Source organism: Pseudomonas sp. ACM7, assembly GCF_004136015.1.
Taxonomy (GTDB): Bacteria; Pseudomonadota; Gammaproteobacteria; order Pseudomonadales; family Pseudomonadaceae; genus Aquipseudomonas; species Aquipseudomonas frigoris.
Genome location: NZ_CP024866.1, coordinates 803,461 through 861,131 on the forward strand (window position 1 = coordinate 803,461; position 57,671 = coordinate 861,131).

General features: G+C 58.6%; 49 protein-coding genes, 4 tRNA genes and 1 pseudogene (1 of these 54 running past the window's edge). 25 read left to right on the forward strand and 29 right to left on the reverse strand.

Going from position 1 to position 57,671, the window contains the following annotated elements; translation table 11 throughout:
* On the reverse strand, positions 1-209 hold a 209-nt coding region (tnpB, locus tag CUN63_RS03855), incomplete at its 3' end, for an IS66 family insertion sequence element accessory protein TnpB (protein ID WP_165353219.1).
* A gap of 87 nt (positions 210-296) precedes the next feature.
* Between tnpB and CUN63_RS03860 the strand changes: the two are divergent.
* A pseudogene (locus tag CUN63_RS03860) lies at positions 297-533 on the forward strand (Hpt domain-containing protein); the annotation flags it as partial.
* Positions 534-582: 49 nt separating this feature from the next.
* Entirely contained in the window at positions 583-3,531 is a 2,949-nt protein-coding gene (locus CUN63_RS03865; RefSeq protein WP_129437328.1) for an HD domain-containing phosphohydrolase, read from the forward strand.
* Here CUN63_RS03865 and CUN63_RS03870 read toward each other — a convergent pair whose 3' ends face one another.
* Together CUN63_RS03870 and CUN63_RS03875 are read right to left on the reverse strand one after the other, a co-directional pair.
* Complete coding sequence (locus tag CUN63_RS03870) at positions 3,532-4,014, reverse strand: GAF domain-containing protein (protein WP_129437330.1); 483 nt, start codon at positions 4,012-4,014, stop codon at positions 3,532-3,534.
* On the reverse strand, positions 4,011-4,901 hold the full coding sequence (locus tag CUN63_RS03875; protein WP_129437332.1) for an ATP-binding protein: 891 nt from the start codon (positions 4,899-4,901) through the stop codon (positions 4,011-4,013). The genes CUN63_RS03870 and CUN63_RS03875 overlap by 4 nt, the downstream gene beginning before the upstream one ends.
* Before the next feature lie 165 nt (positions 4,902-5,066).
* Between CUN63_RS03875 and CUN63_RS03880 the strand changes: the two genes are divergently transcribed.
* Positions 5,067-7,406, forward strand: a complete 2,340-nt coding sequence (locus CUN63_RS03880) for a response regulator (RefSeq protein WP_178082655.1) — start codon at positions 5,067-5,069, stop codon at positions 7,404-7,406.
* On the opposite strand, the gene CUN63_RS03885 is transcribed toward CUN63_RS03880, so the two are convergent.
* The 3 genes from CUN63_RS03885 to msrB all read right to left on the reverse strand — a co-directional run bounded on the left by CUN63_RS03885 (position 7,373) and on the right by msrB (position 8,905).
* Positions 7,373-7,834 (reverse strand): MarR family winged helix-turn-helix transcriptional regulator, encoded by a 462-nt coding sequence (locus CUN63_RS03885; RefSeq protein WP_008145868.1) that lies wholly within the window; start codon positions 7,832-7,834, stop codon positions 7,373-7,375. The two genes, CUN63_RS03880 and CUN63_RS03885, sit on opposite strands and share 34 nt — an antisense overlap.
* Positions 7,831-8,316 (reverse strand): glutathione peroxidase, encoded by a 486-nt coding sequence (locus CUN63_RS03890; protein ID WP_129437337.1) that lies wholly within the window; start codon positions 8,314-8,316, stop codon positions 7,831-7,833. The genes CUN63_RS03885 and CUN63_RS03890 overlap by 4 nt, the downstream gene beginning before the upstream one ends.
* 193 nt (positions 8,317-8,509) lie before the next feature.
* Entirely contained in the window at positions 8,510-8,905 is a 396-nt protein-coding gene (gene msrB, locus CUN63_RS03895; RefSeq protein ID WP_033059242.1) for a peptide-methionine (R)-S-oxide reductase MsrB, read from the reverse strand.
* 226 nt (positions 8,906-9,131) lie between these two features.
* On the opposite strand from msrB, the gene CUN63_RS03900 reads away from it, so the two are divergent.
* Both CUN63_RS03900 and htpX read left to right on the forward strand, forming a co-directional pair.
* Positions 9,132-10,343, forward strand: coding sequence for a pyridoxal phosphate-dependent aminotransferase (locus CUN63_RS03900; protein ID WP_046056560.1), 1,212 nt, complete (start codon positions 9,132-9,134; stop codon positions 10,341-10,343).
* Positions 10,344-10,659: 316 nt separating this feature from the next.
* Complete coding sequence (htpX, locus tag CUN63_RS03905) at positions 10,660-11,547, forward strand: protease HtpX (RefSeq protein ID WP_129437339.1); 888 nt, start codon at positions 10,660-10,662, stop codon at positions 11,545-11,547.
* A 51-nt stretch (positions 11,548-11,598) separates the two neighbouring features.
* Here htpX and CUN63_RS31640 read toward each other — a convergent pair whose 3' ends face one another.
* Together CUN63_RS31640 and CUN63_RS03910 are read right to left on the reverse strand one after the other, a co-directional pair.
* Positions 11,599-11,757: a hypothetical protein gene (locus tag CUN63_RS31640; RefSeq protein ID WP_165353227.1), complete on the reverse strand. Its 159-nt coding sequence runs from the start codon at positions 11,755-11,757 to the stop codon at positions 11,599-11,601.
* Positions 11,758-11,899: 142 nt separating this feature from the next.
* Positions 11,900-12,556 carry a thiopurine S-methyltransferase gene (locus CUN63_RS03910; protein ID WP_008145864.1) on the reverse strand — a complete coding sequence of 219 codons (657 nt, stop codon included), beginning with the start codon at positions 12,554-12,556 and terminating at the stop codon, positions 11,900-11,902.
* Positions 12,557-12,659: 103 nt separating this feature from the next.
* Here CUN63_RS03910 and CUN63_RS03915 point away from each other — a divergent pair, with 103 nt between their 5' ends.
* On the forward strand, positions 12,660-13,427 hold the full coding sequence (locus tag CUN63_RS03915; protein WP_129437341.1) for a class III extradiol ring-cleavage dioxygenase: 768 nt from the start codon (positions 12,660-12,662) through the stop codon (positions 13,425-13,427).
* A gap of 25 nt (positions 13,428-13,452) precedes the next feature.
* Here CUN63_RS03915 and CUN63_RS03920 read toward each other — a convergent pair whose 3' ends face one another.
* Positions 13,453-14,166, reverse strand: a complete 714-nt coding sequence (locus tag CUN63_RS03920; RefSeq protein ID WP_129437343.1) for a UTRA domain-containing protein — start codon at positions 14,164-14,166, stop codon at positions 13,453-13,455.
* 349 nt (positions 14,167-14,515) lie between these two features.
* Between CUN63_RS03920 and CUN63_RS03925 the strand changes: the two genes are divergently transcribed.
* From CUN63_RS03925 to CUN63_RS03950, 6 genes are all read left to right on the forward strand, one after another.
* Positions 14,516-15,586 (forward strand): ABC transporter substrate-binding protein, encoded by a 1,071-nt coding sequence (locus CUN63_RS03925; RefSeq protein ID WP_129437345.1) that lies wholly within the window; start codon positions 14,516-14,518, stop codon positions 15,584-15,586.
* 136 nt (positions 15,587-15,722) lie between these two features.
* Positions 15,723-16,529 carry an alkaline phosphatase family protein gene (locus CUN63_RS03930; protein ID WP_129437347.1) on the forward strand — a complete coding sequence of 269 codons (807 nt, stop codon included), beginning with the start codon at positions 15,723-15,725 and terminating at the stop codon, positions 16,527-16,529.
* A 5-nt stretch (positions 16,530-16,534) separates the two neighbouring features.
* Positions 16,535-17,371 carry an ABC transporter permease subunit gene (locus CUN63_RS03935; protein ID WP_165353307.1) on the forward strand — a complete coding sequence of 279 codons (837 nt, stop codon included), beginning with the start codon at positions 16,535-16,537 and terminating at the stop codon, positions 17,369-17,371.
* Positions 17,358-18,158, forward strand: a complete 801-nt coding sequence (locus CUN63_RS03940; protein ID WP_129437349.1) for an ABC transporter permease — start codon at positions 17,358-17,360, stop codon at positions 18,156-18,158. Before CUN63_RS03935 ends, CUN63_RS03940 begins: the two co-directional genes overlap by 14 nt.
* The gene (locus tag CUN63_RS03945) at positions 18,155-19,144 is read left to right on the forward strand and encodes an ABC transporter ATP-binding protein (RefSeq protein ID WP_129437351.1); all 990 of its coding nucleotides are present in this window, start codon (positions 18,155-18,157) and stop codon (positions 19,142-19,144) included. Before CUN63_RS03940 ends, CUN63_RS03945 begins: the two co-directional genes overlap by 4 nt.
* A gap of 34 nt (positions 19,145-19,178) precedes the next feature.
* The gene (locus CUN63_RS03950) at positions 19,179-19,832 is read left to right on the forward strand and encodes an HAD family phosphatase (protein WP_046056551.1); all 654 of its coding nucleotides are present in this window, start codon (positions 19,179-19,181) and stop codon (positions 19,830-19,832) included.
* 135 nt (positions 19,833-19,967) lie between these two features.
* Here CUN63_RS03950 and CUN63_RS03955 read toward each other — a convergent pair whose 3' ends face one another.
* A complete protein-coding gene (locus CUN63_RS03955; protein WP_129437353.1) occupies positions 19,968-20,930 on the reverse strand; it encodes a zinc-binding dehydrogenase in 963 nt (320 codons plus the stop codon).
* Between the two features lie 140 nt (positions 20,931-21,070).
* Between CUN63_RS03955 and CUN63_RS03960 the strand changes: the two genes are divergently transcribed.
* Both CUN63_RS03960 and CUN63_RS03965 read left to right on the forward strand, forming a co-directional pair.
* Positions 21,071-23,152: a carboxy terminal-processing peptidase gene (locus tag CUN63_RS03960; RefSeq protein ID WP_165353228.1), complete on the forward strand. Its 2,082-nt coding sequence runs from the start codon at positions 21,071-21,073 to the stop codon at positions 23,150-23,152.
* A 148-nt stretch (positions 23,153-23,300) separates the two neighbouring features.
* Complete coding sequence (locus tag CUN63_RS03965; protein WP_129437356.1) at positions 23,301-25,091, forward strand: bifunctional diguanylate cyclase/phosphodiesterase; 1,791 nt, start codon at positions 23,301-23,303, stop codon at positions 25,089-25,091.
* 34 nt (positions 25,092-25,125) lie between these two features.
* On the opposite strand, the gene CUN63_RS03970 is transcribed toward CUN63_RS03965, so the two are convergent.
* The 5 genes from CUN63_RS03970 to CUN63_RS03990 all read right to left on the reverse strand — a co-directional run bounded on the left by CUN63_RS03970 (position 25,126) and on the right by CUN63_RS03990 (position 27,835).
* A complete protein-coding gene (locus CUN63_RS03970) occupies positions 25,126-25,545 on the reverse strand; it encodes a sel1 repeat family protein (RefSeq protein ID WP_129437357.1) in 420 nt (139 codons plus the stop codon).
* On the reverse strand, positions 25,546-25,917 hold the full coding sequence (locus tag CUN63_RS03975; RefSeq protein ID WP_003223109.1) for a hypothetical protein: 372 nt from the start codon (positions 25,915-25,917) through the stop codon (positions 25,546-25,548).
* Positions 25,914-26,255 (reverse strand): helix-turn-helix transcriptional regulator, encoded by a 342-nt coding sequence (locus tag CUN63_RS03980; RefSeq protein WP_129437358.1) that lies wholly within the window; start codon positions 26,253-26,255, stop codon positions 25,914-25,916. The genes CUN63_RS03975 and CUN63_RS03980 overlap by 4 nt, the downstream gene beginning before the upstream one ends.
* Positions 26,256-26,368: 113 nt before the next feature.
* The gene (locus CUN63_RS03985) at positions 26,369-26,824 is read right to left on the reverse strand and encodes a YkvA family protein (protein ID WP_129437359.1); all 456 of its coding nucleotides are present in this window, start codon (positions 26,822-26,824) and stop codon (positions 26,369-26,371) included.
* A 294-nt stretch (positions 26,825-27,118) separates the two neighbouring features.
* Entirely contained in the window at positions 27,119-27,835 is a 717-nt protein-coding gene (locus CUN63_RS03990) for an FKBP-type peptidyl-prolyl cis-trans isomerase (protein WP_129437360.1), read from the reverse strand.
* A gap of 269 nt (positions 27,836-28,104) precedes the next feature.
* On the opposite strand from CUN63_RS03990, the gene CUN63_RS03995 reads away from it, so the two are divergent.
* Complete coding sequence (locus CUN63_RS03995) at positions 28,105-29,913, forward strand: di-heme-cytochrome C peroxidase (protein WP_129437361.1); 1,809 nt, start codon at positions 28,105-28,107, stop codon at positions 29,911-29,913.
* Positions 29,910-31,043: a catalase family protein gene (locus tag CUN63_RS04000; protein ID WP_129437362.1), complete on the forward strand. Its 1,134-nt coding sequence runs from the start codon at positions 29,910-29,912 to the stop codon at positions 31,041-31,043. The genes CUN63_RS03995 and CUN63_RS04000 overlap by 4 nt, the downstream gene beginning before the upstream one ends.
* A gap of 142 nt (positions 31,044-31,185) precedes the next feature.
* Here the strand turns inward: CUN63_RS04000 and CUN63_RS04005 are convergent.
* The 4 genes from CUN63_RS04005 to CUN63_RS04020 form a co-directional block, all read right to left on the reverse strand.
* Positions 31,186-31,262 (reverse strand) — tRNA-Asp (locus CUN63_RS04005).
* A 19-nt stretch (positions 31,263-31,281) separates the two neighbouring features.
* Positions 31,282-31,357: transfer RNA gene (locus CUN63_RS04010), tRNA-Val, on the reverse strand.
* Between the two features lie 199 nt (positions 31,358-31,556).
* A tRNA-Asp gene (locus tag CUN63_RS04015) sits at positions 31,557-31,633 on the reverse strand.
* Between the two features lie 19 nt (positions 31,634-31,652).
* Positions 31,653-31,728, reverse strand: a tRNA-Val gene (locus CUN63_RS04020).
* Positions 31,729-31,888: 160 nt separating this feature from the next.
* Between CUN63_RS04020 and rdgC the strand changes: the two genes are divergently transcribed.
* The 3 genes from rdgC to sugE all read left to right on the forward strand — a co-directional run bounded on the left by rdgC (position 31,889) and on the right by sugE (position 34,360).
* Positions 31,889-32,809, forward strand: a complete 921-nt coding sequence (gene rdgC, locus CUN63_RS04025) for a recombination-associated protein RdgC (RefSeq protein ID WP_046049133.1) — start codon at positions 31,889-31,891, stop codon at positions 32,807-32,809.
* Between the two features lie 151 nt (positions 32,810-32,960).
* Entirely contained in the window at positions 32,961-33,926 is a 966-nt protein-coding gene (locus CUN63_RS04030) for a bile acid:sodium symporter family protein (RefSeq protein ID WP_129437363.1), read from the forward strand.
* Between the two features lie 119 nt (positions 33,927-34,045).
* A complete protein-coding gene (sugE, locus tag CUN63_RS04035; protein WP_008151200.1) occupies positions 34,046-34,360 on the forward strand; it encodes a quaternary ammonium compound efflux SMR transporter SugE in 315 nt (104 codons plus the stop codon).
* 85 nt (positions 34,361-34,445) lie between these two features.
* On the opposite strand, the gene CUN63_RS04040 is transcribed toward sugE, so the two are convergent.
* Both CUN63_RS04040 and CUN63_RS04045 read right to left on the reverse strand, forming a co-directional pair.
* Positions 34,446-35,207, reverse strand: coding sequence for a TenA family transcriptional regulator (locus CUN63_RS04040; RefSeq protein WP_371928211.1), 762 nt, complete (start codon positions 35,205-35,207; stop codon positions 34,446-34,448).
* Between the two features lie 78 nt (positions 35,208-35,285).
* Complete coding sequence (locus CUN63_RS04045) at positions 35,286-37,745, reverse strand: EAL domain-containing protein (protein ID WP_129437365.1); 2,460 nt, start codon at positions 37,743-37,745, stop codon at positions 35,286-35,288.
* Positions 37,746-37,962: 217 nt separating this feature from the next.
* On the opposite strand from CUN63_RS04045, the gene CUN63_RS04050 reads away from it, so the two are divergent.
* Positions 37,963-42,117, forward strand: coding sequence for a deaminase domain-containing protein (locus CUN63_RS04050; protein ID WP_129437366.1), 4,155 nt, complete (start codon positions 37,963-37,965; stop codon positions 42,115-42,117).
* 1 nt (position 42,118) lies between these two features.
* Here CUN63_RS04050 and CUN63_RS04055 read toward each other — a convergent pair whose 3' ends face one another.
* From CUN63_RS04055 to CUN63_RS04075, 5 genes are all read right to left on the reverse strand, one after another.
* Entirely contained in the window at positions 42,119-43,936 is a 1,818-nt protein-coding gene (locus tag CUN63_RS04055; RefSeq protein ID WP_129437367.1) for an ABC transporter ATP-binding protein, read from the reverse strand.
* Complete coding sequence (locus tag CUN63_RS04060; protein WP_178082691.1) at positions 43,929-44,531, reverse strand: DsbA family protein; 603 nt, start codon at positions 44,529-44,531, stop codon at positions 43,929-43,931. The genes CUN63_RS04055 and CUN63_RS04060 overlap by 8 nt, the downstream gene beginning before the upstream one ends.
* Positions 44,532-44,570: 39 nt before the next feature.
* The gene (locus tag CUN63_RS04065; protein ID WP_129437369.1) at positions 44,571-45,512 is read right to left on the reverse strand and encodes a rhodanese-related sulfurtransferase; all 942 of its coding nucleotides are present in this window, start codon (positions 45,510-45,512) and stop codon (positions 44,571-44,573) included.
* 102 nt (positions 45,513-45,614) lie between these two features.
* Positions 45,615-45,914 (reverse strand): BolA family transcriptional regulator, encoded by a 300-nt coding sequence (locus CUN63_RS04070; RefSeq protein WP_008151216.1) that lies wholly within the window; start codon positions 45,912-45,914, stop codon positions 45,615-45,617.
* A gap of 12 nt (positions 45,915-45,926) precedes the next feature.
* Positions 45,927-46,451, reverse strand: a complete 525-nt coding sequence (locus CUN63_RS04075) for a DUF2059 domain-containing protein (protein WP_056742489.1) — start codon at positions 46,449-46,451, stop codon at positions 45,927-45,929.
* 192 nt (positions 46,452-46,643) lie between these two features.
* Here CUN63_RS04075 and CUN63_RS04080 point away from each other — a divergent pair, with 192 nt between their 5' ends.
* Positions 46,644-48,038, forward strand: a complete 1,395-nt coding sequence (locus CUN63_RS04080) for a class II fumarate hydratase (RefSeq protein WP_129445056.1) — start codon at positions 46,644-46,646, stop codon at positions 48,036-48,038.
* Positions 48,039-48,160: 122 nt separating this feature from the next.
* On the opposite strand, the gene CUN63_RS04085 is transcribed toward CUN63_RS04080, so the two are convergent.
* On the reverse strand, positions 48,161-49,120 hold the full coding sequence (locus tag CUN63_RS04085; RefSeq protein WP_129437370.1) for a DMT family transporter: 960 nt from the start codon (positions 49,118-49,120) through the stop codon (positions 48,161-48,163).
* Positions 49,121-49,331: 211 nt separating this feature from the next.
* On the opposite strand from CUN63_RS04085, the gene CUN63_RS04090 reads away from it, so the two are divergent.
* Positions 49,332-49,526 carry a DUF6316 family protein gene (locus CUN63_RS04090; protein WP_033055288.1) on the forward strand — a complete coding sequence of 65 codons (195 nt, stop codon included), beginning with the start codon at positions 49,332-49,334 and terminating at the stop codon, positions 49,524-49,526.
* A 122-nt stretch (positions 49,527-49,648) separates the two neighbouring features.
* Here CUN63_RS04090 and CUN63_RS04095 read toward each other — a convergent pair whose 3' ends face one another.
* Positions 49,649-50,833: a thiolase family protein gene (locus CUN63_RS04095; protein WP_129437371.1), complete on the reverse strand. Its 1,185-nt coding sequence runs from the start codon at positions 50,831-50,833 to the stop codon at positions 49,649-49,651.
* 101 nt (positions 50,834-50,934) lie between these two features.
* Positions 50,935-52,458, reverse strand: a complete 1,524-nt coding sequence (gene pap / locus CUN63_RS04100; RefSeq protein ID WP_129437372.1) for a polyphosphate:AMP phosphotransferase — start codon at positions 52,456-52,458, stop codon at positions 50,935-50,937.
* A gap of 319 nt (positions 52,459-52,777) precedes the next feature.
* Here pap and mnmC point away from each other — a divergent pair, with 319 nt between their 5' ends.
* The 3 genes from mnmC to ngg form a co-directional block, all read left to right on the forward strand.
* On the forward strand, positions 52,778-54,760 hold the full coding sequence (mnmC, locus tag CUN63_RS04105; protein ID WP_129437373.1) for a bifunctional tRNA (5-methylaminomethyl-2-thiouridine)(34)-methyltransferase MnmD/FAD-dependent 5-carboxymethylaminomethyl-2-thiouridine(34) oxidoreductase MnmC: 1,983 nt from the start codon (positions 52,778-52,780) through the stop codon (positions 54,758-54,760).
* 124 nt (positions 54,761-54,884) lie between these two features.
* Positions 54,885-56,657 carry an N-acetylglutaminylglutamine amidotransferase gene (locus CUN63_RS04110; protein ID WP_129437374.1) on the forward strand — a complete coding sequence of 591 codons (1,773 nt, stop codon included), beginning with the start codon at positions 54,885-54,887 and terminating at the stop codon, positions 56,655-56,657.
* A 3-nt stretch (positions 56,658-56,660) separates the two neighbouring features.
* On the forward strand, positions 56,661-57,671 hold the 5' portion of the coding sequence (gene ngg, locus CUN63_RS04115; protein WP_129437375.1) for an N-acetylglutaminylglutamine synthetase. Its footprint extends 738 nt past the window's final position; 1,011 of the gene's 1,749 nt are visible here — the first part of the coding sequence; the start codon lies at positions 56,661-56,663; its stop codon lies beyond the right edge, outside the window.

Here is a 57,671-nt window from a genome sequence, read left to right on the forward strand (position 1 = left end):
CGCTTGAGCCAAAGGCAGAAGCCGTTGCGCTCCCAGTACAACACTTTGACGCGGTTGCGGTGGCGATTTAGAAAGACGAAAAGCACAGGGTCGAACACCGCAACTTTGATGTCCAGTTCGACCAATGCAGCCAGGCCGTCGATGGACTTTCGAAAATCGACAGGCTTTGGGTAGAGGTACACTTTTTCAACGCTGGCATTGGGACGCATCATGGTGATGGGCTCCTGATGGAAATCGGGAGCACAGCATCAGCCGTCAGCTATCCGCTTGGAATGTGGAGTTCATGGAGCGGATACAAAGAACCTCAGTCATTTCTCGACGTCGCCCACAAAATCAAGGGCGCCGCCCGAATCGTCCAGGCTTCCCGGGTGATCGACAGCTGCGAGGCTCTGGAAAAGGCATGCCATGAAGTGTTCCATCACGACGAAGTGGCCGATTGCAGCAAGGCTATAGAGCGCGCCATGCTCGAATTGGAGCAAGCATTGCAGCAACAGATCGGCCAAAACGACAAAAGCAGAATGACAGAGCCTTAACTATGCTTGGACGCTGAGCAGTGCGTTAACCATCATGGAGAGACCTGCAATGCCCAGCCCACTGCGCCCGGATCAACGTCGGTTGCCCCTGCACGTCCATATCAGCGTGATGTTCACTTTCCTGCTGTTGCTGACTGGCGTGGTGCTGGGCCTTTTCAACTACCAGCAAACCACGCAGATCATTCTTTCCAGCAGTGAAAAGCTCTTCAACCGCATCGAGCAGGACGTCCGTCTCGACCTGCATGCCACTTATGAACCGATTCGCCATCTGCTGTCCCTGCTGGCGGAATATCCGGCGACCCAGGCAACTGACCTTGAGCAACGCCTGGCGCTACTCAAACCCTTCAGCCAGTCGCTCAAGGACAACCCCGACCTGGCCTCGTTGTATCTGGGCTACGGCAACGGTGACTTCTTCATGGTTCGGCCCTTGCGAACCCCCGACATGAAAACGCTCCTCAAGGCACCGGACACTGCGGCTTATCAGGTGTGGAGCATTGAGCGAACAGGCAACAGCGGTCAGGTCCGTTCCCAATCATTGTTTTTCGATCAGGATCTGGCCCTCATCAGCCGCCAGGAGAACCCCGACGAAACCTACGATCCACGAACCCGCACCTGGTATGCCAACGCCCGCAGCGACAGCGATCAGATCACCACCGAACCCTACATCTTTTTCTCCACCCACAATGTCGGCACTACCCTGGCCCGGCGCAGTGGCGAACAGGCTGTCATGGGTGCCGATCTGACCCTGGCGGAACTCTCCGCAACCCTGGACAAACATGTCGTGACCCCCAATACCGAAATCGTGCTGTTCGATGCCGAAGGGAATGCCATCGCCTATCCCGACAGCAGCAAATTGATCATCGACGATCAGACTGCCCGCCTGATCAAAGCCGCTGACCTCAGCCCCAGCCTCGACGCATTGCTCAACAATCCCCCCGAAGGTAACCGCCTGGATGTCGCCGGTCGTCAATGGATCGTTGCCCGCAGTCGCATGCAGGAAGGCGGCCCCCAGGGACTGCAACTGGCGCTGCTGGTACCGGAAGATGAGTTACTCGTCGATGCCTACCGCATGCGTTGGCAAGGCGCGCTGATTACTCTGGCCACGCTGTTGCTGTGCCTGCCGCTGGGCTGGCTGACCTCGCGGATACTGGTCAAACCCCTGCGCGCGCTGGTAAGGGAGGCCGATGCGGTTCGCAGTTTCGACTTCAACTTTCCGGCCTCACGTCGCTCTCCTGTGCTCGAAGTCGACCAACTGAGCGTGTCGATGACGCGTATGAAAGACACCCTGGCGAGTTTTTTCCAGATCACCGACAGCCTGAGTGCCGAGACTCGCTTCGCCCCCTTGCTGGAACGGGTGTTGTTTGAAACCGTGAAAATCGGCCAGGCCCAGGCCGGTCTGATCTACCTGCGCGAAAGTGATGGCGATCGCATGGAGCCCCATGGGCTGGTCGTCAACGGCACCTCACGGGCAGTGCCGTCATTTGATCTTCGAGGACACGAACTCCAGGCTCCGCAAAGCCCTGCATGGCTACAACAGCTGTCGAATGCCGACAACATCGTCACCACGCTTGGCTTCGAACAGGCCGGGGATTTGCAGAAGGTGTTGCATGCGCTGGAGTGTCCCCGCGTTCATCTGATCGGCATTCGGCTGCACAATCGTCATAACGAAACCGTGGGCCTGCTGATCCTGCTGTTGGCCGATACCGGCAACCTGAGCGATCTGGAAAAACTTCGTCCGGACCGCATCGCATTCCTCCAGGCCGTGTCCGGCGCGGCCGCCGTGAGTATTGAAAGCCAGCGGCTGCAAGCCAAACAAAAACAACTGCTGGATTCCTTCATTCAACTGCTGGCGGGGGCGATTGACGCCAAAAGCCCCTATACCGGCGGTCACTGCCAGAGAGTGCCGGCGCTGACCCTGATGCTCGCTCAAGCTGCCGCTGCCAGCCAGGACCCGGCCTTCAGTGGCTATCAACCCACCGACGATGAATGGGAAGCGCTGCACATCGCCGCCTGGCTGCACGATTGCGGCAAGGTCACCACTCCGGAATACGTGGTCGATAAAGCCACCAAGCTGGAAACCCTCAACGACCGTATTCACGAAATCCGCACCCGCTTCGAAGTGCTCAAGCGCGATGCCTGGATCAGCTATTGGCAAGCCATGGCCCTGGGCGGTAACGAGCAGCACTTGGCCGGACTGCGCAACGCCACGCTAGCAGGGCTGGACGATGATTTCGCGTTCGTTGCTCGCTGCAACCTGGGTGGCGAGGCGATGGCCGAGTCCGACCAGCAACGCCTGCGCAGCATCTCCCAACGCACCTGGACCCGAACCCTGGATGACCGGCTGGGCGTTTCCTGGGAAGAGAACCGGCGTCAGGCGCGGACCCCGGCACCGACACTGCCGGTCAGCGAGCCATTGCTGGGGGACAAACCCGAGCACCTGTTCGAACGGCCCGAAGCCGAACTGATTCCGGAGGATAATCCGTGGGGGTTCAAGCTCGATGTGCCGCGCTACAAGTACAACCGGGGCGAGCTCTACAACCTGAGCGTTGCCCGAGGCACCCTGACCCGCGAGGAGCGTTACATCATCAATCACCACATGGTGCAGACGATTCTGATGCTCAGCCACCTGCCCTTCCCCGGCCACCTCACCAACGTCGCGGAGATCGCCGGCGGCCACCACGAGAAAATGGACGGCACCGGGTATCCCAAACAGTTGAAGCGCGAAGAAATGAGCCTGCCGGCGCGGATGATGGCGATTGCCGATATTTTCGAAGCGCTGACCGCCGCCGATCGCCCCTACAAGAAAGCCAAGTCCTTGAGCGAAGCGCTGGGCATCATGGCCACGATGTGCCGGGATGCCCACATCGATCCTGAGTTGTTCGGGCTGTTCATCAACGCGCAAATCTACTTGCAGTACGCCGATCGATTCCTCGATCCCCAACAGATTGATGCGGTAGATCCGACAAGCCTGCTGGTCAAGGCAGGCTTGAGGGCATGATCAGCAGTCGGTCAGGCGCAGGAAAATCGCCGCCAACTGCTCGATACCGGCCTGATCTTCAGCGGTAAAACGCGCCAGTTTCGGGCTATCGAGGTCCAGTACGCCAATCAATCGTCCCTCCTTGACCAGTGGCACCACCAGTTCGCTGTTCGACGCGCTGTCGCAAGCGATGTGTCCGGGGAACGCGTGCACGTCCTCGACCAACTGGGTCTGCAAGGTGGCCGCCGCCGAGCCGCACACGCCCCGGCCAAACGGAATTCGCACGCAGGCGATCTGCCCTTGAAACGGGCCCAGCACCAGCTCTTCGTTGCGATTGAGGTAGAACCCGGCCCAGTTCAGGTCATCGAGCTGGTTATAGAGGAACGCCGAGAACTGCGCGGCGTTGGCAATGAAATCCCGCTCGTCCGCCAGCAATGACTCCAATTGCGCCCACAGCATGCCGTAGCCTTCGAGGCCCTGGCCGCTCTTTTGTAAATCGATCATGCCTTGTGCTCCAACAGCTTCAGCCCGACCCAATAGCGGGCAAATTGATACGCACAACGTCCGTTGCGATTGCCCCGGCCCGTAGCCCAGCGCACCGCGAGGATGTCCAGTTCTTCGTCTCGCTGCCACTTAAGGCCCGCCTTGTCGGCCAGTTGACCGATCCAGTGTTCGACGACGTTGAGGAAGTGCTCCTGAGTAAACGGATAGAACGACAGCCACAATCCGAAACGGTCCGACAGCGCAATCTTGTCTTCCACCGCCTCGCTGGGATGGAGTTCGCCGTCAACGCGTTTCCAGTTTTCGTTATCGCTTTCCTTTTCCGGCACCAAGTGGCGACGGTTGGACGTGGCGTACAGCAAAACGTTATCCGGGGCCTGTTCGAGAGAGCCGTCGAGCACGCTCTTGAGCACGCGATAGTCACCCTCGCCCGACTCGAACGACAGGTCATCGCAGAACAGCACAAAACGCTGGGGCAGCTTGGCGATCTGTTCGACCACGCGCGGCAAGTCCGCCAGGTGATCGCGTTCGATCTCGATCAGCCGCAGACCGGCCTTGGCGTGTTCGGCCAGCAAGGCGCGAACCAGCGACGATTTACCGGTGCCGCGCGCGCCCCAGAGCAATGCGTGGTTGGCCGGCATGCCATCGAGGAACTGTTGGGTATTTCGCCCCAGTTGCTCCAGTTGCCGGTCGACACCGATCAGGTCGGACAAACGCATGTCGAGGCTGACTTCCAGCGGCAACAGAAATCCGCTGCGCCCCTCGCGTTGCCAGCGCGCGGCAAGGCAATGATTCCAGTCGATAACGTGCCGAGGGGTGGGCAGCAACGGTTCAATACGAGCCAAAACAGCATCGGCACGTTCAAGAAAAGCATTTAATCGGGAATCCACGTCTTCTCCTCGGGCACGTTCACAGTAATGATGGCGATACAGCGACGAAACACAGCTTCGGTGTCCGGTTCATCCCTTTGCACAAGGGCTCGCGAGAACATCGGTATCCATGCATGATCGACTATGCTTGAGCAGCGAAGGGAAACGGAAGTGGTTCAACACCCCATGGATATCAAGTTCACCAACCGCCTGTCCTACAAGCAAGCCAGGCTTACCGTGCTGGTCGGTTTCATTCTGGGCACGCTGCTCAGTCTGCTGCAAATAGGCATCGATTATGCCAGTGAAGACGCCTCCATCAACCGCGAAATCCTGTCTTTGCTGGAAATCAGCCATAACCCCGCGTCCCGTATCGCCTACAACATCGACGCCGAACTCGCTCAGGAACTGACCCTGGGCCTGTTGCGCTCACCGGCGATCATCGGCGCGCAGTTGACCGACAACAACGGTACCGTGCTCGCCAGCGTCAAACGCCCGGGCGTGCAAAGCGGCTATCGGGTGATCAGCGACTTCCTGTTCGGCGCCAACCGGCAGTTCGAAGACCGTCTCTACCTGGATCACTTGCCGACCGAATCCCTCGGCACCCTGCGCCTGGACGTCGACACCTATTCATTCGGCAACCGGTTCCTGCGTCGGGCCGAGGTGACCCTGCTCAATGGCTTCGCCCGCAGCCTGCTGCTGACTGGCATCCTGCTGGCGCTGTTCTATGTGATGCTGACCAAGCCGTTGGTGCGGGTCATCCGTGAACTCAGCAGTCGCGACCCGCGCAGCACGGAGTCGACGTCGCTGGAGTGTCCGACGGACCATGAAAACGATGAAATCGGTGTACTGGTCAAGGTTGCCAATCAACAATTCGAAAACATCGCCACCGAAATCCAGCAGCGACGCAACGCCGAAAACCGCCTGACCGACTACCTCGGGCAACTGGAGAACATCGTCTCGGCCCGCACTGCGGAACTCAAGGCGATCAACTCGCGGCTCAGCCAATCCAATCAGGAACTGGAAGTCGCCCGCAGCACCGCCCTGGACATGGCCGAAGCGCGCTCGGTGTTCCTGGCCAACATGAGCCACGAGATCCGCACGCCGCTCAATGGCCTGCTGGGGATGATCGCGCTTTCCCTGGACGGCCCGCTCAATGCCGAGCAACAGCAACAGCTGTCCATCGCCCATGACTCGGGCAAAGTACTGGTGGAACTGCTCAACGATATTCTCGATCTGTCGAAGTTCGATGCCGGCCAACTGGAGCTCGAACATATTCCGTTCGACCTCGGTTCGCTGATCGAGGACACCGCCAACCTGCTGTCGCAAAACGCCGCGCCGAGTGTCGAGCTGAGCTGCCTGATCGACCCGCACTTTCCGGCCTTGGTGCTTGGGGATCCGACGCGGGTCCGACAGATCGTCAGCAACCTCTTGTCCAACGCCCTCAAGTTCACCCGCTTCGGTCGCGTCGATGTGCGCCTGTCAACGTTCGAGGACGGCGTCAGAATCGAAGTCTGCGACACCGGCATCGGTATCGCGCAGGACGCCCAGGTCAAGATCTTCCAGCCTTTCACGCAGGCGGGTGCCGGCATTACCCGGCAATTCGGCGGGACCGGGTTGGGCCTGGCACTGACCTACAACCTCTGCGAAGCCATGCAAGGGCGCCTCACCATCAGCTCGGAAGCAGGCTTCGGCAGCCAGTTCTGCGCGGATCTGCCGCTGCCCAGCCACACCCGCGCCCTTCCCCCGACCTCTTTACAGGGCAAGGTCATCGCAATCACCGCCGCCAGCAGCGGTCTGGCAGAACTGTTGAACAGTGTGTTGCCCGGCTGGGGGCTCGACTATGAGCAGCGTTCCCTCGATGACTCGTTGCTGGGCCTGAACCCGGATGTACTGATTACCGATTGCCCCGAATGCCTGTTTGGCCTGCGCCCTTCGTGTACAGCACCGATTCTGCTGGTCACCGCTTACGGCAGTTTCATGCCCAGCGAAGAAGCCCTCGCCCTCGCCCCCTTACAGCAACAGGCGCGGCCTCTGGCACGCAACGCGCTGTACCAGACGCTGCGGCGAACCCTGCAGCCGGAACTCAACACGATCAACGGTGCCCGGCTCGACGCCCTCTCCCCACAACGACGCGGACGCGTGCTGCTGGTGGAGGACAATCCGGTCAACCAATTGGTGGCCAAGGGGATGCTCGGAAAACTCGGTTGCGAGGTGATTGTCGCCGGTCACGGTGGCGAGGCGCTGGATCAACTGGAGCAGAGCGAATTCGATCTGGTGCTGATGGACTGCAACATGCCGGTGATGGACGGCTATGAGGCCAGTCGGCAAATCCGTCGCAGCGGACGCTGGCCACAGCTGCCCATCGTCGCCCTGACCGCCAACGCCATGTCCGAAGAGCGCGAACGCTGTCGTGCGGCAGGCATGAGCGATTACCTGGCAAAACCCTTCCGCCGGGAAGAGTTGGCTGCCCTGCTGGACTTGTGGGTCCCTAACTACGACAGTGCTTTGATTTGCCCTAAAAGGTGATCAAGACCATCGCGCAGATCATTCAGGCGATCCAGATCCACACCGCTGTCGCATAACAGACGGGCCTTGAGCGGCCCGACCTGATCGCGCAAAGCCTTGCCGGTGGGCGACAGGCTCAAGTGCACTTCACGCTCGTCCCGCGCCGAGCGCTGACGCTGAACCAGTTGCAGTTGCTCAAGACGCTTGAGCAACGGCGTCAGCGTGCCGGAATCCAGCGCCAAGCGTTCGCCCAACGCCTTGACCGTCGGTTGCTCTGGGGCCGCCTCCTGCCATTCCCACAACACCAGCATCGCCAGGTATTGCGGGTAGGTCAGGCCGAGCTGATCGAGCATCGGCTTGTAGGCGCGGATCACCGCCCGGGAAGCGGCGTACAGCTTGAAGCACAGTTGACTGTCAAGCTTCAGGGAATCGACTGACAAGGTGTTCATTTGAGCAGGGCTTCGATCTCGCGGGTCAGGTCCTGCGGCTTGGTCGCGGGGGCGAAGCGCTTGACCAACTGGCCATCCTTGCCAATCAGAAACTTGGTGAAGTTCCACTTGATGCCCTGAGAACCCAGCACACCCGGCGCGCGTTTTTTCAGTTGAACGAACAGCGGATGGGCGCCAGCGCCATTGACTTCAATCTTTTTGAACAGCGGAAAACTGACGCCGAAGTTCAACTCGCAGAACTCGGAAATCACCCCTTCATTGCCTGGCTCTTGCTTACCGAACTGATTGCACGGAAAACCCAGCACCACCAGACCTTGATCCTTGTAGGTCTGCCACAACTCTTCAAGGCCTTTGTACTGCGGGGTGAAGCCGCATTTGCTCGCGGTGTTGACCACCAACACGGCCTTGCCGGCGAAATCCGCCAGGGTCTTTTGCTCACCCTTGATGGTGGTGCAAGGGATGCTCAGCAGGTTGTCGCTCATGGTTCGGACTCTAAATGAGGGAAGATGAGACAAACATAGCGAGCAATTGAATTGCGTGCAATTTAATAAATCGATAGTCGATCAACCGTAGGAGCTGCCGAAGGCTGCGATCTTTTGATCTTGACTCTTCTCTCGATCGCTGAAGATCAAGATCAAAAGATCGCAGCCTTCGGCAGCTCCTACAGGGCTCACATTACGAGCGCGGTACCAGGTCCAGGCACACCGAGTTGATGCAATAACGCAGGCCGGTCGGCGGCGGGCCGTCCGGGAACACGTGCCCCAGGTGCGCATCGCATTTGGCACAGACCACTTCGGTGCGGATCATGCCGTGGCTGACGTCACGGATCTCGACCATGGCGCTGTCGCCGATCGGTGCGTAGAAACTCGGCCAGCCGCAGCCGGAGTCGAATTTGGTTTTGGAGTCGAACAGCGGCTCGTTGCAGCAGATGCAGTGGTAAACACCGTCGACCTTGCTGTCGTTATATTTGCCGGAGAACGGCCGTTCGGTGCCTTTGAGGCGGCAAACGTTGTACTGCTCCGGATCGAGCATCGCCCGCCATTCTTCCAGGGTTTTTTCCAACTTTTCCATCATCACACCTCAGCAGCTGAAAAAGCCCGATCTGTACCTTTTCCACGGATCGGGCGGCACGTATGATTGCGCCTCGTCAAACGCCAGTCTGGCAGCCAGACCACGCGCATTCAAACGGATTTATGGATGCTGCCTCTCAAGGCGTCAGGCCTGTGTGAATACGCAGGATTCCCAGTACGGTCGTTCATACGCCGCCTGGATCGTTCATTTTCGGGAACACATCGCCATGCAGGTCAGCAAATCGAACAAGCTCGCCAACGTCTGCTACGACATTCGCGGCCCAGTGCTCAAGCACGCCAAACGCCTGGAAGAGGAAGGCCATCGCATCCTCAAGCTGAACATCGGCAACCCGGCGCCTTTTGGTTTCGAAGCGCCGGATGAAATCCTTCAGGATGTCATCCGCAACCTGCCGACTGCTCAGGGCTACAGCGATTCCAAAGGTCTGTTCAGCGCCCGCAAGGCCGTGATGCAGTACTACCAGCAAAAGCAGGTAGAAGGCGTCGGCATTGAAGACATCTATTTGGGCAACGGCGTTTCCGAGCTGATCGTGATGTCGATGCAGGCCCTGCTCAACAACGGCGACGAAGTGCTGGTGCCGGCCCCGGACTACCCGCTGTGGACCGCCGCGGTGAGCCTGTCGGGCGGCAACCCGGTGCATTACCTGTGCGACGAGCAGGCCAACTGGTGGCCGGATCTGGCCGACATCAAGGCCAAGATCACCCCGAACACCAAAGCACTGGTGATCATCAACCCGAACAACCCGACCGGCGCGGTGTATTCGAAAGAAGTCCTGTTGGGCATGCTGGAACTGGCCCGTCAGCACAACCTGGTGGTTTTTTCCGACGAGATCTACGACAAGATTCTGTACGACGATGCCGTGCACATCTGCACGGCTTCCCTGGCGCCAGACCTGCTGTGCCTGACGTTCAACGGTCTGTCCAAGTCCTATCGCGTGGCGGGTTTCCGTTCCGGCTGGATCGCCATTTCAGGCCCTAAACACCACGCCCAGAGCTACATCGAAGGCATCGACATGCTGGCCAACATGCGTCTGTGTGCCAACGTGCCGAGCCAACATGCGATCCAGACCGCCCTCGGCGGCTACCAGAGCATCAATGATCTGGTATTGCCCAACGGACGACTGTTGGAACAGCGCAATCGCACCTGGGAATTGCTCAACGACATTCCCGGCGTGAGCTGCGTCAAGCCAATGGGCGCGCTGTATGCGTTCCCACGGATCGACCCGAAAGTCTGCCCGATCCATAACGACGAGAAATTCGTGCTCGACCTGCTGCTGTCGGAGAAGCTGCTGGTGGTTCAAGGCACCGCCTTCAACTGGCCATGGCCGGACCATTTCCGTGTGGTGACCCTGCCGCGCGTGGACGACCTGGACATGGCCATCGGACGTATCGGCAACTTCCTCAAGTCCTATCGCCAGTAACCTGCCTGTCACCGTGCGACGCTTGCGCAAGTCGCACGGTGATTGATTCAGCAACATTTCTTTGCGCCCTGCCGAACATCGCTTCTTCAATCGCTGACTGATGACTCGTTGCGTTCTCGCGTCTAACAACGGCGGGGCTTACGACGTTAATTGGCTGACAAACGCTTCCCGCATCGACGTCGGAAATGCCCTTCAAGCAGCTAGACTGTTGCCGTAGGACACAGTTTGAAATAGTCACCCGGTTGAATAGCCCGGGTCAGCACCTTATATACCCCGCAGTACGCTACATCTTTAGCATGAGGAGATTTCTACAACCATGATGCGCATCCTGCTGTTTTTGGCCACTAACCTGGCGGTCGTGCTGATTGCCAGCATCACCCTGAGCCTTTTCGGCTTCAACGGGTTCATGGCGGCCAACGGGGTTGATCTCAACCTCAATCAGCTGCTGATTTTCTGTGCGGTCTTTGGTTTCGCCGGTTCGCTGTTCTCGCTGTTCATCTCCAAGTGGATGGCGAAGATGAGCACCAGCACCCAGATCATCAGCCAGCCGCGCACACGTCACGAGCAATGGCTGCTGCAAACCGTCGAGCAATTGTCCCGGGAAGCCGGGATCAAGATGCCCGAAGTCGGTATTTTCCCGGCCTACGAGGCGAACGCCTTTGCCACCGGCTGGAACAAGAACGACGCGTTGGTCGCGGTCAGCCAAGGGCTGCTCGAGCGTTTCTCCCCTGATGAAGTGAAGGCCGTTCTGGCTCACGAAATCGGCCACGTAGCCAATGGCGACATGGTCACCTTGGCATTGGTCCAGGGCGTGGTGAACACCTTCGTGATGTTCTTCGCACGGATCATCGGTAACTTTGTCGACAAGGTGATCTTCAAGAACGAAGAAGGCCAGGGCATCGCCTACTACGTGGCAACCATCTTCGCCGAACTGGTCCTGGGCATTCTGGCCAGCGCCATCGTCATGTGGTTCTCGCGTAATCGCGAATTCCGTGCAGACGAAGCCGGTGCACGTCTGGCCGGCACCGCCGCAATGATCGGCGCATTGCAACGCCTGCGTGCCGAACAGGGGCTGCCGGTGCACATGCCGGACACCCTGACGGCTTTCGGCATCAATGGTGGCATCAAACAGGGGTTCGCCCGTATGTTCATGAGCCACCCGCCGCTGGAAGAGCGTATCGACGCTCTGCGTCGTCGGGGCTGAGAGGTTCCGCACTAAAAGAAAAGGCCCGCAGTGATGCGCAATGCTGTTCACTTAAGGGAAACCGGCGCTTACCCCGAAATGGGAAAGCGCCGTTTTTCTTGGACTTCGCCGCAGCACCGAAAAGCAAAAACCTTCGGTCAGCGGCTTAAGTGAACAGCATTGCGCAGTGATGCGGGCCTTTTTTTGTCTGCTGATTTTTGTGGTGTTCATTCGGGCCCCATCGTCGGAACGCCGCCCGGAGCAAGCTCGCTCCCACATTAGACCGCGTCCATTTAGACAACTCGGTCAACTGTGGGAGCGAGCTTGCTCCGGGCGGCGTTCCGACGATGGGGCCGGCACAAACAACCCAAATCTACCGGCTGGAAACCCGATAAACCCGCTCTTCAAGCCGCGTAACACCGCTTTCCAGGAACTTCCAGCTCTCGCCCAGAACGTCCTGGTCTTCCAGAATTTTCAACTCCCACGAAGCCCCGAACAACCGTTGCACTTCGTCATCCAGCACTGCAAAGGGCGGCCCCTCCATTTGTGCCTGGTCGTAATCCAGGGTAATCAGCAGCCCCAGCGAATCCTTCGGCACAATCCGCTTCAGATGCTCGGCGTATTGTTCCCGCATCTTCGGTGGCAAGGCGATCAACGCAGCGCGGTCATACAGCGCACTGCAATCAGCGACATCGCCGGCTGTCAACGCGAAGAAATCACCACACCAGATCTCGATCGAGCCCGCCCGATAGACCGTGAAGGGGCCTTGGTCGCTGACGTCCGGATCAAATTGATGCTCGTGGAAAAAGTCTTCCACCGCTTTTTCCGACAACTCGACGCCCAGCACCTCATGACCGCATTTCGCCAGCCACAGCAGATCCAGGCTTTTCCCACATAGCGGCACCAGTACGCGCGCGCCCTCTTCCAGGCCCAGCTGCGGCCAGTACCGTTGCAGATATGGATTTACTTCCGGCAGGTGAAAGCCGATCTGATTCGACGTCCACCGCTTGTGCCAAAACTCCGGCTGCATAATTAATCCCGAAAATTCGATCAAAAGACCCTAAAACTTATATTAGATTTAGATCAATGATCTGACTGAAGATGATGCCATCTTACCCCTCAGGAGCTCATTCATGTTCCCCAGCCTGTACATATCCCATGGCTCGCCCATGTTGGCACTGGAACCGGGCGCCAGCGGGCCCGCCCTCGCTCGTCTGGCCGCAGAATTGCCAAAACCCAAAGCCATCGTAATTGTTTCTGCGCATTGGGAAAGCAATGAGTTGCTCGTCAGCGGCAATCCCCAGCCTGAAACCTGGCATGACTTCGGCGGGTTTCCGCAGGCGTTATTCGACGTGCAATACCCGGCGCCCGGCAATCCACAATTGGCCGCAGAGGTTGTCGAACTGCTGAAGAGTGATGGCCTGCCTGCACGCATCGATGCAAAACGGCCGTTCGACCATGGTGTCTGGGTGCCCTTGTCATTGATGTATCCACAAGCCGACATCCCCGTGGTGCAAGTCTCACTGCCTACGCGCGGCGGCCCTGCCTTGCAAACCCGTGTCGGTCATGCCCTGGCCAGTCTGCGCGAACACGGCGTGCTGCTGATCGGTTCCGGCAGCATCACCCACAACCTGCGCGAACTGGACTGGCACGCCGGCCCAGAAAGCGTCGAACCCTGGGCCCAGGCATTTCGTGACTGGATGATCGAAAAACTCGCTGCCAACGACGAAACCGCGTTGCACGACTACCGTCAGCAAGCACCGAATGCGGTGCGCAACCATCCGAGTGATGAACATTTGCTGCCTTTGTATTTTGCCCGCGGTGCCGGAGGAAAATTCAGCGTGACCCACAAGGGATTCACCATGGGGGCCTTGGGCATGGACATTTACCGCTTCGGATAATGGTCTCAGCCTATGGCGGCGAGGCTCAAACCACATCAACCCCGACATGAATCGCATCGTGCCGCCAAAACTCCAGATCACAATCGATCAACCGCTCATGCTGATCGTAATTGACCCGAGCGATGCGCAACCCCGGACTCCCCACCGACACCCGTAAAGCTGCCGCCGCATCCACCGACAACACCGTCGGCACAATCTCGAAACGCACCCGCCCATAGTGCAAGTCGTAATGTCGCGCATACAGCTCGGTAATCGACTGATTCAAATCGAAATCCAGAATCCCCGGAAAAAACTGCGGATTCAAATAGTGCTCCACATATAACACCAGCCGTTCATCAATCCGCCGTGCCCGGCAAATCTGAATCACGCTCGACAACGCCGGCAACTGCAACCAGGCACAGACCGCCACCGACGCCGGCTGCAACCGCGCCGAAATCACCTCGGTGGACGGCACCCGCCCCTGTGCAATGACCATCGCGTGAAAGTGACTGCGCTGCATCAGGTTGTAGGCCAGGCGCGGTGGCGACACGAACCAGCCACGGCGCTCCTCCCGATAAATCTGCCCCTGGGCTTCCAGTTGCAATAACGCTTCACGCACGGTGATCCGCGTGGTCCCGAACAACTCACTAAGCTTGCGCTCGGCCGGCAGTTTGCTCCCGGGCGCCAACAGGCCATGGTCGAGCTGTTCCTGCAGAACCTGTCCGATGGCTGTCACCGCTTTGGTTGTCTCGATGCGCATCAACGTTACCTATCTGGACTAGACCAGCACTGTTTCGGGGCGGAACCGCGATTCAAATCGGCTCCCTCAACTCCCGACAAGCCTAGGCACTGCACATGACTGACAGATGACAAAGCCGCCGAACGGTTGATCCAGACACCTGCAATTTCACGGCCAAGTCCTTTTATATCAGCCTATTAGCCATGGTCTACGCTTACTCCGAAGCCTGAGCATTGCAGCCCAAAAAATATAGGCCGACCAGTCGTCGACATGAAAATGTCATCAAAGGCGCCTAAATTGGCTCAGGTATTGCTGACCTAGACCAACACAACCGCAATCGCAGCGTTGAAAACGCCCAAAGGAGCTTCGGATGAAACAGCTTTTCCTGGCCTCACTGTTAGGCTCGACCATTGCCATGTGCACCGCCGCGATGGCGGCTGATAGCGATTTGAAAACCCTGGAAGCCGCGGCGAAAGCGGAAGGTGAGGTCAATAGTGTCGGCATGCCCGACAACTGGGCCAACTGGAAAGGCACCTGGGATGACTTGGCCAAGAACTACGGCCTGAAACACATCGACACCGACATGAGCTCGGCCCAGGAAATCGCCAAGTTCGCCGCTGAAAAAGACAACGCCACTGCCGATATCGGTGATGTCGGTGCAGCGTTCGGTCCGATCTCGGTGAAGCAAGGCGTTGTACAACCTTACAAGCCAAGCACCTGGGATCAGATCCCGAGCTGGGCAAAGGATAAGGACGGCAACTGGGCGCTCGCCTACACCGGCACCATCGCGTTCATCGTCAACAAAAAGTTGCTGCACGGCTCCGACGCTCCGACCAAATGGGCTGACCTCAAGGACGGCAAATACAAAGTTTCCATCGGTGATGTGAGCACCGCGGCCCAAGCGGCCAACGGCGTTCTGGCTGCCGCGCTTGCCAACGGCGGCAATGAGAAAAACCTCCAGCCGGCGCTGGATCTGTTTTCCGAGATTGCCAAGCAAGGCCGCCTGTCGATGGCCAACCCGACAATTGCCACCATGGAAAAGGGTGAAATCGAAGTCGGCGTGGTCTGGGATTTCAACGGCCTGAGCTACAAGGCCAAAATGGTCAACCCGGATGATTACACCGTGCTGATTCCATCCGATGGCTCGGTGATCTCCGGTTACACCACCATCATCAACAAATACGCCAAGCACCCGAATGCCGCCAAACTGGCCCGCGAATACATCTTCAGCGACGCCGGCCAAACCAATCTGGCACGCGGTAACGCCCGTCCGATCCGCGCCGAGCATCTGACTCTGCCGCCCGAGGTTCAGGCCCAGTTGCTGCCTAACGAGCAGTACAAAAAGGTCACGCCGATCAAAGACGCAGACGCATGGGAAAAGACCTCCAAAGCCCTTCCGCAAAAGTGGCAGGAAGAAGTCATCGTCAATATGAAGCAATGATGTATCCGTAGGAGCTGCCGCAGGCTGCGATCTTTTGATCTTTCACTCGACACTCAAGTGAAACCAAAAAGATCGCAGGCTCCGCCAGCTCCTACGACGATCAGATCCAGTTTCGCTTTTCGGAGTTCCAGCCCTTATGAAGCACAACGTCATCCTTGTCGTGCTCGACGGCCTCAATTACGAGGTCGCCCGTCACGCCATGGGGCACCTGCAGGCTTATGTCGGCGCAGGACGCGCGGCGCTCTACAAACTGGAGTGCGAATTGCCGGCGCTGTCCCGACCGCTTTACGAGTGCATCCTGACCGGCGTCACGCCGATCGACAGTGGCATCGTCCACAACAACGTCTCGCGCCTGTCCAACCAGCGCAGCATCTATCACTACGCCCACGATGCCAGCCTTGTAACCGCCGCCGCGGCCTATCACTGGGTCAGCGAGCTGTATAACCGTTCGCCGTTTATTGCCGCGCGGGATCGTCACACCGACGACCCGGACCTGCCAATCCAGCACGGTCATTTCTACTGGAGCGATCACTACCCGGACTCGCACCTGTTCGCCGACGCCGAAAACCTGCGCCTGCGTCATGCGCCGAACTTTTTACTGGTCCACCCGATGAACATCGACGACGCCGGACATAAGCACGGCCTCGACACCCCGCAATACCGCAACAGCGCCCGCTCGGCCGACATTATTCTGGCCGACTATCTGCAAACCTGGCTCGACGCCGGGTATCAGGTGCTGGTGACCGCCGACCACGGCATGAACAACGACCGCTCCCACAACGGCCTGCTGCCGGAAGAACGGGAAGTACCGCTGTTCGTCCTCGGCGACGCTTTCAGCTTCAATGCCAACGCTGCACCGAAACAGACTGAAATCTGCGGCACCGTCTGCGAACTGCTGGGTGTGGCCCACGACAAACCTGTGTGCCGGGAGCTGCTCAAGTGAACACCATGACGCGCGGAAAATGGCTGGCAGCCTTGTGCCTGGTGCCTTTCGCACTGTTCTTTATCGTGTTCCAGATCGCCCCGCTGTCCTGGGTGATGATCAACAGCCTGCAATCGGAAGAGTTCGGTTGGGGCATTGCCAACTTCACCAGGATCTTCAATTCGAAGTTCTATCTGCAGGCGATCCAGTTCAGCCTCGAGATCAGTTTCTGGTCCAGCGTGTTCGGGATCATCATCGCGGTGCTCGGCGCCTACTCCCTGCGCCGGGTCGACTCGAAGCTGCGCAACTTCGTCAACGCCTTCGCCAACATGACCAGCAACTTTGCCGGCGTGCCTTTGGCCTTCGCGTTCATCATCCTGCTGGGCTTCAACGGCAGCTTCACCATCATGCTCAAGCAGGCCGGGATCATTCAGGACTTCAACCTGTATTCGAAAACCGGGCTGATCATTCTCTACACCTACTTTCAGATTCCGCTGGGCGTACTGCTGCTCTACCCGGCCTTTGATGCCCTGCGCGAAGACTGGCGTGAATCCGCCGCGCTGCTCGGCGCCAATGGCTGGCAGTTCTGGCGGTACATCGGTTTGCCAGTGCTGACCCCGGCGCTGCTCGGCACCTTCGTGATCCTGCTGGCCAACGCCCTGGGCGCCTACGCCACGGTGTACGCCCTGACCACCGGCAACTTCAACGTGCTGACAATCCGCATCGCGGCGATGGTTTCCGGCGACATTTCCCTGGACCCGAACCTGGCCAGTGCCTTGGCTGTAGTGCTGGTGGCGTTGATGACCCTGGTGACCATCGTGCATCAGTTGCTGTTGAAGAGGAGCTACCATGTCTCGCGCTGAACTGGGGCCCGTCGGCATCTACCACCGGGTGGTGGTGTATTTACTGTTCGCCATACTGTTGCTGCCGTTGCTCGGGACGCTGATCTACTCGATCGCCAGCAGTTGGTCGGCGACCATTCTGCCCAGCGGCTTCACCGTTAAATGGTACGTGGAGCTGTGGAGCGATCCGCGGTTTCTCCATTCGTTCGGCCAATCGCTGCTGGTCTGCGTCGGCTCGCTGATTCTGTCGGTGGTGCTGATTCTGCCGTTGCTGTTTGTGGTGCATTACCACTTCCCGAAACTCGATGCGCTGATGAACATCCTGATCCTGCTGCCCTTCGCGGTGCCGCCGGTGGTGTCGTCGGTGGGGCTGTTGCAGCTTTACGGCTCCGGGCCGTTCGCGATGGTCGGGACGCCGTGGATTCTCGTCGGTTGCTACTTCACCGTGGCGCTGCCGTTCATGTACCGGGCGATCACCAACAACCTGCAAGCGATCAACCTGCGCGACCTGATGGACTCCGCCCAACTGCTCGGTGCCAGCACCTGGCAAGCGGCGTTCCTGGTGGTGCTGCCAAACCTGCGCAAAGGTTTGATGGTGGCGTTGCTGCTGTCGTTCTCGTTCCTGTTCGGTGAGTTCGTGTTCGCCAACATCCTCGTCGGGACACGCTACGAAACCCTGCAGGTCTACCTCAACAACATGCGCAACAGCAGCGGCCACTTCACCAGTGCGCTGGTGATTTCCTATTTCTTCTTTGTGCTGGTTCTGACCTGGGCTGCCAATATTTTGAACAAGGACAAAAGCCAATGAGCTTCGTCAGCGTCCAACACCTACTGAAAAGCTACGCGGGCACCACGGTGTTCAGCGACATCAACTGTGAAATCCAGAAGGGTGAGTTCGTCACCCTCCTCGGCCCGTCCGGTTGCGGCAAGTCCACACTGCTACGCTGCATCGCCGGGCTGACCTCGGTGGATGGCGGCAAAATCCTGCTCGATGGCCAGGACCTCGTGCCGTTGAGCCCGCAAAAGCGCGGGATCGGCATGGTGTTCCAGAGTTACGCGCTGTTTCCGAACATGACCGTGGAGCAGAACGTCGCCTTTGGTTTGCGCATGCAGAAGGTCAATGCCGACGACAGCCATAGGCGTGTTGCCGAAGTACTGAAACTGGTGGAACTCAACGACTTCGCCGCGCGTTATCCGCATCAACTGTCCGGCGGCCAATGCCAGCGAGTCGCCCTTGCCCGCTCGTTGGTGACCCGGCCACGTCTGTTGTTGCTGGATGAACCGCTGTCGGCCCTCGACGCACGGATTCGCAAGCACTTGCGCGAACAGATCCGTCAGATCCAGCGTGAGCTCGGCTTGACCACGATCTTCGTCACTCACGATCAGGAAGAAGCCCTGACCATGTCCGACCGAATTTTCTTGATGAATCAGGGAAAGATCGTACAAAGCGGTGACGCCCAGACCCTTTACACCGCACCCATCGATTTTTTTGCCGCTGGCTTCATCGGCAACTACAACCTGCTGGACGCCGACAGCGCCACAAAACTGCTGCAGCGACCGATTACCCACCGCGTCGCAATTCGCCCGGAAGCCATCGAGCTGAGCCTCAACGGCGAACTCGACGCACAAATCCGCAGCCACAGCCTGCTGGGCAACGTGATTCGCTACCGGGTCGAAGCCCGGGGCGTGGAATTGGTGGTGGATGTGCTGAACCGCTCGGCGGCCGATCTGCATCCCGATGGTCAGCGCCTGGCGCTTTCCATCGATCCAACGGCCCTGTGTGAGGTAGCCTGATGACTTTGCTGATGTTGAAGAGAGAATCGCACTGATGGCCCTGGCAATTTTTGATCTGGATGAAACCCTGATCCACGGCGACTGCGCCACCCTCTGGAGCGAGCAAATGGGCCGCCTGGGTTGGGTCGATCCAGAGTCGTTCATGCGTCAGAACAATGAACTGATGGACGCCTACAGCCACGGAAAACTACGGATGGAGGAGTACATGACCTTCAGTCTGGAGCCGATGATCGGGCGCACACCCGAAGAGGTCGACCATTTGGTAGGGCCTTGGGTGGAAGACTTCATCGAGCCGATCATTTTCAGTGACGCCACCAAAGCCATTGCGGCCCATCGCAAGGCTGGCGACCGGATTTTGGTGATTTCGGCGTCGGGCACGCATCTGGTGAGGCCAATCGCCGATCGTTTGGGTATTGACGAGATTCTCGGCATCGAGCTGGAAGTGACGCATGGGGTTTATAGCGGCAACACCGTTGGCACGCTGACCTACCGCGAAGGCAAGATCACGCGTTTGCTGGAATGGCTGGATGCGGAAGAGGAAAACCTTGAGGGCGCCAGTTTCTACTCCGACTCACGCAATGACTTGCCATTGCTACTGAAGGTGGATTTCCCACACGTGGTAAACCCGGATCCGGTGCTGCTTGAGCACGCCGAAAAGGCCGGCTGGCCAATCCACCTCTGGAAATAACCGAAAATCAATGTGGGAGCGGCGGTGCGACGATTCGACTTGCTCGCGAAAGCGAACTTACATTCAACACATTTGTTGAATGACACACCGCCTTCGCGAGCAAGTCGAATCGTCGCACCGCCGCTCCCACAGGGATCAAACCAGGCTTTCGTCGATTACCAACACTAACTTTCCCGACACCTTATTAGTCGCCAACTCCGCAAACGCCGCTTCGGCGTCCTTGATCGGAAAGGTCTTGGCCAATTGCGGGCTTAAACGCCCTTCAGCAAACAACGGCCAGACATGCTGGCTGAGATCGCTGAACAGATCCGCCTTGAACTGCTCGTCGCGACTGCGCAAGGTCGAACCCAGCAATTGCACGCGCTTGGCCAGTACCTGCGCCAGATCCAGCTGCGCCTCACGACCGCCCATCAGGCCGATCAGCACCCAACGACCATCGCGCGCCATCAGTCTCAGATTCAGCGCAGCGTAATTGCCGCCCACCGGGTCGAGAATCACATCGAACGGCCCCAGGTCGCTCAAGCTGTCCAGATCCCCGTTGCGCACGACCCCACCTTGCGCCCCCAGCGCTTCGCAGTAAGTCAAACGCTCGGCGGAACCGACGCTGACCCAGCACGGGTTACCAAACGCCTTGCACAGCTGAATGGCAGCTGAACCGATTCCACTTGCTCCGGCGTGCAGTAGAACTTTCTCACCCGGCTTGAGCGCAGCCAGTTGAAACAAATTCAGCCAAACGGTCGCATACACTTCTGGCAGCGCTGCCGCCTCAGCCAGGGACAAACCTTCGGGTACCGGCAACACATGCCGTCCGTCGACAACTACCTCCTCGGCCATCCCGCCCCCGGCCAGCAAGGCGCAAACCCGATCCCCGACTTGCCAGGACGAGCCCGGCCCCACCTCGCTGATGACCCCCGAACACTCAAGACCCAGTACCTGACTGGCTCCCGGCGGTGGCGGATAAAGACCCGCCTTCTGTAACAAATCGGCGCGATTGAGACCCGCAGCCGCCACTCGAATCCGAACTTGTCCTACATCACATGTAGGACTGGGCTCTTCCACCCACTCCACTTGACCTTCAACGCCTTGCAATGCTTTCACAGTGCCTCCATAGTGAGTCTGGACTGAGCCCGTTGCTGTAGCGCCGGGCTTTCTTGCATTTTTTGACCGGCCCTTTGTGGAACCGGCGACTTCAAAGACGGCCTAATATGCGTGATCAATTGTCCCCGCGTCGAATCAGCATGAAGCATTTTTTCCCCAGCACCGCCCTAGCCCTATTCATTGGTATCGGTCTGTTGCCGATGTCGACCAATTCGTTTGCAGCCAATAGCTGGGACAAGCTTCAGCCTGATCGTGACGAAGTGATCGCCAGCCTGAACGTCGTCGAGTTGCTAAAGCGCCATCACTACAGCAAGCCGCCGCTCGATGACGCGCGCTCCGTGATCATCTATGACAGCTATCTCAAGCTGCTGGACCCGTCGCGCAGCTACTTCATGGCCAGCGACATTGCCGAATTCGACAAGTGGAAAACCCAGTTTGACGACTTCCTCAAAAGCGGCGACCTGAATGCCGGGTTCACCATCTACAAGCGCTACCTGGACCGCGTCAAAGCGCGTCTGGACTTCGCCCTTGCCGAGTTGAACAAAGGCGTCGACAAGATCGACTTCACCGCCAAGGAAACCTTGCTGATCGATCGCAAGGACGCCCCTTGGCTCAAGTCCACCGCAGAACTCGACGACTTGTGGCGCAAACGCGTCAAGGACGAAGTGCTGCGTCAGAAGATCGCGGGCAAGGACTCCAAGCAGATTCAGGAAACCCTGACCAAGCGTTACAAGAATCAAATGGCGCGCCTGGACCAGACCCGCCCGGAAGACATCTTCCAGGCGTACATCAATACCTTCGCCATGTCCTACGACCCGCACACCAACTATCTGTCGCCGGATAACGCGGAAAACTTCGACATCAACATGAGCCTGTCCCTCGAGGGCATTGGCGCCGTGTTGCAGAGCGACAACGACCAGGTGAAAGTCGTGCGTCTGGTGCCTGCAGGCCCGGCCGACAAGACCAAGCAAGTCGCACCGGCCGACAAGATCATCGGCGTTGCCCAGGGCAACAAAGAGATGGTCGACGTGGTCGGCTGGCGCCTGGACGAAGTGGTCAAGCTGATCCGTGGGCCGAAAGGCACCGTGGTGCGCCTGGAAGTGATCCCGGCCAGCAATGCGCCGAACGACCAGTCCAGCAAGATCGTCCCGATCACCCGCGAAGCGGTGAAGCTTGAAGACCAGGCGGTGAAGAAATCGGTCCTCAACCTGAAACAGGACGGCAAGGACTACAAGCTTGGCGTCATCGAGATCCCGGCCTTCTACCTGGACTTCAAGGCTTTCCGTGCTGGCGATCCGGATTACAAGAGCACCACTCGCGACGTCAAGAAACTGCTGACCGAGTTGCAGAAAGACAAGGTCGACGGCGTGGTCATCGATCTGCGCAACAACGGCGGCGGTTCCCTGCAGGAAGCCACCGAGCTGACCAGTCTGTTCATCGACAAAGGTCCGACCGTTCTCGTGCGTAACGCCGATGGCCGGGTCGATGTGCTGGAAGATGAAAACCCGGGTGCCTTCTACAAAGGGCCGATGGCGTTGCTGGTCAACCGCTTGTCTGCCTCGGCTTCGGAAATTTTTGCCGGCGCCATGCAGGACTATCACCGCGCATTGATCATCGGCGGCCAGACCTTCGGCAAAGGCACCGTGCAGACCATTCAGCCGCTGAACCATGGCGAACTGAAACTGACTCTGGCCAAGTTCTACCGGGTTTCCGGCCAGAGCACCCAGCATCAGGGCGTACTGCCGGACATCGATTACCCGTCGATCATCGACACCAAGGAAATCGGCGAAAGCGCACTGCCAGAAGCCATGCCGTGGGACACCATCCGTGCGGCCATCAAGCCTGCGGTCGACCCGTTCAAGCCTTACATCTCGCAGCTTAAATCCGAGCATGACGCACGCTCGGCCAAAGACGCCGAGTTTGTGTTTATCCGCGACAAGTTGGCCCTGGCCCAGAAGCTGATGGAAGAAAAAACCGTCAGCCTCAACGAAGTCGATCGTCGTAAGCAACACGCCGACATAGAAGCCAAGCAACTGGTCATGGAAAACATTCGTCGCAAGGCCAAGGGCGAAGAACCGCTCAAAGAGCTGAAGAAAGAAGACGAGGATGCTATTGCGGCCGAGCCGGACAAGACCAAACCGGAAGACGATGCCTACCTGAGCGAAACCGGGCGGATTCTGTTGGACTACCTGAAACTCAATACCACGGTAGCCAAGCACTAAGTTGTTACAAGCAAGATGATGGCAATTTAATGCTGACGCTCCCCGGAGCGTCATCATACAGTCATCATTCTGTCGTGAAATAAAGGACTGGGAGCCCCTCTTTATCCAAGAGAGTGCTCCCAGTCCTTTTTTATCGCCAGAGAAAGCCATGACCACCACAGAACAGCTGAGTGCCTTGAGTTCCATACTGGCTCAAAGCGGTTTGCACAGCTTGTTCCAGCCGATCATTTCCCTCTCTGAGCGACGCATTCTCGGTTACGAAGCACTTAGTCGCGGCCCCTCCAACAGTCCACTGCACTCCCCCCTCGCACTGTTCGCCGTCGCCCGTCAGGCTGGGCGCCTGAGCGAGCTGGAAATCGCTTGCCGTCAAAGCGCCTGCCGACGTTTCAACGAGCAGCAACTGCCCGGCAAACTGTTCCTCAACGTTTCCCCTGAATCCCTGCTCGAAGCCGCCCACCAACCCGGGCGCACCCTGCAACTGCTGCAGGATTTCGGCATATCGCCGAGTCAGGTGGTGATAGAACTGACTGAACAAACCCCGACCGACGATTTCGAGCTGCTGCAAACCGCGTTGCATCACTATCGAGCGATGGGATTTTCCATTGCTCTGGATGATCTGGGCGCAGGCTATTCGAGTTTGCGGCTGTGGTCTGAATTGCGTCCGGACTACGTGAAAATTGATCGACACTTCATCGACGGCATTCACCAGGACGCCCTCAAGCGCGAATTCGTCGGCTCGATCCTGCAAATCGCCAAGGCCTCGCGGGCACAAGTGATCGCAGAAGGTATCGAGCTGCCGGAAGAACTCGCGGTACTGACCGAGATGGGCGTCGATCTGGTTCAGGGTTATCTGCTCTGCCGCCCCCAGGAACATCCACCTCGTGATGCCCGAGCCCTGATGCCCAAACGGGAAAGCACAGCGGTGGCGTTGAATGATGAAGTCAGCGACCTTAGCGCTTTGCTCAAAGACCAACCGGCAGTGGGTCGCGATACACCGACCGCCACGGTGCTGGAAGCCTTTCGCCGCCAGGCCAACCTGAACTCTCTGGCGGTGCTCGACGAGCAAGGTCAGCCCTGCGGCATCGTCCATCGGCATTCGCTCTCCGATGCACTGCTCAAACCTTTTGCCACCGACTTGTTCGCCCGCAAGCCGATCAGCCGTTTAATGAGTGATGACTTCCTCGCCGTTGAGATGAGCCAGTCGTTGCAACAAGTGAGCCGACTGATCACCAGCCGCGCGCGGCAACGCATCGAAGAAGACTTCATCATCACCCTCAACGGCGGTTACCTGGGATTGGGCCGAGTGATCGACGTACTCAAACTGATTACCGAACTGAAGATCCAGCAAGCCCGTTACGCCAACCCGCTGACCCTGCTGCCGGGCAACGTGCCGATCCAGCAATGCCTGACGCGACTGCTGCAACAACAACGGGAGTCGGTGATCTGCTACGTCGACATCGACAGTTTCAAACCCTTCAACGATATCTACGGCTACGGCCGTGGGGACGAAGTCCTGCTAAGCCTGGCGCAATGCCTGAATGACCGCGTCGACCCTTCCCGCGACTTTGTCGGCCATATCGGCGGCGATGACTTCCTGCTGGTGCTCGGCCCGGAAGACTGGCGCAAACGCTTGAATCAGTTGCTGGACGACTTCCAGAGCCAATGCCGCCGCTTTTATCGCAGCGAACATCTGGAAGCCGGCTGCTTCATCGCCCCAAACCGTCAGGGTGTGCGCCAGGAGTTTGCATTGCTGTCACTGTCGATCGGCGTGGTGCATTTACATCCGCAGGCCTGTGGACAACTCGATGCAAGCCAGTTGGCGGAGATGGCATCGCAGACCAAGCACCACGCGAAAAATGTGCCGGGGTATAGCGTGCATGTGATCGATAGTCTGGCGGTGCCGGGGCAGCACGAGGAGTTGTTCATAGGGCATCGTTGATAGAACTGCTCGCGATGACGCCGGTTCTGCCAACTCAGATTGAGGGCGGTGCCTCGGAACCGCGAGACGCCAACTCTTTCAGTTTAAGCTCGGCCAGCGGATGCCCTGCCTTCGCAGCAATCTCCCAAAACCGCGCAGCTTCAACCGCATCCGGCGCCTTGCTCGGTGTCCCGGCGATACTGATCACGCCAACTTGATACGCCGCCTTGCCATCCCCCGCCAACGCCGCCAGACGCAGCAACCGCACTCCCTCTTCGCGAGCGCCAAGGCCGACGCCACGAAAGGTCAGGATGTGGCCGTAGAAGCTCTGGGCGCCAACATCACCCAGGTTCGCCATGCGCGCGAACTGGCCTTCGAGCCAGCTCCAGCCACGCGGTTGGCGCACAAACCATGACCAGTGAAACAAGCGGCGAGCCAGCCAGTAGCTGGCCCTCGCCTTGAGTTTTAAAAACACTCAGGCCTCCGCCGATTCCGGGTACTCGTATTCGAACACCCGCACCACTTCCGAGGCATGCCAGGATGCTGCGGCCACCCCATCGGACGGGCCGGAGAAACGCCCCAGACGTTCGACACATTCAAAGAATCCGGTGCGCGGCAGGCGGCTGGCGCCCTGGCTGATCACCAGCGAACTGCGCAATGGCTGCTCGGCCTTGGCGTCCAGCGCGGCCAGATGTTCAAGCGCGGCGGTCAAGGTTTGCATGGCCGGTGTGGGCAGTTGCAAACGTTCGAGCAACGCCCGGTATGTCAGAAGATGACGCTGGCGACGCGCCTGATCCAGTTCGCCCAGCAACCCGTCCCAATGTTGACGACTGATGCGTACGCTCACGATTCATCCCTCCACCCTGGCACCGTCAATTCCCAGGCCAGGCTGCGGCGAATCGCAGCGTCGGGTAGACGCTCGCCACTTTCGATCAAGGCCAGATAGGACGGGCTGATGCCTACCGTGCGGGCCAACGCCTCAATGGCGATGCCCTTCCCTTCGCGCAAACTGCGTAGTTGATCCAGACCCGGAAGAATCTGGTCTGGTGTTGCCGCGTGACGCTCTGGGGCGACCCGCGACGGTTGTTCACTGATGCCTGCTGCTTTTAGTAGAGCCTGATACTGAGCCCATGGCAGAACCGCATACTCGGGCTCTCCTTCGCGTGTAATTATCTGAATATCCATGACTACCCCGTAGGACAACAACACTTAGCGAGTCGGCACTTTTCCCTAGAAGTGTAATCCTAACAGCGGCCAAGGTCGCGGGGGTATCAATCTGTGGATGAGATTGAATCAGTTCAGTTTTTTTTCGGCCCCTGAAGCTGAAGTTGTTCCGGGGTATCGGGAAGGCGTTCGACCACCGCAAGCTTTTCCGGCAACTGACGCTTGCGCCAGACGCGGAAGGCGTTGAGTTCATCGTCGAGAACTTTCATCAGCCAGGCCAGCACCGCGATGTCATCGAGCATGCCGAACACTGGGATGAAATCAGGAATGGCATCCACCGGACTGAGGAAGTACATCAGGCCTGCCACGACCGATATCAGGGCTTTGGGGCTGATGGCCCGATACTCACCGCGCCAATAAGCCAGGCAGAGTGCCTGCAACAGGCGTAGATCATCCTTGAGCTTGCCTAGCCGGTTACCCTGGCTGGCTCCTTTGCTGGCCACCGCGAAGAGTAAGGTCGGCAAACGTCCACGCGCCAGCAGGCGTCCGGCCAGAGGCAGGAAACGAGCGAAACTCCAGGGTGTTTTCATCATTTCCTCCCACTGAAATGTTATCCACACAAATTGTGGATAACCTTGTGAACAGAGCTGCTTTTCACGGCTGAAAGCCCCGTTTCATAAGGGCTTAACTCAGATCGGGCGTTTTTTACTCACATAAAAAAACCCAAGATATCATTGACTTGGCGCTCTGGCGCGGCTAGTGCGGGCGCCCTCAATGGCTATGACTCCAGCCTACAGCATCCGTTCGCTTTGTTTACCTTCGCTGAACGCCAGATGCAACAACGCCCCGCATAAGCGGGGCGTTGTTTTTAGAGCAGACGCTGATTACTTGGTAGCGGCGTCTTGTTTTGCTGGATCCTTGATTGCCAGCAGTTCCAGGTCGAATACCAGCACCGAGTTGGCTGGAATCGCCGGGCTTGGGCTTTGGGCGCCGTAAGCCAGTTCGCTAGGGATGTACAGTTTGTACTTCTCGCCAACGTGCATCAGTTGCAGGCCTTCGACCCAACCCGGAATCACACCGCTGACCGGCAGATCGATCGGGCTGCCACGCTCGACGGAACTGTCGAAAACGGTGCCGTTGGTCAGGGTGCCGGTGTAGTGAACGGTCACTACGTCGGTCGGCTTAGGCTGTGCGCCATCGGCTTTCTTGACCACTTCATACTGCAGGCCCGAAGCGGTGGTGGTTACACCGGCTTTCTTGGCGTTGTCTTCGAGGAATTTCTTGCCGCCAGCTGCCGACTCTTCGCTCATTTTGGCCATACGCTCTTCAGCACGCTTTTGCAGTGCTGCGAAGGCTTCGACCAGTTCGTCATCCTTCAGCTTCTGTTCTTTCTTGCCGACGGCATCTTCGATGCCTTGGGCTACGGCTTTGGAGTCCAGATCATCCATGCCTTCCTGAGCCAGGCTCTTGCCCATGTTCAGGCCAATCCCGTAGGAAGCTTTTTGCGCCGGGGTTTTCAGCTCTACGCTGGTCTGCGAATCACAACCCGCAAGTACCAGGCTAACCAGGGCCACCGCCGCCGCCAACCGATGCTGTTTCATGCTATTTCCTTGTTCATGCGCCTAAAGGGCAATCGAATTAAAGCCGCGAGCTTATCAGGCGGCCACGACCAATGGCTACCGGCATGAGAGCAGGAAACATCTGATAAGTTCAGGTGTTTTAACGCATTTCGGGATTGGGCTGATGAAGCTTCTGTCATCTTGTGCTCACAGAGACCGATAGCAGAACCCCAGCATCTGGCGTAATGGCCACTTGCCGCACCTCAGGTGCTGAGGCATAAGGGAGCTTCAAATCGACACGGATGTTTATCTTGCGCCTCTTCTTTCGCTTGCTGGTTCTGTTCGCAGTCCTGTTGGGGCTGGGCCTCGCCGTGGCTCTGTACTACGTCGCCAACCCGAAACTGCCGGCCTGGTCACCCGTGCAGCAGGTGCATTACCTGGAGCAATGGAGCGCCAACGACCGCGAGACTTACTACTTCACGCCCCAGGGTACTCAGGTCAAAGGCTTGCGCTATGACTGGTTCAAGGCCCTCGAATTACCGTTCTCGCAACAGCGATTCGCCGCTCCCGAATACCTCGCCCGCTTCGGTTTTCTGATCGACCCCAGCCAGAGACCCACACCAAACAACCCCGGCAATCTGCCAGTGGGCTTTGCCCGTCATCAGAACCCTGGAAGCCAGGACGAGTTTCTCGACATTACCTGCGCCGCCTGTCACACCGGTGAATTGCGCTTTAACGGCCAGGCCGTGCGCATCGATGGCGGTTCTGCACAGCACGTTCTGCCATCCAGCGTTCCTACGTTGCGCGGCGGCAGTTTCGGGCAAGCGCTGGTAGCGAGCCTGACGTCGACTTACTACAACCCGTGGAAATTCGAACGTTTCGCACGCAACGTATTGGGCCAGGACTACGATGCCCGGCATCAACAACTGCGCAAAGACGTCAAAGTCTCGCTCGACACCTTCTTGAAGGTGGCCTGGAACGACACCCATCGCGGGCTCTATCCCACCGAAGAAGGCCCCGGCCGCACCGACGCTTTCGGGCGCATTGCCAACGCCAGTTTCGGCGATGCGATTTCCCCCGCCAACTACCGTGTGGCCAACGCTCCGGTCGACTATCCGCAACTGTGGGACATGTGGACCTTCGACTGGGTGCAGTGGAACGGTTCGGCGCAGCAACCAATGGCCCGCAACATCGGTGAGGCCTTGGGTGTGGGTGCCACGCTGAATTTCTTCGACGCTAATGGCCAACCGCTTAAAGGAGACGCCCGTTATCCGTCCAGTGTCCGCTTACGCGATCTGCACCTGATCGAACAAACCCTGCAACGGCTCAAACCGCCAGCCTGGCCAGAAGAACTGCTGGGCGCCATCGATAAAACCCAGGCCGCAAAAGGTCGCGAATTATTCACCGAGAACTGCGCCGGCTGCCATGTACCTCGATCGGTCCAAAGCGACGGGCGCTGGGTGCAACATCTGAAAATGCTGCCCGTGGAGTTCATCGGCACAGACCCGGGCGCGGCCAATAACATCGCCGACCATCGCTTCGACCTCACAGCGTTGCAATGGGACCCGGCAGAGCTGGCGCAGCTGGATGTGCAATTGCAGCCGACGCCCGTTGAATCGCTGGATTTGAGCAAGCTCTCGTCGGCTAAAGGGTTGGCCTACGTCACCGCTTTCGTCGGAAACCGGGCCTTCCGTGAAGCAAACATTCCTGCGGCCGAACGACCGGACATGGATGGTTTCGGCCTGCCGATTGGCGTGCGTGAATTGCGCGCCTACAAGGCGCGACCATTGGCGGGAGTCTGGGCCACCGCGCCATTTCTGCATAACGGTTCGGTGCCGAGCATTTATCAGTTGCTCTCGCCCCAGGATGAACGCGCAACCACCTTCTATAAAGGCACTTTCGAGTACGACCCGAGGCACCTCGGCTATCGCACCGAGGCCTTCACCAATGGCTTCATGTTCGACACACGCATCACCGGCAATCACAACAGCGGCCACGAATTCCGCGCAGGCAAGCGTGGCAACGGCGTCATCGGTCGCCTGCTGCAACCGGAAGAGCGCTGGGCGCTGCTGGAGTATCTGAAAGTATTGGGCGGTCCATTGGAGGCGCAATTGCCATGAGCAGACTCTGGATGCGTTTTGGCGCCTTTCTCGGCAAAACCCTGCTGTGGTCGCTAGGCCTTGGATTGCTCGGCTGGGCACTGGCCACGGCGTGGTTCGCCTGGCAGCACAGCGGCCCGGTTTCGGCTGAAGAACTGATTCCGGATGGCGAATCAGCGATGACTCAAGACATCATCCAGACCGCCGTGCGCATCGTCGATCAGCACCGTGAAAGCACCCGCTACCTGCGCGACGCCCATGCCAAGGCCCATGGCTGCGTGAAGGCCGAGGTTCAGGTTCTGCCGGATCTGGCGGTTGAACTGCGTCAGGGTGTGTTCAGCGAACCCGGCAAAACCTGGCAAGCAACGATGCGGCTGTCCAACGGTAATGCCTACCCGCAGTTCGACAGCATCCGCGATGCTCGGGGCATGGCGATCAAGTTGCTCGATGTGCCCGGTAAACAACTGCTGCATGATCAACAGAGTCGTGGTGAACAGGACTTCGTGATGTTCAGCCATCCGAATTTCTTCGTCAGCGATGTCGCCGAGTACCGTCAGAATGTAGCCGCACAGGCTGACGGCAAGAAGCTGATGGCGTTCTTTCCGGGTTGGGACCCACGGACCTGGCAGGTTCGCCATCTGTTTATCGCGCTGGCGACACTTTCACCCGCCCCGGAAAGCCCGACCCAGACGACTTACTTTTCGGTTTCGCCCTACAAATTCGGCGAAGCCAATGCCAAGTTCCGCGTCATGCCCGATCCGGCAAACTGCCCGACTTACACCCTGCCTGCGCAAAACCAGAAGTTGCCGAACTTTTTGCGCAATGCGCTGAACCAGCAACTGTCGACCGACCGGATGCCGGCCTGTTTCGTCCTGCAGATACAGCGCCAGGACCCGGCCAAGTACATGCCGATCGAAGACACGAGCATTGAGTGGCAGGAAAACGATGCCCTGTTCGAGACCGTAGCGCGCATCAACGTACCCGCCCAGGACTTCGATACGCCTGCGCTGAACGTGCAATGCGATAACCAGTCGTTCAACCCATGGTTTGGCCTTGAGGCTCATCGCCCTATTGGCGGTATAAACCGGTTGCGCAAAGCCGTGTATGAAGCCGTGAGCGACTACCGACACAGCCGCAACGCCGAACGATAAGAAGGCGCACACGAAAGAAAGCGACCCAAAGGTCGCTTTCTCGGTGGAGCCTCGGCAGAAGCCAAACCCCAGACAGCAAAAAGCCCGCATTAAGCGGGCTTTCCGTGGTGACCTGGCGTTCAGCGTTCCAGGTGACCGAATATGGCGCAGCGGACGGGACTCGAACCCGCGACCCCCGGCGTGACAGGCCGGTATTCTAACCGACTGAACTACCGCTGCGCGTAGCGTTGAAAGTAAGTGGTGGGTGATGACGGGATCGAACCGCCGACATTCTGCTTGTAAGGCAGACGCTCTCCCAGCTGAGCTAATCACCCTTTACCTTCGTTGCGGGGCGCATTGTGCCACAGATTTTCATAAAGTGTTGATTTAATTGAATAATTTTCAAAAAAATCTGAAAACCCATAAAACGACGCGACCTGCAGGAACAACTTACAAACGTTGGACAGAAAAAAACCCGCGTTAAGCGGGCTTTTCCGTGGTGACCTGGCGTTCAGCGTTCCAGATAACCGAATATGGCGCAGCGGACGGGACTCGAACCCGCGACCCCCGGCGTGACAGGCCGGTATTCTAACCGACTGAACTACCGCTGCGCGTAACACTGGAAGCGAATGGTGGGTGATGACGGGATCGAACCGCCGACATTCTGCTTGTAAGGCAGACGCTCTCCCAGCTGAGCTAATCACCCTTCACTTTCGGTGTGGCGCGCATTCTACGGAGCGACCACATCTCTGGCAAGCACTTTTTTAATTAATTTTTTCAGGCCTTCCAAAGGCTTAGAGAAGGGTTGGCCTATGGCGCCGCGAAGAGAATAATGCCCCCCTTTGTATAAAGGAGAGACTCGCCCCATGTGGTTCAAAAACCTGCTTATCTATCGCCTGACCCAAGATCTGCCTTTTGATGCCGAGGCGTTGGAAACTGCACTGGCCACCAAACTGGCGCGTTCATGTGCAAGCCAGGAGTTGACCACCTACGGTTTCGTCGCGCCATTCGGCAAGGGCGAAGATGCTCCGCTGGTGCACATCAGCGGCGACTTCCTGCTGATCGCCGCGCGTAAAGAAGAGCGCATTCTGCCGGGCAGCGTCGTGCGTGACGCGGTGAAGGAAAAGGTCGAAGAGATCGAAGCCGAACAAATGCGCAAGGTCTACAAAAAGGAACGCGATCAGATCAAGGATGAAATCATCCAGGCCTTCCTACCGCGCGCCTTTATTCGTCGTTCGTCGACTTTCGCTGCCATCGCGCCGAAACAGGGCCTGATCCTGGTCAACTCGGCCAGCCCGAAACGTGCCGAAGACCTGTTGTCCACCCTGCGTGAAGTCATCGGCACGCTGCCGGTACGTCCGCTGACCGTGAAGATGTCCCCTACCGCGACCATGACTGAATGGGTCACCACCCAGAAAGCTGCGGACGATTTCTTCGTGCTGGACGAGTGCGAGCTGCGTGATACCCACGAAGACGGCGGCATCGTGCGTTGCAAGCGCCAGGACCTGACCAGCGAAGAAATCCAGCTGCACCTGAGCACCGGCAAAGTGGTCACTCAGCTGTCGTTGGCCTGGCAAGACAAGCTGTCTTTCGTGCTTGACGACAAGATGGTGGTCAAGCGCCTGAAGTTCGAAGACCTGCTGCAAGACCAGGCGGAACAGGACGGTGGCGAAGAAGCCCTCGGCCAACTGGACGCCAGCTTCACCCTGATGATGCTGACCTTCGGCGACTTCCTGCCAGCGCTGGTTGAAGCGTTGGGCGGTGAAGAGACTCCGCAGGGGATCTAAAGGCTGGTGATTGCTAATGTGGGAGCGGGCTTGCTCGCGAATAGGGACTGACATTCAGCGATGATGTTGACTGTCAGGACGCCTTCGCGAGCAAGCCCGCTCCCACATTGGGCCTGCGTAATTTTCGAATACGAATAACAAGGATCAGGCCATGCGTGCACTGGCTGCATTGAGTCGTTTTGTCGGCAACACCTTCGCTTACTGGGTACTGATTTTCGCCGTCGTGGCGTTCCTGCAACCGACCTGGTTCATCGGCCTGAAGGGCGCGATCGTGCCGCTGTTGGGCCTGGTGATGTTCGGCATGGGCCTGACCCTCAAACTCGAAGACTTCGCCGAAGTCGCTCGCCATCCATGGCGCGTGGCCCTGGGCGTGGTTGCGCATTTCGTGATCATGCCCGGTGTGGCGTGGTTGCTTTGCCAGGCTTTCCACTTGCCGCCGGAGATCGCTGTCGGCGTCATCCTGGTCGGCTGCTGCCCTAGCGGCACCTCGTCGAACGTGATGACCTGGCTGGCCCGCGGCGATCTGGCGCTGTCGGTAGCCATCGCCGCTGTCACCACCCTCCTTGCTCCGCTGCTGACCCCGGCGCTGATCTGGTTGTTGGCCTCAGCCTGGTTGCCGGTGTCGTTCATGGAGTTGTTCTGGTCGATCCTGCAAGTGGTGCTGTTGCCGATCGTGCTTGGCGTGGTTGCCCAGCGCCTGCTGGGTGATCGGGTTCGCCACGCGGTGGACGTGCTGCCGCTGATCTCGGTGGTGAGCATCGTGATCATCGTCACCGCGGTGGTGGCCGCCAGCCAGGCGAAGATCGCCGAATCCGGCCTGTTGATCATGGCCGTGGTGATGCTGCACAACAGCTTCGGCTATCTGCTGGGTTACTTCACCGGGAGGCTGTTCAAGTTGCCACTGGCCCAGCGTAAATCCCTGGCGCTGGAAGTCGGCATGCAGAACTCCGGGCTGGGTGCGGCCCTGGCCAGTGCGCACTTCTCGCCGCTGGCGGCGGTGCCGAGTGCGTTGTTCAGCGTCTGGCACAACATCTCCGGGGCGCTGCTCTCGACGTATTTCCGCCGGATGAGTGAGAAAGAAGATCGGGAAACAGCGGCTCAGCAGGCTATCGACTGATCCGAAAACTTGATCCCCGGGTTAATGATGGGCACTCTATTGTGCAACGCGAGGACGACCTCGCGGCTCGATCGAGTCATTAATCTGGGGACGACCCCGTCAATCGATGGAGGTCTCTCATGTCCTGGATCATTCTGTTTTTCGCCGGCCTGTTCGAAGTTGGCTGGGCCGTCGGCCTGAAATACACCGATGGCTTCAGTCGCCCTCTCCCCACCGCATTGACCGTTGCCGCCATGGCCATCAGCCTTGGCTTGCTGGGCCTTGCCATGAAGGAATTGCCGCTGGGCACGGCCTACGCGATCTGGACGGGTGTCGGTGCGGTCGGGACGGTAATTGCCGGGATCATTCTGTTCGGTGAATCCATGGCGCTGTTCAGGCTCGCCAGTGTGGCGCTGATCATTTCCGGGCTGGTCGGGCTGAAGATCAGCGCCTGACCGATTGCTGCCATTACGAAAAAGCCCGCCCCCCTTTCGATACAGACAGGGGGAACGGGCTTTTTCAATGGCGTGTATTAAACGATCAGCTCTCGGCCAGCTCCATGCGTCCACGCGCGACAAAAGCCTTTTCCGCATGCTCAAGCTGCATGCAGCGCTCCAGGAACAGGAACATGTAGTCGTAGCTCTTGCAGACGGCCTGACGCAATTCCACTTGCAGGGATTTGCTTGGGTTCATGCCCGCCAGCGTGCAGATAATTTCCAGGGCTTCCCACGGATGGGCATCGTCGTACTGGGCATGCATTTTTAACCACTTCATGGCCCGCTTGCGATCTTCCTCGGGGAATGATGCCGAGTAGACGCCACTGGAACAGACCAGCGCCGACCACTCCCCGGTCGCACCTTCAATGGCGTAGTTGGTGGCGGCAATGGCAACGATCAGCGAATCCGACGAACTGGTGTGCCAGCACCAGTGGCTCAAGGCGTGAAGTTCAGGGGCAACCTTTTGCGCTTGCAGATCTTCCAGGCTGACACCGTGAGCACGGCTCCAGTGCACCCAGTAATCGGCATGGTTCAATTCGACGCGTATGTTACGCATCAGCCAGCGACGCGCCATGTCTTCACCTGGATGGCGGGCAAAGCGAGTCTTGGTCAGGTTTTGTGCCATATATAACGCGAACTGTTCGACTACCGGCCAGCCACCGATCAGGTACTGACGCATGGTCTTTGCACTGAGTTTGTTATCACGCAGACGCTTATACAGTTCGTGTTCGACAACCCGGTGTTTGCTCTCGCTGCAATCCTGGATCAGGCTTTGAGCCCAGGCGGGATAACTTGCAGCTTCCATGAGTGGTCCGGTTCGGTTGAATGTGTCGATCACTGTCGAGCTCCTTTTGATTGTGATTATAAGGATCAGCAAGAGATTTCAACGGAACGTGCCAGGCGCCTTGAATAACAAAGGCTGAGGCCTGGCTGGACGACTTTGTAAACTGTCGCAGGTAAACAAATGCGGGCGTTCAATAACATACCCTTGAGCGTAATCCACCCCGATCTCCAGCAATGCCTGCTCGATCTGGGGTGTTTCAACAAACTCGGCAATCGTACGCTTACCCATAACATGACCGATGTGATTGATCACTTCGACCATGGCGCGGTTAATCGGGTCGTCCAGCATATCCTTTACGAAACTCCCGTCGATCTTCAGAAAGTCTACAGGCAAATGTTTCAAGTAGGCGAATGAGGACATTCCGGCGCAAAAGTCATCCAGTGAAAAGTGGCAACCTAAACCTTTGAGTTCATTAATAAATCTGATTGCACTTCCGAGATTGGAAATAGCACTGGTTTCAGTGATTTCAAAACAAATCATTTCAGGCGGTATGGAGTAAGTAACAAACTGTTCACGCAGGAAGTGCAGAAACGCCTCATCTCCGATAGTTGTGCCTGACAGATTAATCGCACACATGGCCAACGGCCCTTTGCGCTGTTCGGCTATACATTGGGCAATGACTTTGAAAACGTTCTGCACAACCCAGCGGTCAAGGGACGTCATCAGACCATAACGTTCGGCAGCCGGAATAAAGCTGTCGGGCAGAATCATCCGTCCGGCTTCGTCATGCAGACGCAACAGAATTTCGATATGTCCACCGCCCTTCTCGATATGACCAAGGGGCGCGATTTCCTGGGCGTACAGGCAGAAGCGGTCTTCTTCCAGCGCCATGTGCAAGCGCTGCACCCAAGCCATCTCGCCGAAGCGCAGGGACAGTTCCGAATCATCGGCGTGATAGACCTGAACCCGATTACGGCCTTTCTCCTTTGCCATGTAGCAAGCCATATCAGCAGCACGCAGCGAGGCTTCGAGAGTGGTCGGATTCTGAGTGACGTGAACCAGCCCGATGCTCACAGTGGTCACGAACGGTCGGCCTTTCCAGACGAAGTGCAGGTTCTGCACGGTCTGACGCAGGCCTTCGGCGATTTTTTCGGCGGCTTCCGGAGCGCAGTTCTCCAGCAGGATGCCAAACTCGTCGCCACCCAACCGGGCCAAGGTATCGCCTTCGCGCAAACCGGATTGCAACAGAGCACAGATATGCCGCAGTAACTCGTCACCCGCCGCATGGCCGCAGGTATCGTTGACCAGTTTGAACTGATCCAGATCGAGGAACATCAGGGCATGGCGCCCCGACTGCCGTGTCAGGTTGTGCAGCGCCTGTTCCAGGCGATATTCGAACTCGCGGCGGTTAGCGAGCCCGGTCAAGGCGTCATGGGTCGCCTGCCAGGACAGATTGGCAATGTATTGCCGCTCCTGGGTCATGTCGTGCAATACCAGCACGGTACCGCTGACCTTGCCGGCGTTGCGGATCGGCGCACCGACCAGGGTGACCGAAACCGTGCTGCCATCCAGGCGCTGGATCAGTTTTGAGTGTTCGCTGCCTCCACTGAGTTGTCCGCTCAAAATGTGCTCGATCAACGTGAAGCCATCGGCCTGAGCGTTCTCGTCCAGCAGATTGAACAGCGCCGCCAGCGGCAAACCCGTCGCCTGCTCGGCCTTCCAGTGGGTCAGCACCTCGGCGGCCGGGTTCATGTAGGCGATCGCGCCGTCGACATTCGTGGTGATCACGCCATCGCCAATCGATTGCAGGGTGATCTGCGCCCGGTCCTTCTCCAACTGCAGGGCCTCGGCGAACGCATTGCGGTGCTTGAGCAGTTTGTGGGTGCGCATCAAGGCCAGCGCAATCAAGCCCAGAGCGGTGGCGAGGTTGGTCACCAGCAGCAGCCGCAGGATCACCCGTGAACCTTCGCCCAAGGCATCGCTGAAGGCTTTCGCCGCCGGTGTCACACCCTCGTTGATGGCGAATATCTGGTCTTTCCAGCGCTTGATGTCAGCCTCGGCGGCCTGATTGACAGGTATGTGCTGATGCATTTCCTTCGCAACCTCATCGAGTTGCACCAGATACGCGTCGCCCACCGTCCAAAGGTCGATAGCTTTTTCGAGGTAACTGAAGTGCCGGAAATTGAGGTAAAGCCAGATCAAACTGGAGACGTCATCCGGGTGGTTACCTCCCTTGAGGATCGCCACCCGTGCCGCTTCGATATTAGGTGGCCGATGATCCAGCGCCACACGCAACTCGTGGCCCCCCTGCGGTACGGCAATGGCGTTCTGGTATTTGAGGAAAATCGTCTCGTCGCGGTTGTCGGCGTAGAGATTGAGGTAATAGATGGCGTCTTTTTGGCCTTTGGACCACAGGCTTTCACCGGCAACGTAGCCGCGAACCGCCGACAGAACATACAGGCTGACACCGCCCAGCAAGGCTTGAAATAACACGACGGCAATAAATGGCCAGACGATGCCCAACAACCGTGGCGTTCCGAGAGTCCGCGCTTGATTCATGAGGTCCCTTGTTTTAGCACTGCCAGATCATCATCCACCGTGATCGCTACAGCTAGACTAGGGTGCGTTCTCGGTTCCGGCAAGCGGAGGATCAGCCTCGGTACACTCTAAACACAACCATATATATGTACAGCCACAGCAGATTTCGAGATCGATTAACTGGGCACTCCAAGATTCCCCTACTTGTTGCGGGAATTACTTTCATGAGGAGTGCGACATGACATCGACACCTTTAGCTGCACCCGACACATCGGCCGCCGAAGAAATTCGCGCCAGACAAGCGCTGGGACTTGATGACGGCCCGGATATCGAATCTTTTATTACTCAACCCACCGCTCAGGATCGACAACGGTTCAAGGCTTTGCAACGCGCGACACCCACCCTCGCGCAATCCCTGACCATCAACATGTACAAGGCAAAACTCATCAATGTTCAAATCGTCGACACCGTAAAAAGCTTCATGACCGGCAAGTCCTCGTTGATCCGTCATCTGGGCGGCGATGTACTGCGTCTCGCGTCCGAAGAGGAATTGCGTGCGAAGCCCTCGGTATTTCTCGAGCGGATATTGAACGCGACCCAAGCACAGGATCTGGCAGACCGGCTTCTCAAGAAACTCAAGTGGTATGGCGCAGGCCCTGACGAACAGACTTCAGAGTCCATACGCCATCAACTGGTTTGCAAAGCCATATGCCTTTACTTGCACGCCCCGTCAGCCGATGAGCCGCAGGAACTTGCCGGATTCCGCTGGCAAGACCCGGCTCACTGGGGCAAAAGCTACCAGACCCTGCGCAGCGATTTTGAACAGCACTTGCTGCGCACCAAACGGGTCGCTGATGCAAAAGAAGCGACCTTTCTCGCTCGGGTGTTCGAGACCCGCCTCTCAAAGGACTTCGCTGTGCGCGATATCCCGTCCGACCTTCCTTACAAAAGTTCGGTGGTGTGGGTGAACTTCATGCACGGCGTGCTGCTGGCAGATGAACTCGACCTTGATCGATTGCAACCGCTGTCCTTTCAACAACTCGTTGACCTGCCCCTGACCCGGAGCGCCGACGCCTCGTCCGAACAACTTGAGAAGATTGCGCGACTGAGGATGGGTCCAGCGCTGGAATGGGCGGTGTGCTGTGGCATCGTTCAATCGCGAACGGAATCCGATTACGACGAGGACGATATGACGCGGGCGATGGCAGCTCTGGAAAGCCACAGCGAGAGCCTGAACAACGCCGTCATGACACTCGATTTGCCGCCCCCTGAAAGACTGAAGATGGCCAAACGGGTAAAGGATGATCTGTTTGGCGATGCAATGTTCGAATCGGACGGGCGCAAGTTGCTGCGTCATGTGCCACCGAGCAGCTTGGGGTTCAGAGATATGCCCTCATTGAAGCTGCCGGGCGATGCATTCCTCGATGTCTATGCCGATGGCCAATTCGATGACGCAAGCAAATGGTTTGTAACCCAGTCCGATGGAAAAACACGAACCAGTCACTGGATCAAGATCGACGACAAGCGAACCCTGCATGATGAGGAATTCCGCAAGGATCATAGGGGGATCGAAAGGCTTGTGCCTAGCAGAAGCGGGGGCAAGACGCTGCCTGATATCAACAGGCAGTTTGAAACAGACTTCACAAACTACCTCTCGAAAATCAGGACGGCCTATCAGACCCTGATCGCCAGTCTACTGACCTCGCTGCCACTGGCCGACCGCCAGTCGCTGGAACAAGGTGAAGTCAAGGTGTTGAGGCTGCGGCAGACCGGCACCGAAGATGGACAGTCACCAGAGAGACTGGCAAGGAAAGGTTTCGTTTTAAAAGCGACCCTCAATGATGAAAAAATCACCTATTACGAACTCATCCCGAGTGCCGGCGTCATTCGTCGCCGAGACGGCTTGAGGGTTTCTACAATCAAAGGCGAGCGCGTTGAGTTTCCATTGCACGCATCAATCCCCAACCAAACCCATTATCCTTTACACGCCACTACGATACTCCTCGATTTTTCCGCACACCTGAATGGCACGGCGCCCCCAGCCAAGGCGTTCTGCATAGCATTCCTCGATACAATAGCGCACGTGCCCGCAGCTGTATCGCCGAGCGCAGCCGTTAGCCATAGCGAAGGAACGGCGCGGGTATCCCCCCGTTTGAATGCAGTGGCCCACTACATTGCAACGAATTTTCTGTACGTAGATGAACGGCAGTTGCATACCCAAGCCCGCGGCATGACGGTATTCGACACCATCAGGGCTAGAAACGAACAACGGCGGAATACGTTCGTTGAGGTGGTCAAAGGGTTTGTGCCCTTCTGGGGCAGTATTGAGGACCTTTTGTCGGGCCAGATACTCACAGGCGTGATCGGACTCGTATTGGACCTGGCTTCATTCATCAGTCCTGCCGGGAAATTCATGTCGGGCTCGGTGCGTTTGATCAGGGCCGGGGTCACAGCCTCGCGCATGACCGTCAAAGCAAGTCTGCCCTCCTTTTCAACGTTGACCCGAAAACTGCTGACCGCTTCGCTGAGAAACCTGAACCCGGTGGACGGGGCTCCGACACTGGTGAAGGCAACGGTAAGCGGCGCCAGGAAAGGGCTGTACACAGCCGGCCGCATGGGCCTTGACGGAATCAAAAAACTGACAGGACACGCCGACAGCTACCGACTGGTCCACAACCTGCCCCAGACAACCGATCCGGGGCGCTGGAAACCGCTGACAAACAGCGATCGACTGGCAACGGTCAACGGTGTCGATGATGTACTTGTGCGCAATACCAGCCCGTCGGACCTGACCCGATTCCACCCCGTCGACCCGGTGACGTCCTTGCCCTATGGCCCGCGCCTGAGCAATAACCACAGAAACTTCATGCAGGGCCGGTCAACCTTCAAAACGTTACCTCCTACCGAATCCCACGTCCTGGTAGAACTCCCGGAATATGTCCATATCCGTGAAGTACTTGAGATCGATGGTCGAACCACACTGTTCGTTGATGACATTCCCTATCGTCTGGACGGCAACCAACTGCGCCGTGCCGACTTGATTGATGATCAGACGATGTTCAAATCCTTGCCTTGCCGGGTACGACGTAACCCGGGTGCCGATGTATGCAAGACTTCATTCGTCACCCGTGATCCGGCGCCGACGCCGGCCATTGGCAGTTTCGACGAAAACAAAGGCTGGGCGCCGTGGTTCGGAGACAGTATCTATACGCCGGCCACTGCGGATCGGGCGATGATGCTTAAAACCCTGAAGAATAAAAACCGGCTCCTGGCTACGATGGAGTTCCAAAAAGGGATTTATGGGAGGATCAAGGTGAGTATTCCCTTCAGGAAGCAGAATCAATTTGACACCTTCGAGGCCGGCGCCATCATCATCCCGGCGATAGACGATTCGAAGCACTATGCGTTCACCCGACTGGATGCCGGAACTTTTTACGTCGCCGAACTGGCACAAGGTCAAAGCATAAGAGACACGCTGAATTTCAAGAAAGCTTCCACATTACCGGTAGATCTCAAAGCAGAATTGCTGACTGTCTACACCGGATCGTTGAATGCCAACAATATGGCGAGGATTCACGGTACGGAAGCGGTGGAACGTGCGTTGAAAACAATGGAAGAAATTGCCATTCCGATTGGCGGCCACGTGAACCCGCCCGATACGCTCAAGCTGCTCAAGGTCGATACCAGTCCAGGCGAAGCAGTGCTTTTCGACCATTCCACACGAATGATTGTCAGAAAACTTCCAACCGGGGCGACGTCCTGGTCTCGCAGCCGATCCGCTTCGGACACCTTTCGCCAAAGAACCGCGGAAATCTTCGATACGCTGTTCGTTGAGAAAACCATCACGACCCAGTTGAACAGCGACTTGAAAATCAATAGGACGATGGACAAGTTCCAGGAGCTGCTTCCCCCCGCTCTTCAAACACAGAACTCCAGAAACATCGCCTACGCCGATGTCGTAACGTCGGCCGGGAAACGCGAAGTTTATGTCAGCGTTTCAGGTGCGCAAGGACTGACCGGAGAACTTCCGCTATTCAAACCTCCGTTCGCCCCTAATGGAGTAATTGTCAACGGAACCACCTACTTCAATATCGACGTCGGCCAGACATTTACCAGAACTTCGTTGAACGTCACAAACGACGGAAAGGTACTGGCCATTCCACATACGATAAAGGACATTGACACCTATACGCCGTCGATGACCAGCCGACCGACGTCTTTGGACAGCGAGGCCAAGCTGATCCGCGTACTTCGTGAAAAATACCCGGATCGTGAAATGATCACGTCGGTCAACGTGGCCACGACCATGCCGCCATGCAACAGCTGTTCTGTCGTCATGAAAGAGTTCGGCTATGACGGAACAGCGGGTACTCTGGAAGTTCTGTGGAATTGACTTATAACTGCTGCAAATGCCCATAAAGCTTGGCGTACAACCCCCCATCAGCAATCAACTGCTGATGGTCGCCATCCTCGGCAATCTGCCCGCCATCAAACACCAGCACCCGATCAGCCTGCTTCACCGCTGACAACCGGTGCGCAATGATCAGCGTGGTGCGGTTGCTCAAGAACCGCGCCAACGCCTGGTGCAGGTTGTATTCGGTGGCGGCATCCAGCGCTGAGGTGGCTTCGTCGAGGATCACCACCTTGGGTTCGGCCAGCACCATCCGCGCAATCGCCAGGCGTTGGCGTTGCCCGCCGGATAACCGCACGCCGGAACGTCCGACGATGCTGTCCAGGCCGTTGGGCAACTCACGAACCGTGTGGTGCAACTGAGCAATCTCCAAAGCCTGCCAGCAGGCTTCGTCGCTGCGTTCGCGGCCCATGGTCAGGTTGGCGCGGATGGTGTCGTTGAACAGCGCCGGATGTTGCAGGACCACGGCGACGTTCTCCCGCACGGTTTCCAGGCCGATCTCTTGCTGGGTCGAGCCGCCGAAGCGGATCGTCCCGGCGAGCGGCGTGTACAGGCCCAGCAGCAACTGCACCAAGGTACTTTTGCCACCACCGCTGGCGCCGACAATCGCGACTTTTTCGCCGGGGGCGATCGACAGGTTCATCTGGTTCAACACCAGCTCGTCGCCGTAACCGAAACTCAATCCCTGGACTTCGATGCCAACGGTTTCGCGACCGTTGAACGGGTCGACACCGCCCGGGTATTCAGGCTCATCGGCCCGGGCCAGCAACTCGTTGATCCGCGACAGTGCGCCGCCGGCCGCGTAATAGGCGTACTGCAGATTCAGCAGCTGTTCCACCGGACCGATCATGAACCACAGGTAGCTGAACACCGCCAGCATCTGGCCGATGGACAGGTCGGAAAACAGCACGGTGAGCATCGCCGCCGCACGGAAAATATCGATGCCGAACTGGAACAGCAAGCCGCTGGCACGGTTCGAGGCATCGGTTTTCCACTGCGAGTTCACCGCGTAATCGCGCACTTCCCGGGCGCGTTGACCCAGGCGTCCAAGGAAAAATCCCTGACGGTTGCCGGCGCGTACTTCCTGAATGGAGTCGAGGGTTTCGGTCAGCGCCTGGGTGAAGCGCGAGGTGCTGTCGTTCTCGAGTTTCTTCAGGTGCTTGACCCGTTTGCCCAACTGCACCGTGGCATAGATCACCAACGGGTTGAACAGCAGGATCAGCAACGCCAGCTTCCAGTGCATCCACATCAGGATGGAGGCGGTGCCGACCAGGGTCAGCATGGCCACAAGGAAACGACTGAGGGTTTCGCCAACGAATTTGTCCAGCGTGTCCAGGTCGGTCACCAGGTGGGTGGTGACCGTGCCGCTGCCCAGGCTTTCGTATTCACCCAGCGAAATGCGCTTGAGCCGTTCAATCAGGCGCACGCGAATGCGGTACACGATGTCCTTGGCCAGCGCCGCAAACAATCGCGCCTGCACGACGTTGAACAGCAAAGCGGCGCAACGCAGTCCCAGCGTCACCAGCAGCATCAGGCCGATGTAACCTGCGGCTTTCTGCCAGTTTTCGGGCAGCGCGTGATTCATGATCTTCAGCGCGGCGTCACCGTGGCCCAGTAGCACTTCGTCCACCAGCAACGGCAGGAGCAAGGGAATTGGTACGCTACACAGGGTTGCCAACACCGCCACGCCGTTGGCGATCCAAAGGGATTTCTTGTGATGCAGCGCCAGGCGACGGATTTCTGCCCAGCTCAGACGGTCGACACGTGAAGGAGCTGGCGCGTCGTCGGGCAGATCATGCACAGGCAGCGCGCTCCAGCCAGCGGCCGAGCAACGGAGACAATACGCTGAGGGGCTGATAGCCATTGGTCAACAGCGCCAATTGACCATCACGCTCAGCCAGTAAGGTAGGGAAACCGGCAATGCCCAGGTCCTGGACCCAGGTGAAATCAGCCGCCGTCGCGGCGTGCTGATCGGCACGGTCGAACGCGGCGGCGAACTCGATACGCGGCAGACCGGCCTGCTCCGCCAGCTCCACCAGAACACTGGCGTGTGTGACGTCGCGACCTTCGGCGTAAAACGCGTGCTGAATCAGCCCGAGCAGTTTCCACGCGCAATCCGGCGCCAGGCTGCGCGCGGTCACCAGCGCCCGACAGGCAGGTTCGGTGTCGTAGACAAACCCGTCGGGCAACGCACCTTCCAGCTTGAACGGTTGGCCAGTCGCCTCGTTGACCGCCTGCCAATGCTCAAGGATATAGCGCCGGGTGGTCGGCTCCAGCGCGGAGCCGCTGCCGGTACGCAAACCGCCCACCACCAGGTGCACGTCCACCCCCGCTGCTTGCGCCTGCTCGACCAGCGCGTTGGCCACCGGCGCGAAGCCCCAGCACCAGGAACACATCGGATCCATCACATAGAGCAGGCGTTGTGCAGACATGGTTCAAGCCTCGGAAGGAGTTTGCTTGTAGTTGTAGCCGATCGGGTGAGGTAGGTTGCGAGCCTTGGCCAGTTCGATCTGCTTTTGCCGGTCGATGGCACTGCGACGGGTCTTCTCGCTCAGCTTATCCCAGCAATGCGGGCAACTGATGCCGGCCACGTAGTGCTCGGATGTGCGGTCGGAGGCGCTGATCGGTGTACGACAGGCATGACATTGATCGTAGTCGCCTTCGCTGAGGTCGTGGCGCACGGTCACACGGTTGTCGAACACGAAACAGTCGCCCTGCCATTTGGTTTCTTCCTGCGGCACCTCTTCGAGGTACTTCAGAATGCCGCCCTTGAGGTGATAGACCTCGTCGAAACCCTGGCTGAGCATATAGCTCGACGCCTTTTCACAACGAATGCCGCCGGTGCAGAACATCGCGACTTTCTTGTGCACGGCCGGGTCGAAGTTGGCTTTGATGTAGTCGGGGAACTCGCGAAAACTGGTGGTCTTCGGGTCGATGGCGCCTTCAAAAGTGCCGATCGAGACTTCGTAATCGTTACGGGTGTCGATCAACAGCACTTGCGGATCGCTGATCAGCGCGTTCCAGTTCTCTGGATCGACGTAGGTGCCGACCTTCTTGTTCGGATCCACGCCTTCGACGCCGAGGGTGACGATTTCTTTCTTGAGTTTGACCTTGGTGCGATAGAACGGCTGGTCGTCGCAGTACGACTCTTTGTGGTCGATGTCGTCCATGCGCGGGTCGTTCTTGAGCCATGCCATCAGCCCGTCAATACCTTCGCGGCTGCCGGACACGGTGCCGTTGATGCCTTCTTCGGCGATCAGCAGCGTGCCTTTGATGCCGTTGTCGACCATCGCTTGCAGCAGCGGCTCGCGCAAGGCGACGTAATCTTCCAGAGTGACGAACTTATACAGTGCCGCCACGACAATCTGTTGTGTCATGGGTGATTCTCCAGGTGGCTACCCTCGTAAGGGGTGAACCGGATGCGAAAAAAAACGCGCCGGGTGAGCGGCGCGTTGCGGATTCTAGCAAAAAACCGATGCTTAATGCTTGCTGCCGCCAGCACAGGTCGGCGAGGCCGGAGCCGCGTCGATCTGTGCCCATTCCTCTGGCGTGTAGGTATGCAGCGCCAACGCATGGAACTCGCCCATCAGCTCGCCGAGCGTGCCGTAGACTTTCTGGTGACGCTTGACGCGGTTGAGCCCTTCGAACTGCTGGCTGACCACCACGGCCTTGAAGTGGGTCTGCAACCCACGGCTGTGCATGTGGCTTTCATCCAGCACTTGCAGATGCTGCGGCTGCAACAAGCCCAGCGTCGATTCGATGCGTTGTTGCATGGTCATACCGAACTCCGCTTAGGGCTTTTTCTTGGCTGGAGCAGCGGCGCCTTTAGGCTCCAGCTCGGCCGTCATGTCAGCCAGCAGTTTGTTGACCACAGGCACGGCGCTTTCCAGCTTGGCTTGAGTCATCTGGGCCGATTGCTGAGTCAGCTGCGGCATTTTTTCCAGGACTTTCTTGCCCAGTGGCGACTGGTAGAACGCGACCAGGTCTTTCAGCTCGGATTCGCTGAAGTTGGTGGTGTAGAGCTTGACCATGTCCGGCTTCAGCTTGTTCCAGCCAATGGCTGCGTCCAGCGCGGCATTGGCTTTGGCCTGGTAGGTTTCCAGCAAGGCTTTTTTCGATTCAGGGGCTTTGGTCTGTTCAAAGCGCTGAGCGAACATTTGCTGCACTTGCATGTACACCGGAGTGCCCAATTTGTCAGCGTGCGCCAGGGTCAGGAAAGCTTCGGCACTGGCGTTGTGGCTGGCGGTATCGGCAAAAACAGGGCCGCTGGCGCAAACCAGTGCAACCGCGGTACAGATGGCACGAAGACGAGTCATCGAGTTTCCTTTTCTAGCAGGCGAGGTAAAACCCCAAGGGCGTCCATTCTGCGCCTAAAAAACTGTGTGGCTCAACCCCAAGCCTTGTCGGGCCTGATTTAGAGGGGTTGAACGGTCAAATTCCAGACTGATGGAACCACGACCGGCGATCACGGCCTAAACTGCGCTATCAGACCTACAGGAGTGTGCATGATGAGCCGAATCGAAACCGACAGCCTTGGCCAGGTGGAAGTCCCGGATGAAGCCTACTGGGGCGCTCAGACGCAACGCTCGCTGATTAACTTCGCGATCGGCAACGAACGCATGCCGCTGGCAGTGCTGCATGCCCTGGCGCTGATCAAGAAAGCCGCGGCGCGGGTCAATGACCGCAACGGCGACCTGCCCGCCGACATCGCCCGACTGATTGAACAGGCCGCCGACGAAGTGCTCGACGGCAGCCACGACGACCAGTTCCCGCTGGTGGTCTGGCAGACCGGCAGCGGCACCCAGAGCAACATGAACGTCAATGAAGTGATCGCCGGTCGCGCCAACGAACTGGCCGGTAAAGCTCGCGGCGGCAAGTCGCCGGTTCACCCTAACGATCACGTCAATCGCTCCCAGAGTTCCAACGACTGTTTCCCGACCGCCATGCACATCGCGGCAGCCCAGGCCGTGCAACAGCAATTGCTGCCGGCGATCAGCGAACTGTCCGGCGGATTGGCCGAGCTGGCGGCGCGGCACATGAAACTGGTCAAGACCGGTCGCACCCACATGATGGACGCGACGCCGATTACCTTCGGTCAGGAACTGTCGGCGTTCATCGCGCAGCTGGATTACGCCGAACGGGCGATCCGCAGCGCGCTGCCGGCCGTCTGTGAACTGGCCCAGGGCGGCACCGCGGTCGGCACCGGGCTGAACTCGCCCCACGGTTTTGGCGAAGCCATCGCTGCCGAACTGGCCGCCCTCTCCGGCCTGCCGTTCGTCACCGCACCCAACAAATTCGCCGCCCTGGCTGGCCATGAGCCGCTGACCACGCTGTCCGGCGCGCTGAAAACCCTCGCCGTGACCCTGATGAAAATCGCCAACGACCTGCGCCTGCTGGGCTCCGGGCCGCGAGCAGGCTTCGCCGAAGTGAAACTGCCGGCCAACGAACCGGGCAGCTCGATCATGCCGGGCAAGGTCAACCCGACTCAGTGCGAAGCCCTGTCGATGCTGGCTTGTCAGGTCTTGGGCAACGACGTCGCCATTGGTTTTGCAGCGAGTCAGGGCCATTTGCAATTGAACGTGTTCAAACCGGTGATCATCCACAACCTGCTGCAATCGATCCGCCTGCTCGGCGACGGCTGCAGTAACTTCCAGCAGCACTGCATCGCCGGCCTGGAACCGGATGCAGAGAAAATGGCTGAACATCTGGAGCGTGGGTTGATGCTGGTGACGGCGCTGAATCCGCACATTGGATATGACAAATCGGCAGAGATCGCCAAAAAGGCTTACGCCGAAGGGCTGACCTTGCGTGAGGCGGCGTTGCAGTTGGGGTATCTGACGGATGAAGAGTTTGATGCGTGGGTGCGGCCGGAGAATATGATTGAGGCCGGTGCCAAGGGCTGAGTTGTGTAGTGCCTGACAGTCAGCTTTCGCGAGCAAGCCCGCTCCCACAAGGGACCGCATTCTTCTGATAGAACGCGGTTAAATGTGGGAGCGGGCTTGCTCGCGAAGAACGATAACGCAGTTTAACTGGCGGCCATCTTCATTCGCCGCGCTCTGAGCCCCGCAATCAACGACGGCCCTAACGCCACCAGCGCCGACCCCAGCACCACCAGCACCGCCCCGCCATACCCCAGACCATTGATCGTCTCGGCATGCACATAGTCCGGCCACAACCACGCCGCCACGGCCACCGCAGCAAACGTCACCAACGGCGTAATCGCCAGCGTCGCACTGACCCGCGATGCCTCCCAATGGGCCAAAGCCTCGGCAAACGCGCCATAAGCAATCAGCGTATTCATGCAGCACGCCAGCAGTAGCCAGCCTTGCAGCGGACTCAGTTGCAGCGCTTCCAGCGGGTGCACCCACGGCGTCAACAACAGTGCGCAGAACAGATAGATCACCATCATGACCTGAAACGAATTCCACACCGTGAGCAATTGCTTCTGGCCCAAGGCGTAAAACGTCCAGACCGTGGATGCCAACAGCACCAACAACACGCCGGCGGTGTAATCGGTCAGCGAGGTCAGTAACTCGGCCAGGCGCTGATTGAAAAACAGGGCAAAGCCGATCAACAGCACCAGCAGGCCAATCCCCTGCCCCACGCTGAACCGTTCCTTGAACACAAACAGACTGGCGATCAGCAACATGATCGGGCCCATCTGCACCACCAGTTGCGCGGTGCCGGGGCTAAGCAGGTTCAGGCCCATCAGGTACAGCACGTAGTTGCCCACCAGGCCGAGCACCGCCATCAACACCAACCAGCCACCACGCGGCCCGAGCACCTTGCGGCTCGGCAGGCGTTTGGTCGCCGCCAGATAAATGAACAGGCACCCGCCGGATACGATCAGTCGAAACCAGGTCACCGTCACCGGGTCCATCACCAGCAGCACTTGCTTGAGTTTGATCGGCAGGATTCCCCACAGCAGCGCGGTCACCAAGGCCAGGAACAGACCGTAAACCCAGCGACCCGATGAAATGTGCATTGCGAACCCCGAAGCCAAGTGGCGAGAAAGGTCATTCTAGGCTTAGCGCCGTTCGGCACACAGGGACAGTTGGGCGTTGGCCGCGAATGAAACTGTGCTGGTCGCACCATTAAATTGGCGCTATGCCGTCGATCGGTTGGCCAGGCGTTGCAAGTGGTTCATGCATAAGCTCATGGGATTCGCCAACAGGAACATTCCTCAGGAGATCGCCATGTACGGCAAACGCGCGCAGGACAATGCCCCCGCCACGCACTTTCGCTGTGACCGGGTGTGTCGTGTGAATGGGGATTTGTATTTCAGCACCCGGGAAAACACCCTGGAGGGGCCGTTTGAAAATCCGGAGAAGTTGGCGCGGGAGGTACAGGCTTACATCGAGCGGATGCTGCTTTTGCGGATGAGCCTATAGACCGCGGCGCTGCCTTCGCGAGCAAGCCCGCTCCCACATTGGATCTATGCCGCACACTAGATCCCTGTGGGAGCGGGCTTGCTCGCGAAAGCGGTTAATCAGCCAACACAAATCGCCCAGACTTAACGCACCGCTTCAAACAACCCGGTCGCCCCCATCCCGCCACCCACACACATGGTGACGATGCCGTAACGCACGTTGCGGCGCTGCAATTCACGCACGAGATGCCCGACCTGACGCGAACCGGTCATGCCGAACGGATGGCCGATGGAAATCGAGCCGCCATTGACGTTGTACTTGTCGTTATCGATCTCCAACCGAATGCGGCTGTACAGGCATTGCGAGGCGAACGCTTCGTTGAGTTCCCACAGATCAATGTCGGCAACCCGCAAACCCTTGGCCTTGAGCAACTTCGGCACCGAGAACACCGGACCGATGCCCATTTCATCCGGCTCGCAACCGGCCACGGTGAAACCACGGAAGAACGCCTTAGGCTTCAACCCCAGTTCCAGTGCTTTTTCCAGGCTCATCACCAGCGTCATCGACGCGCCATCGGACAGCTGCGAAGAATTGCCCGCCGTCACCGAACCGTCTTCGGCAAACACCGGTTTCAATCCCGCCAGGCTTTCCAGAGTGGTGCCCGGGCGATTGCAGTCATCGTGATCGACGATGCCGTCAAGGATCTGCACCTGACCGGTGGCCTTGTCTTCAACCCGATACTTCACCGCCATCGGCACGATTTCGTCGTCAAACAATCCAGCGGCCTGAGCCTGAGCGGTACGTTGCTGACTTTGCAGCGCGTACAGATCCTGTTCTTCGCGGCGGACGTCGTAACGACGAGCGACGATTTCGGCCGTCTGGCCCATCGGGAAATAGATGCCTGGCACTTGCTCTTTGAGCAGCGGGTTGATTAGGTTGTCGGTGTTGATGCTTTTCATGGTCAGGCTGATGGACTCGACGCCACCGGCGACGATGATGTCGCTGCAACCCGAAGCAATCTGGTTGGCGGCGATGGCGATCGCCTGCAAGCCCGACGAGCAAAAACGGTTGAGGGTCATGCCGGCAGTGCCGGTGCCCAGGCGCGACAGCACCGCGATGTTGCGACCGATGTTGAAACCCTGGCCACCTTCATTGGAACCGGCACCGACGATGCAATCCTCGACGCTGGCCGGATCGATGCCCGAGCGCGCCAGCAGCGCATTGACGCAATGGGCCGCCATGTCGTCCGGACGGGTCAGGTTGAACTTGCCGCGAAAGGATTTGGCCAGGCCGGTCCGCACGCTGTCGACGATCACCACTTCACGCATGGCATACCTCATTGTTGTTGTCGGTTGAGAGTGGACCGAGCATAAGTCCACTGCATTACCGACCGCGACAATCATTCACCCCGCGTATGCGCAACCATCGCTCACTTGTTGTGCTGTTTCACTTTCCTGTCGTGTTTGTCGGATTTTTCAAACGCCTCTTCCAGCGCCAGATTGATGGTGCGCAGGACTTTGACCCGCGCCCAGCGCTTGTCATTGGCTTCCACCAGTGTCCAGAGCGAAATCTCGGTGCTGGTGCGATCAACCATGTCGCCGACCGCCGCGCGGTAATCGTCCCATTTGTCACGATTGCGCCAGTCATCTTCGGTAATCTTGAAACGCTTGAAGGGGATTTCTTCCCGGGCCTGGAAACGCTCCAGTTGCGTCTGCTTGTCGATGGCCAGCCAGAACTTGACCACGATCACTCCGGCCTCAGCGATCTGCTCTTCGAAATCATTGATTTCACTGTAGGCCCGTAACCAGTCCGCCGGTGGACAGAAGCCTTCGATGCGCTCCACCAGCACCCGCCCGTACCACGAACGATCGAACACCGTGAACTTGCCCTTGGCCGGGATGTGCCGCCAGAACCGCCATAGATAAGGTTGCGCACGTTCCTCTTCGGTGGGCGCGGCAATCGGCACGATGCTGTACTGACGCGGATCGAGGGCCGCCGCAACCCGGCGGATCGCCCCGCCCTTGCCAGCCGCATCATTGCCTTCGAACACCGCCACCAGGGCGTGCCGACGCATGCGTTTGTCGCGCATCAGGCCGGAAAATCGCGCCTGCTCGGTAATCAATTGTTCTTCGTAATCGTCCTTGTCCAGACTCTGAGTCAAATCCAGGCTGTCGAGCAGGTTCATCTGATCGACACTGATGGGCAACGGCGCGGCATTGACCTTGCCGGGATGGATCTCGGGACGCTTCAGAGCATTTTGCAGGCCTTCGAGCAGGATCTTGCCCACCGCCAGGCTGCGGTAATGGGCGTCCACCCCTTCGATCACATGCCAAGGCGCGTAGTCGCGGCTGGTACGGCGCAACACGCGTTCGCCGTACTTCACGAATTTGTCGTAGGTTTTCGATTGTTGCCAGTCCAGTGGACTGATGCGCCAACTGTGCAGCGGGTCATCCGCCAGGGCCTTGAGCCGCGCCTTCATTTGCTTTTTGGAGAGGTGGAACCAGAACTTGAAGATCAGCGCACCTTCGTCGCAGAGCATTTTTTCAAAGCGCTCGGACTGGTTGATCGCCTGATCCAGCACCGGGTCCTTGAACAAGCCATGAACCCGGCCTTGCAGCATCTGGCTGTACCAGTTGCCGAAGAAAATCCCCATGCGGCCCTTGGCCGGGAGCATCCGCCAGTAGCGCCAGGCCGGTGGCCGAGCCAGCTCTTCGTCGGTCTGCTGATCGAACGTGCGGACCTCAATCAAGCGTGGGTCCATCCATTCGTTAAGCAACTTGACCGTCTCGCCCTTGCCGGCGCCTTCGATGCCATTGATCAGAATGATCACCGGAAAGCGGCGCTGCTGGTGAAGTTCGAACTGCGCTTCGAGCAAGGCTTCACGCAGGGCCGGTTCTTCGGCGTCGTAGGTTTCTTTGTCGATGGCGTGACCGATTTCGGCAGATTCGAACATGGGACGGCTCCTTCCAGGATTGAGCAAGACTAGCGGATTGAGTTGTTTTCCGTGGGAGAAATCCCTTACTTCGCAGCAACGATAGCGTCTTGTAGCAGCTGCCGAAGGCTGCGTTCGATCGCGCAGCGGTCGCAAAATCAGCCGATGCATTTTTTCAGGTAAAACGTGAACTCAGGATTTACGACCGCTGCGCGATCGAACGCAGGCTGCGCCAGCTGCTACAGATTTTCAGCGAATCTGCGGGCGCACGCGTTGCCATGGATCAAGCACCGCCCCGGCGATCGGCTAGAATGGCCGCCTTGCCGTTGCCGAGCCTGCCATGAAACCTGTATTGCCCCACGCCCAGCTCGACTGGGACGACCAAGGGCTCCCGCGTTCGCGGGTGTTCGATGATGTGTATTTTTCCGATCTGTCGGGGCTGGACGAAACCCGTTACGTGTTCCTCGAACAGAACGCTTTGCGTGAACGCTTTGCCGCGTTGCCGGTCGGCGGCCGACTGGTGATTGGCGAGACCGGTTTCGGCACCGGGCTGAATTTCCTTTGCGCCTGGCAGCTGTTCGAACAGCACGCGGTGGCCGGGGCGCGACTGCATTTTGTCAGTGTCGAAAAATACCCGCTGAGCCTGCCCGATCTGCAGCGTGCCTTGGCCTTGTGGCCGGAACTCAAACCGTTTGCCGATCAACTGCTGACGCAATACATCGCAATCCACCCAGGCTTCCAGCGCCTGGTGCTGGACAATGGCCGCGTGACCCTGACCCTGCTGATCGGCGATGCCCTGGAACAATTGCCGCAACTGGACGCGCAGATCGACGCCTGGTTTCTCGACGGTTTTGCCCCGGCGAAAAACCCCGACATGTGGACCGCCGAACTGTTCGCCGAACTGGCGCGTCTGGCGGCCCCCGGCTCGACCATCAGCACCTTCACCAGCACCGGTTGGGTGCGCCGTCTGCTGAATGCGGCGGGCTTCAAGATGAAGCGCACGCCCGGCATTGGCCACAAATGGGAAATCCTGCGAGGCGTATTCCTCGGCTGGCCTGAGGAAGTCCCGGTGCCCGCCCTGGCTAAACCGTGGTTTGCGCGTCCAGCGCCGCTGAACGGCGAACGTCGTGCCTTAGTGATCGGCGCCGGCCTGGCCGGTTGCGCCAGCGCCGCCAGCCTCGCTGCGCGCGGCTGGCAAGTGAGCCTTCTGGAGCGTCACGATGCGCTGGCGCAAGAAGCCTCGGGCAATCCTCAGGGCGTTTTGTACCTCAAGCTGTCGGCCCATGGCACCGCGTTGTCGCAGTTGATTGTCAGTGGTTTCGGTCACACCCGGCGCTTGCTCGAACATCTGCAACGGGGCGTCGACTGGGACGATTGCGGGGTCTTGCAACTGGCCTTCAACGCCAAGGAAGCGGAGCGTCAGGCGCAATTGGCCGCCGCCTTTTCGCCAGACCTGGTGCACTTGCTCGATCAACCGCAAGCCCAGTCTCAGGCCGGGATCGCCCTGGAGCACGGCGGATTATTCTTCCCGGAAGGTGGCTGGGTTCATCCGCCGGCGTTGTGCCATTGGCAGGCGTCTTCGGCGAACATCCAGTGGCTGCCCCATCGCGATGTCCTGGAACTGCGCAAGGTTGATGATCAGTGGCAGGCCTGGGACGGTGATGATTTGCTGGCCAGTGCCCCCGTGGTGATCCTGGCCGGCGCCGCCGAGATCAAGCGTTTTCCACACAGCGCCGAGCTGCCCCTCAAGCGCATTCGCGGCCAGATCACCCGACTGGCGCAAACACCCGAAAGCCAGCGCCTGGCCACCGTCGTCTGTGCCGAAGGCTATGTGGCGCCGGCTCGATTGGGCGAACACACCCTCGGCGCCAGCTTCGACTTCAAGAGCGATGACCTGACCCCAACCCTCGCCGAACACCTCGGCAACCTGGCCTTGCTCAAGGAAATCTCCCCCGACCTGGCCACGCGACTGCATGCTCAGGCACTGGACCCGCAACAGCTTGAAGGACGCGCCGCGTTCCGCTGCACCAGTCCGGACTACCTGCCGATCGTTGGCCCGTTGGCCGAACCAGCGGCCTTCGCCGATGCCTACGCCGTATTGAGCAAGGACGCCCGGCAAGTACCGGACATTCCCTGCCCCTGGCTTGAGGGTTTTTACGTCAACAGCGGCCACGGTTCTCGCGGCTTGATCACCGCGCCACTGTCAGGTGAATTGCTGGCGGCATGGATCGAAAACGAGCCTTTTCCGCTGCCCAGAGCGGTCGCTGAGGCCTGCCATCCCAACCGTTTTGCCGTGCGCCAGTTGATCCGCGGAAAAGTCTGACGGCGCGACTTATAACTTATCGGTCTAAAACTCCGGGGATTCAGCCGGGTCAGTTTCTGAGTACCCGCCGTTTTTGGCGCGGTATCGATTGACCCTCCCCAACGGAAAAACCGGTAAGGAATTTATGTGCGGATTAGCTGGCGAGTTACGTTTTGATCATCAACCTGCAGACCTTGCAGCCATTGAGCGAATCACCCATCACCTGGCCCCTCGCGGCCCTGACGCATGGGGCTTTCATGCCCAAGGGCCGATTGCCCTGGGCCATCGTCGCCTGAAAATCATGGACCTGTCGGACGGCTCGGCGCAGCCGATGGTCGACAACCAATTGGGCTTGTCCCTGGCTTTCAACGGCGCGATCTACAACTTCCCGGAACTGCGCACCGAGCTTGAAAGCCTCGGTTATGCCTTCTATTCCGGTGGTGACACCGAAGTGCTACTCAAGGGCTATCACGCCTGGGGCGAAGCCTTGCTGCCCAAGCTCAACGGCATGTTCGCCTTCGTCATTTGGGAGCGCGATGCCAAACGCCTGTTCATCGCCCGCGATCGTCTGGGCGTGAAGCCGCTGTACCTGTCGCGCACCGGCCAGCGCCTGCGCTTTGCCTCGGCGTTGCCGGCGCTGCTCAAGGGCGGCGACATCAACCCGATCCTCGATCCGGTGGCGCTCAATCATTATCTGAATTTCCACGCTGTGGTCCCGGCCCCGCGCACCTTGCTGGCCGGCATCGAAAAACTGCCACCGGCGACCTGGATGCGCATCGAAGCGGACGGCACCACCGAGCAGAAAACCTGGTGGACCCTGCCCTACGGCCCACACGCCGACGAGATGAATCTGACACTCGAAGACTGGCGGGACCGTGTACTCGACAGCACCCGTGACGCGGTGGCGATCCGTCAACGTGCGGCGGTCGATGTGGGTGTCCTGCTTTCGGGCGGGGTCGATTCGAGCCTGCTGGTCGGTCTGTTGCGTGAAGTTGGTGTTGAAAACCTGTCGACCTTCTCCATCGGTTTTCAGGATGCCGGCGGCGAGCGCGGCGACGAGTTCCAGTATTCGGACCTGATCGCCAAGCACTACGGCACGCAGCATCACCAATTGCGCATCGACGAAAAAGAGATCATTGAGCAACTGCCTGCGGCGTTCCGCGCCATGAGCGAGCCGATGGTCAGCCATGACTGCATTGCTTTCTATCTGCTGTCCCGCGAAGTGGCCAAGCATTGCAAAGTGGTGCAGAGCGGCCAGGGTGCAGACGAGTTGTTCGCCGGTTATCACTGGTATCCACAAGTCGACGGTGCCGATGATGCGTACGCCGCCTATCGCGATGCGTTTTTCGACCGCAGCTACGACGACTACGCCGCTACCGTGCAGCCGAAATGGCTGACAGCGAATGACGCCGCTGGCGACTTTGTGAAGGAACATTTCGCACAGCCCGGTGCCGATGCAGCGGTGGACAAAGCCCTGCGTCTGGACAGCACGATCATGCTGGTGGACGACCCGGTCAAACGCGTCGACAACATGACCATGGCCTGGGGTCTGGAAGCGCGTACGCCGTTTCTCGACTATCGCCTGGTGGAATTGTCGGCGCGCGTGCCGGGCAAGTTCAAACTGCCGGATGGCGGCAAGCAAGTCTTGAAAGAAGCCGCACGGTTGGTGATTCCGAGTGAAGTGATCGATCGCAAAAAAGGTTACTTCCCGGTCCCTGGACTGAAGCATTTGCAGGGCGACACGCTGAACTGGGTGCGCGAACTGCTGCTTGATCCGAGTCAGGATCGCGGCCTGTTCAAGCCAGAGATGCTCGATCGCCTGCTGACCGATCCGCAAGGCCAGCTGACTCCGTTGCGCGGTTCCAAGCTGTGGCAATTGGCGGCCCTGAATCTGTGGCTCAGTGAACAAGGAATCTGATCGATGAAACCCCACGCCACGGCCTACAGCCAACGCTTGTTGCGCGGTCAGGCGCCCTCTTACGAACGCTTGCAGGCCCGCCTGGCCGAAGACGGCAGTGAATTGGGCGCCGCACCGATCGCCGTGCATTGCGGTTGGGGCCGGTTGCTGATCGGCCACACCTTTCCGGATGCGGCGAGCCTGGCCCAAGAGCTGCTCAACGAGCAGACCGGTGAACGCGACATCGCCCTGTACGTGGCTGCGCCTCAGCAAGTGTTGGGGTTGGAGCCGGCCCAGTTGTTTCTCGACCCGTCCGACACCTTGCGCCTGTGGTTCAGTGACTACCGCCAGTCCACTCGGGTGTTTCGCGGTTTTCGCATCCGCAGGGCCCAGAGTGATGCGGACTGGCAGGCGATCAATCAGCTATATCAGTTGCGCGGCATGCTGCCGATCGACGCGAGTCTGCTGACCCCGCGTCATCAGGGTGGGCCCGTCTATTGGCTGGCCGAAGATGAGGACAGCGGCGCGATCATCGGCAGCGTCATGGGCCTCAACCATCACAAGGCGTTCAACGATCCAGAGAACGGCAGCAGCCTGTGGTGCCTGGCGGTCGATCCGCAATGTTCACGACCGGGTGTCGGTGAAGTGTTGGTGCGGCATTTGATCGAGCACTTCATGAGCCGTGGGCTGAGTTACCTGGACCTGTCAGTGCTGCACGACAACCAGCAGGCGAAAAGTCTTTACGCCAAGCTGGGGTTTCGCAACCTGTCGACCTTCGCCATCAAGTGCAAAAACGGCATCAATCAGCCGTTGTTTCTGGGCCCGGGTCCCGAGGCCGAGTTCAATCCTTATGCACGAATCATCGTCGAGGAAGCTCACCGTCGCGGCATCGATGTACAAGTCGATGACGCCGACGCCGGGATGTTCACCCTCAGCCATGGCGGGCGCAGAGTGCGTTGCCGAGAATCCCTCAGCGACTTGACCAGCGCCATCAGCATGACGTTGTGCCAGGACAAAAGCCTGACGCACAAAGTG

What these genes read in the sequence shown, in the direction of transcription:
- CUN63_RS03880 (WP_178082655.1), top strand. Translation starts at nt 5,067, where the DNA reads ATGGATATCAAGTTCACCAACCGCCTGTCCTACAAGCAAGCCAGGCTT.
- CUN63_RS04075 (WP_056742489.1), bottom strand. Translation starts at nt 46,451, where the DNA reads ATGACTCGTCTTCGTGCCATCTGTACCGCGGTTGCACTGGTTTGCGCC.
- CUN63_RS03930 (WP_129437347.1), top strand. Translation starts at nt 15,723, where the DNA reads ATGAAGCACAACGTCATCCTTGTCGTGCTCGACGGCCTCAATTACGAG.
- CUN63_RS04040 (WP_371928211.1), bottom strand. Translation starts at nt 35,207, where the DNA reads ATGGAAGCTGCAAGTTATCCCGCCTGGGCTCAAAGCCTGATCCAGGAT.
- CUN63_RS04090 (WP_033055288.1), top strand. Translation starts at nt 49,332, where the DNA reads ATGTACGGCAAACGCGCGCAGGACAATGCCCCCGCCACGCACTTTCGC.
- CUN63_RS03990 (WP_129437360.1), bottom strand. Translation starts at nt 27,835, where the DNA reads ATGAAACAGCATCGGTTGGCGGCGGCGGTGGCCCTGGTTAGCCTGGTA.
- CUN63_RS03885 (WP_008145868.1), bottom strand. Translation starts at nt 7,834, where the DNA reads ATGAACACCTTGTCAGTCGATTCCCTGAAGCTTGACAGTCAACTGTGC.
- CUN63_RS03910 (WP_008145864.1), bottom strand. Translation starts at nt 12,556, where the DNA reads ATGCAGCCGGAGTTTTGGCACAAGCGGTGGACGTCGAATCAGATCGGC.
- rdgC (WP_046049133.1), top strand. Translation starts at nt 31,889, where the DNA reads ATGTGGTTCAAAAACCTGCTTATCTATCGCCTGACCCAAGATCTGCCT.
- sugE (WP_008151200.1), top strand. Translation starts at nt 34,046, where the DNA reads ATGTCCTGGATCATTCTGTTTTTCGCCGGCCTGTTCGAAGTTGGCTGG.
- CUN63_RS03865 (WP_129437328.1), top strand. Translation starts at nt 583, where the DNA reads ATGCCCAGCCCACTGCGCCCGGATCAACGTCGGTTGCCCCTGCACGTC.
- CUN63_RS04095 (WP_129437371.1), bottom strand. Translation starts at nt 50,833, where the DNA reads ATGCGTGAAGTGGTGATCGTCGACAGCGTGCGGACCGGCCTGGCCAAA.
- pap (WP_129437372.1), bottom strand. Translation starts at nt 52,458, where the DNA reads ATGTTCGAATCTGCCGAAATCGGTCACGCCATCGACAAAGAAACCTAC.
- CUN63_RS03950 (WP_046056551.1), top strand. Translation starts at nt 19,179, where the DNA reads ATGGCCCTGGCAATTTTTGATCTGGATGAAACCCTGATCCACGGCGAC.
- CUN63_RS03915 (WP_129437341.1), top strand. Translation starts at nt 12,660, where the DNA reads ATGTTCCCCAGCCTGTACATATCCCATGGCTCGCCCATGTTGGCACTG.
- CUN63_RS04070 (WP_008151216.1), bottom strand. Translation starts at nt 45,914, where the DNA reads ATGACCATGCAACAACGCATCGAATCGACGCTGGGCTTGTTGCAGCCG.
- CUN63_RS04080 (WP_129445056.1), top strand. Translation starts at nt 46,644, where the DNA reads ATGAGCCGAATCGAAACCGACAGCCTTGGCCAGGTGGAAGTCCCGGAT.
- CUN63_RS03870 (WP_129437330.1), bottom strand. Translation starts at nt 4,014, where the DNA reads ATGATCGATTTACAAAAGAGCGGCCAGGGCCTCGAAGGCTACGGCATG.
- CUN63_RS03940 (WP_129437349.1), top strand. Translation starts at nt 17,358, where the DNA reads ATGTCTCGCGCTGAACTGGGGCCCGTCGGCATCTACCACCGGGTGGTG.
- CUN63_RS03945 (WP_129437351.1), top strand. Translation starts at nt 18,155, where the DNA reads ATGAGCTTCGTCAGCGTCCAACACCTACTGAAAAGCTACGCGGGCACC.
- CUN63_RS03900 (WP_046056560.1), top strand. Translation starts at nt 9,132, where the DNA reads ATGCAGGTCAGCAAATCGAACAAGCTCGCCAACGTCTGCTACGACATT.
- htpX (WP_129437339.1), top strand. Translation starts at nt 10,660, where the DNA reads ATGATGCGCATCCTGCTGTTTTTGGCCACTAACCTGGCGGTCGTGCTG.
- CUN63_RS03965 (WP_129437356.1), top strand. Translation starts at nt 23,301, where the DNA reads ATGACCACCACAGAACAGCTGAGTGCCTTGAGTTCCATACTGGCTCAA.
- CUN63_RS03960 (WP_165353228.1), top strand. Translation starts at nt 21,071, where the DNA reads ATGAAGCATTTTTTCCCCAGCACCGCCCTAGCCCTATTCATTGGTATC.
- CUN63_RS04030 (WP_129437363.1), top strand. Translation starts at nt 32,961, where the DNA reads ATGCGTGCACTGGCTGCATTGAGTCGTTTTGTCGGCAACACCTTCGCT.
- msrB (WP_033059242.1), bottom strand. Translation starts at nt 8,905, where the DNA reads ATGGAAAAGTTGGAAAAAACCCTGGAAGAATGGCGGGCGATGCTCGAT.
- CUN63_RS03890 (WP_129437337.1), bottom strand. Translation starts at nt 8,316, where the DNA reads ATGAGCGACAACCTGCTGAGCATCCCTTGCACCACCATCAAGGGTGAG.
- CUN63_RS03935 (WP_165353307.1), top strand. Translation starts at nt 16,535, where the DNA reads ATGACGCGCGGAAAATGGCTGGCAGCCTTGTGCCTGGTGCCTTTCGCA.
- CUN63_RS03920 (WP_129437343.1), bottom strand. Translation starts at nt 14,166, where the DNA reads ATGCGCATCGAGACAACCAAAGCGGTGACAGCCATCGGACAGGTTCTG.
- CUN63_RS04000 (WP_129437362.1), top strand. Translation starts at nt 29,910, where the DNA reads ATGAGCAGACTCTGGATGCGTTTTGGCGCCTTTCTCGGCAAAACCCTG.
- CUN63_RS03925 (WP_129437345.1), top strand. Translation starts at nt 14,516, where the DNA reads ATGAAACAGCTTTTCCTGGCCTCACTGTTAGGCTCGACCATTGCCATG.
- CUN63_RS04085 (WP_129437370.1), bottom strand. Translation starts at nt 49,120, where the DNA reads ATGCACATTTCATCGGGTCGCTGGGTTTACGGTCTGTTCCTGGCCTTG.
- CUN63_RS04060 (WP_178082691.1), bottom strand. Translation starts at nt 44,531, where the DNA reads ATGTGTTCCTGGTGCTGGGGCTTCGCGCCGGTGGCCAACGCGCTGGTC.
- mnmC (WP_129437373.1), top strand. Translation starts at nt 52,778, where the DNA reads ATGAAACCTGTATTGCCCCACGCCCAGCTCGACTGGGACGACCAAGGG.
- CUN63_RS03985 (WP_129437359.1), bottom strand. Translation starts at nt 26,824, where the DNA reads ATGAAAACACCCTGGAGTTTCGCTCGTTTCCTGCCTCTGGCCGGACGC.
- CUN63_RS04065 (WP_129437369.1), bottom strand. Translation starts at nt 45,512, where the DNA reads ATGACACAACAGATTGTCGTGGCGGCACTGTATAAGTTCGTCACTCTG.
- CUN63_RS04045 (WP_129437365.1), bottom strand. Translation starts at nt 37,745, where the DNA reads ATGAATCAAGCGCGGACTCTCGGAACGCCACGGTTGTTGGGCATCGTC.
- CUN63_RS04050 (WP_129437366.1), top strand. Translation starts at nt 37,963, where the DNA reads ATGACATCGACACCTTTAGCTGCACCCGACACATCGGCCGCCGAAGAA.
- CUN63_RS03980 (WP_129437358.1), bottom strand. Translation starts at nt 26,255, where the DNA reads ATGGATATTCAGATAATTACACGCGAAGGAGAGCCCGAGTATGCGGTT.
- CUN63_RS31640 (WP_165353227.1), bottom strand. Translation starts at nt 11,757, where the DNA reads ATGAACACCACAAAAATCAGCAGACAAAAAAAGGCCCGCATCACTGCG.
- CUN63_RS04110 (WP_129437374.1), top strand. Translation starts at nt 54,885, where the DNA reads ATGTGCGGATTAGCTGGCGAGTTACGTTTTGATCATCAACCTGCAGAC.